The organism is Corynebacterium sp. HMSC04H06, from assembly GCF_001815935.1.
Classification (GTDB): domain Bacteria; phylum Actinomycetota; class Actinomycetes; order Mycobacteriales; family Mycobacteriaceae; genus Corynebacterium.
Window position 1 is genome coordinate 1 of the sequence record NZ_KV823452.1, and the last position, 41,747, is coordinate 41,747.

The following is a 41,747-nucleotide window of genomic DNA, read 5'->3' on the forward strand; positions in this document are numbered from 1 at the left end:
CGTAGGCGCCGGGGTCTCCGCGAGCGCGCGCTCCGCAGAGCTGGTCTGCGCGTCGGCGGCCACCGCGGCTTCCTCGGCCTCCCCGGTGGAGGTCTCATCCTGCGCGGGCTGGTCCGCGGCCTCCGGCTCCTGCGGGGTCGCCGGGGTTTCCGGCTCAGCCGGTTCGGCCGGCGCGGCCTTCTCCCCTGCTTCGGCCTTCTCGGCTGCCTCGGACGGCTTAGCCTTCTCAGGATCCTCAGACGGCGCCGCGGCTTCGGCACGGTCGGCCTCGGAGGCGAGCGGGGCGTCGGCGAGCTCATCGGACTTCGCGCGGGCGACGGCCGCGGCAGCGATATCGGTGACGCTCTCGGGCTTTTCGCCGCCGGGCTTGCCGGCGTTCGGCTCCTGACCGTCCGCCTGGGCGGAGTCAGCCTTGCGGACGTCCACCTTCTCGCTGTCAGCCTTGGCCGGCTCGTCGTGGGCAGAGGCGAAGACCGCGGCCATGCCCGCGGCGTTCGCGTTGCCGGTGGCGTTCGGTGTGCCGGCGGGCTGCTTGTCGGGCTCGCTGCCGGCGGCGAAGTTAAAGCCGGACTTGGCCTGGTAGTTTCCCGATTTTTCCTGCTGGGTCAGTTCCTTTGTCTCGGTGTCTTCCTGGTTGAAGGACACCTTCTTGCTCTCGCCGCGGCGCTTGCCTACTAAAACCACCGCCACTAGGGCGATGACGATAAGCACGACGACGGCAATGCCAATCCATAGCGCTAAGTTAGATTCCATGCCTTCCATAGTGCCAGCAAACGGCCGCGTTAGTGAGGTGGGCCCGGGGTTTAACCCCGGGCGGAGGCATCGACGCCGAGGCGGGCGGCATCGTCCGCAGCCTGCTCGGTGCCCGGAGCCGTGCCGGCGGGGTTCATGCGCTGGGAGATGACCCGGGTGACGCCGTCGCCGCGCATGGTCACGCCGTAGAGGACGTTGGCCACGTCCATCGTCGGCTTCTGGTGGGTGATCACGATGAGCTGCGAGTCGTTGCGCAGCTCCTCGAACAGGGCGATAAGCCGGCGCAGGTTGACGTCGTCGAGGGCGGCTTCGACCTCGTCCATGACGTAGAAGGGCGAGGGGCGGGCGCGGAAGATGGCGACCAACATCGCCAGCGCGGTCAGGGACTTCTCCCCGCCGGAAAGCAAGGACAGGCGCTTGACTTTCTTCCCCGGCGGGCGGGCCTCGACTTCGATGCCGGTGGTCAGCATGGAATCCGGCTCGGTGAGCACCAAGCAGCCCTCGCCGCCCGGGAAGAGAGTGGAAAAGACCTTCGGGAATTCGGCCTCCACGTCGCGCCAGGCGTCGGTGAACAGCTGCAGAATGCGCGCGTCGACGTCCTCGATGACCCCTTCCAGGTCGCGGCGGGCCTGGATGACGTCGTCGAGCTGCGTGGAAAGGTAGCGGTAGCGCTCCTCCAGCGCGCGGTATTCCTCCAGCGCCAGCGGGTTGACCTTGCCCAGCGAGTTCAAGTCCTTCTCCGCCTGCTTGAGGCGTTTGTTCTCCGCGGCCTGATCGAACTCCGGGCCCGGGGTGTAATCGCGCAGCAGGTCGGCGATGGAGATGCCGAGCTGCTCGGTGACCTTTGCCTCGGCCTCGTCGACGCGGACCTGGGCCTGGGTCTGGGCAACCTCGGCATCGTGGGCCTGCTGGGTGAGTCTTTCGGTCTGCTGCCGGGCCGAGGAGACGGCCTGCTTGGCCGAGGCCAGCCGCGCGTTGAGCACGTTGCGCTGGTTGACCAGCTCGTCGCGGCGCTCGGTAGCGCGGTCGAGGGCGTCCGCGGCCCGGGCGGCCAGGTCCTCGGCGTGGCGCTGCACGGCGGCCGCCAGGCGGGCCTGCGCGCGGCGGCGGGCCTGGGCGTTGTCGTGCCACTGCTTGGCTAGGCGCTCGTTTTCGGCTTGGCGGCGCAGGTTGTCAGCCTTGCCGGCTACCTGGGAGACCTTCTCCTGCGCCGAGCGCGCGGCGTACTGGGCCTCCACCTGGCGGTTTTTAGCCTGCTCCAGCGCCGCCGATGCCGCGTCCCGCGCCGCGGAATCCGGCTCCTCGGTGGCCTCGTCGTCATCGACGCGGCTGAGCCGATCGCGGATCTGCTCTAGTTCTTCGCGCGCCTTATCGAGCTCGACATCCAGCTCGGTGGCGCGGGCGGCGGCCTTCTCGTGTTCCTTGGTGTTGGCCTCGACCTGCTGGACTAGGCGCTGGTGATCTCGCTGCCAGGCCGCGATCTGGGCGTCGTGCTCCTGCAGGGCCGCGGTCGCCGAGGCCGCCGCGACGCGGGCCTCCTCGGCCGCCTGCTTGGCGCCCTCCAGGGTGCCGGACAGTCCCTCCGCGACGGTCTGCGCCGCTTCCAGGCGCTGGCGCGCCTGGGCGATCTGCGCGCTGACCTCCACGGTCGAGGACGCGCCGGTGCCGGCCTGCAGCCAGCCCTCGCCGCAAAGGACCCCGTCGGGGGTCACCGCCCGCAGGCGCGGGTCGGCGGCGACGACCTCCCGGGCGACATCCACCGTGGGCGCCAACACGACGTCGGCGAGCAGGCGGTTCAGGCCGGCGCTGACGGCGGGGGCTACCTCGACCTCGTCGAGCAGCCAGCTGGTCCCGGCGGGCAGCTCGGCCTGCAGGCGCCAGCCGGAGCTGGCCGGGGCATCGGTATCCACCACGGCGGTGCGGGCGGCGCCGATGAGCTTATCCAGCACCTCGCCGTCGACTTGCCCGGCCTGGGCCTCGGCAAAGGCCCCCAGCGCCGCGGCCAAGGCGGTGTCGTATTTCGTGGTGACGTGCTCGGCCAGCGGGGAAAAGGCCGCGCCGAGTTCGATGGCCGGCGGGGCGGTCTGCGCCAGGGTGTCGATCTGGGCGCGCAGCGTATAGACCTCACGGTCGCGGTCGCGCTGATCGTCGCGCAGCTGCTCGAGGCGTTTGTCGGCAGCTTCGGATTCGCTGGCGGCACGCACGTGGGCCTCGTCGAGCGGCTCGCGCTCGGCCTGCAGAGCGGTGAGCTTGTCGCCGATGTCGTCGGCCTCCCGGCGGGCGCTGTGCACGCGTTCCCGCGTGGACTCGCACGTGGCCTCCTGGCGGGCCAGTTCTGCCTCCGCTTGCTCCACGCGGGCGGCCTGGGATTCTTCCTGCGCGACCAGGCGCACCACTCCTTCGCGGCGGTCGGCCAGCGCGCGGACCTGGGCGCGGTGTTCCTTTTCCTCCGCGGCGTACTCCTCCTGGCGCGCGGCGACTTCTTCCTTGGCCTCCTCAAAGGCCTCGGCGGCGGCCTCGGCGCTGGCCAGCAGCATCTCGTAGTCCTCGTCCGCCTGGCGGGCGCGGGCCTCTAGCTCTTCGGGGTCTTGGCCCTGGTAGGCGGTGGCCTCGCCCGAGGTGCGGGCGCGTTCGGCGGCAATGCGCAGGGTCGCCGCGATCCGCTCGCTCAGGTTGGACAGGTCGAACCAGACCTGCTGGGCCGCCTCCGCTGCGGGGGCGATCTCTTCCAGCTCGGTCTCGATGTCAAGCTGGGCGCCGGTAGTCTCCTCCAGCGCGGCCTGGGACGTGGCCAGGGACGCGGAAACGCGCTGGGTGGCCGCGCGGGCATCGTCGAGCTGGCCGTGTAGGGAAACGATCCGGGCACCGGCCAGGCCCAGGCGGGCATCGCGCAGATCCGCCTGGACGGTGGCGGCGCGCTGGGCGGCCTCGGCCTGGCGGGCCAGGGGCTTGAGTTGCTTGCCCAGCTCCTCGGTCAGGTCGGTCAGCCGGTCGAGGTTGGCCTGCATGCCGTTGAGCTTGCGCTGGGCCTTCTCGCGGCGGCGCCGGTGTTTGAGGACGCCGGCCGCTTCCTCAATATAGGAACGCCGCTCCTCCGGCCGGGACTCGAGGATCTCCGCGAGCTTGCCCTGGCCGACAATGATATGCATCTCGCGGCCGATACCGGAGTCCGAAAGCAACTCCTGGATGTCCATGAGCCGCGCCTTGGAACCATTAATTTCATACTCGCTGGCGCCGTCGCGGAACATGCGACGGGTCACGGAGACCTCGCGGTAGTCGATGGGCAGCGCCCCGTCGGCGTTGTCGATGGTCAGGGTGACCTCGGCGCGGCCGAGCGGCTTTTTGTCGCCGGCACCGGCGAAGATGACGTCCTGCATCTTGCCGCCGCGCAGCGTCTTGGCGCTGCCCTCCCCCATCACCCACGCGAGGGCGTCGACCACGTTGGATTTACCCGAGCCGTTCGGGCCCACCACGGCGCAGATCCCCGGCTCGAATTTGAGCGTCGTCGCCGAGGCAAAGGACTTAAAGCCTTTGAGCGTGAGTGATTTCAGGTGCATTGGACAAAGTCTAACAACTTATCCTGCCCTGGCCGCGCACCAGACGCCGCTAACCACGGCGGATGACACCGTTTGGGTATAAGCGCAACCCATACCAAATGGCGTCAACATATCAGGTAAAATTTTGCTGAACTAAGTTAAAATTTCCCGTAAATCTGCTCTAGGATTAAATCTTGAACCTTAGTTCAACTTCCCCGGTTGAACCCTACCCAAGAAAGCTGAGTTGAGAACAAGGTGACCACTCCTCAGGCCCGGGCCTTGCGCGCTCACAACGAGCGCAGCAAGCAAGAGACCCGCCGGGCAGTTTTCCAGGCCGTCAAAGTCCTCGCTAAGGACAAGCTCTTTGCCGATATCACGGCCTCCGAGATCATCCGGACCGCGAAGATCTCGCGGTCCTCGTTCTACCGTCACTTCCCCACCAAAGACTCAGTAGTGGAACAGTTCATCCACCGCGTCTTCGACGAAATCGGCACCACCCCCTCGGCGCGCGATTCCCTGCGCAGCTACTGGGCCGCGGTGCTGGACAAGACCTGGCAGTACCGCGAGGAGCTGACCCTGGCCATTTCCGCCGGTGCGCACTACCGCATCCTGGAAGAGCTCAACAAGAACCTCGCGGAATTCGACGACACCATCGCCGGCGTGACATGGAACGGGCTTTTGTTCAACATCATCATGTGCTGGGCGGATAACGATTTCTCCATGCCCAAAGAGGAGCTTTTGGACCGCGCCGTCGAGGTCACCCACTCCCTGCCCGAGCCGCCGAACCTGGTCTCCACCACGATCCGCCCACCGCGCTAGCAGCCGCTGACAACCCCTGACAGCCGTTAAGAGCCGTTGACAGCGGCTAAGGCGCTGGGCTTTAGCGCTCGATGAATCCTTCCTCGCCCCGCGGGTCGGAATACTGTTCCACGACAGTATCCACCCGGCCCGGGCGAGACGTCGTTGTGGGCTCTTCCCGCAGCAGCTCGAGCAGCCGCGCGCAGCCTTCTTCCAGCCCTTCCGCCACGACCTGCACGCGCCCGTCCCGCAGGTTGGTCGCGTGCCCGGACAGCCCGAGCTCCAGCGCCCGCGAGCGGGTCCACCACCGAAACCCCACCCCTTGAACGTGGCCGTGGACGAAGGCGGTCATGCGCGTGGTCATTTGTGCTGTCACCTATTTTCTGTTGCGTGCGGCGGGCTAGGACTTGTCCGGGGTGGCATCGTCGCGCAAGATCTGGCGATCCTCGACGCTGCGCCGGGTGACCGGATCGCTGCCGTCCCAGCACTCGACGTTCTTGGCCTCAGGCAGCATGTCCCGGTGGAAGACCGGGTCCACGCCCTTGCGGCGCTGCTCGTTGTAGTTCTTGAGCAGCTTGATGGCCACGCCGCTCAGCGGCACGATGGCGACGATGTTGAGCACGACCATGGTCCCGGCGCCGGTATCTGCCAGCGAGAAGACCAGCGGCAGCGTGCCCACCGCGCCGAACCAGACGAAAAAGAGGACGACCAGGCGGAAGACAACCAACACGGCCTTGGAGCGCGACAGGTACTCCACGTTGGCCTCGGCCAAGTAGTAGTTGCCCAGGATGGAGGAAAACGCCAGGAAGAACAGGATGAAGGTCACGAAGTGGATGCCCCAGTCGCCCACCTCGGACGACAGCGCGGTCTGCGTCAGGGACACGCCCTCGGCCTCCTCGCCATAGTTGACCTCGGAGCCCAGCAAGATGATGAAGGCGGTGATGGTACACACGACCAGGGTGTCGAAGTACACGCCCAGGGTCTGCACAAGGCCCTGCTTGACCGGGTGGGAGACGGTGGCGGTCGCCGCGGCGTTCGGGGCCGAGCCCTCGCCCGCCTCGTTGGAGAACAGGCCGCGCTGGATGCCCTGCATCATGGCGGTGCCCAGGGCGGCGCCGGCGATCTCCTTGAAGCCGAGCGCGTGGCCGATGATGGTCTCGAACATAGCCGGGACGGCGTCCAGGTTGGTCACCACCACGAACAGGCCCACAATCAGGTAGGCGCCGGCCATAAACGGCACGATGAGCTGGGTCATGTTGGCAATGCGCTGGACGCCGCCGAAGATAATCAGGCCGGAAATCGCCGCGATGACCACGCCCACGATGGCCTTGAAGGCGAAGCTGTCGTTGCCCATCGAGGTCGACAGGGAATCCGCGATGGCGTTGGTCTGGAAGGCGTTGTAGACAAAGCCGAAGGTAAAGGCGATGGCGATGGAAAAGATTACGCCCAGCGGGCCCCAGCCCAGGCCGCGTTTCATGTAGTAGGCCGGGCCGCCGCGGTAGGCGTCACCGTCGCGGACCTTCCACAGCTGGGCCAGCGTGGACTCGATGAAGGCGGTCGCGCCGCCCAGAATGGCGATGATCCACATCCAGAACACCGAGCCCGGACCGCCCAGGGAGATGGCCACGGCCACGCCGGCGATGTTGCCGGTGCCCACGCGGGAGGCGGCCGAGATGGTAAACGCCTTGAAGGCGGAGATGCCGCCGTAGTCTTCGTCCTCATCGCGGCCGGTGCCGTTGGGCCGCTCGACGACGGCCTTGAACATGTCGGGCACCATGCGGATCTGGACCAGAACCGTGCGAATGCCGAAGAAGATGCCCGCGCCGATCAACAGCCACGGCACCACCCAGGTCCACAGAAAATCGTTGCCTGTGCCAACGATGTTTTCAAGAAAAGTCATGTAAATAACATAGCCTAGATCACCCTGTGGGAGATCACCCGAAGGTCTGGCACTGCGGGCAGTAGGACGTCGAGCGCCCGCCGAGGACCCGCCGCTGCAGGAGGCTGCCGCACCGCCGGCACGGCAATCCCGCCCGCCCGTAGGCGTTCAAGTCGCGGGAAAAATACCCGGACTCACCGTTGACATTGACGTAGAGGGAATCGAAGCTCGTCCCGCCGGCCGCCAGCGCGGTGCGCATGACCGCCGCGGCAGACTCGATGACCTCGCGGGCTCGGTACTGTCGCAGGGCGCTCGCCCGCTTTCGGGGGTCGAGGCCGGCCAGCCACAGGGCCTCGTCGGCGTAGATATTGCCGATCCCGGACACCACCGTCTGGTCCAGCAGGACCGTTTTGATGGGGACCTTCTTCGCCGTGATCCGGCGCGCGGCGGCCGCGATATCGAAGTTCGGGTCGAGCGGATCGCGGGCGATGTGCGAGATGGTTGCCAGCGGCCCGAAGTGCCAGCGGCCGAAGGTGCGCTGGTCGATGAAATCTAGCTCCACCCCGCCGGACAGCCGCGTGCGGATGCGCACGTGGGCGGAGTCGTTGTGACCCACCCGCAGCTGCCCCGACATGCCCAAGTGGATGAAGACCACGTTGCGGGCGGGGTCTGCGGCGGGCTCGTCGGCCAGCTCTAGCCACATGTACTTGCCGCGGCGGGCCACCGCGCGCACGCGGGCGCCCACGATGAGCTCACCCAGCGGCGCGTCCTGGCCGCGCGTGGCGCGCGGGTGGAGCACCTCGACGGATTCAAAGGTGCGCCCGACCACGTAGGGCTCTAGCCCACGGCGGACGACCTCAACTTCTGGTAATTCCGGCACAGTGTTTCAGGGTCTTCGGCTTCGCGGGATTAATCCGACCCCGCGCCCGGGTGCGCGGTGCCGGCGACCAGCCGCGGGGACTCGCGCAGCTTGCCGCAGGCCAGGTGAGCGGCCTGCTGCTCCGCCAGCTTCTTGTTGTGGCCCTCGCCGCGGCCGAATTCCTGGCCGTTGACCAGGGCGACGGCGGTGAAGGTCTGATCGTGCTCGGGGCCGGTGGAGCTGGCCTCGTAGACGGGCATCGGCGCGTGCAACTCCGCGCACAGCTCCTGCAGGGTGGTCTTCCAGTCCAGGTGGCGGCCGGCGACGGTGGCGGTATCAATCTTGTGCCTAAACAGGCACAGCACCACCCGGCGGGCGGTCGCGAAGCCGAACTGGCGGTAGATAGCACCCAGCAGCGCCTCCGTGGTATCCGCCAGGATCGACTCCTTGTTCGCCCCGCCGGAGGACTGCTCGCCCTTGCCCAGCAGGATAAAGGCGCCCAGGCCGATCTCCCGGGCGATGTCCGCCAGCCCGTAGCGCGAGACGATGGAGGCGCGCATCTTGGAAATGTCGGACTCGGGCCGAGACGGGTACTGCTCATAGAGCTCCGCGGCCACGGACAGGCCCAGCACGGCATCGCCCAGGAACTCCAGGCGCTCGTTGTTGGGCAGGTGGCCGTTCTCGTTGGCGAACGAGCGGTGCGTCAGCGCCAGGCGCAGGTGCTCATCGTCCAGGTTGACCTGGAGCTTCTCGCGCAGGGGCTCGTGATCCACCGCGTCGTAGGCGGCCGCCCAGGCGGCCAGCGGGTCTAGCTTTGCTTTCTTACTCACAGGAACTTCTCCAGTCCGGCCCACCGCGGGTCCACTGCCTCGTCGTCAGGGTCCTTTTCACCGGATACCCCGGCGGTCACGCCCTTGGGCGTTTGGATATCGCAGCCGTTCTCACAGACCGGGGCGAAAGGCAGGCTCAGACCGACCTCGTCGATGAGTGGCTGCAGCAGATCGACCTCGTCGCCTTCGACCTGGCCGATCTCGTCGCCGGAGCCCTGCTCTTCCTCGGACTCCGGGTCGCCGGTGATGAAATCCTCGTCGGCGGCATAAACCTGGCTGACGTGGATGTCCAGCGGCGGGTTCAGGGGGCTTAAGCACCGGGAGCACTCGCCGTGCAGGAGGCCGCGCACGTCGGCATCGACAAGCACGCCTCCACCCAGCGGGGTCAGGATCGCGTCCACGGTGAGCTCCTCGCCCTCCGGCACGGCGAGCATTTCGCCGCCGATGCGCGCTGGGGTGGGACCAGTCTGGCTGCGCTGGGTCGGCAGGCCCTCGGCGGACGCCCCCAGCAGCGAAGCAACGTTGAATTTCAGTGGTGAAGTCATATCACCGGATATCCTACCCCGCCGGTCAACACCGCGGCGCGCTGCCCAGACCCACAGCTGGCGCACGACTTTCCCGGCTAATCTGTCAGACCCCTGGGCACGCGGTCATAATGCGTTAGGTAGGCGGGTTTTCCCCTTAACAGCGCCGGCAAGCTACCTAGACTGGTAGACCATGAACATATCCATGTTGGCGGGCCTGCGCGAGGTGGCGTGGTCTTTCCCCCTCGCGGTCGTCGCCCCGACAGTCTGCCTGGGCGTGGTGGGCTGCCTTGTCCGCCGGCTACGCGGCCCGCACCCGGCCGGGCTAACCGGTTCCACCGGCTCCCGCCTGCGCCGCGTCTGCCTCAGCGCACTGCTGACCGGCATGCTCGTCGGCGCCCTGCTGTTTGTACCGGTCCCCTTCGAAATCACCGTCATGCTAGGCGCGGCCTGCATGGCGGTCTGCGCCGCCCAACTGACCTGGAGCGCGAAGGAACCGCTCAGTGCCGCGTTTTGTTCCGTGGGCGCGCTGACCACCGGGATCGGACTGGTCCATGCCTCCGTCTACGCGCTGGGGCTGCTCACCGGCCACGTCACCAGCGGTGGAGAAGGCGATCTGCTGACGCCCTTCCTCTTGCTGTGGCCACTGTGCGCGCTGCCCGGGCTCATCTTCGCCCTGATCGCAGCCTTCCTCAACATCAAGTCCGCGCCCGCCGAACCGGTACCTTCCCAGCGCACGCCGGCGTATTTCTAGCTACCGCGCCCGCCGCTCCCCAGCGCCCGCTGCTCGTCCAGCGGGCGCTTGCGCTTGCGCTAGAGGTTTGAGCTAGCCGCGGTTGTCGTAACCGGCGTCGTAGCCGTCGTAGGAGTCCTGGCCGTAGCCGTTATAACCGCGGGAATAATCGCTGCCGCCGGCCCGGCCGGCGGCGCCTGCGCCGCGGCGCAGGGCGGAGCGATCCGAGGAGATGGTGCGCAGCACGGAGTTGAGGGTTTCTTCGAATTCGCCGAGCTTGTTGTCCACAAACTCGTCGCACTCGGTGCGCAGGCGGTGGGACTCGGAGTGGGCGGTGTCCACGATCCGGTGGGCTTCCTCGTTCGCCCGGCGCGCCACCTCCGACTCGGAGACCAAGCGGTCCTGCTCTTCCTGGCCGGCAGCGACTGCGCGTTCGTAGGACTCCTGCCCCTGGGCGACGGCGCGCTCGGCGTCGGCGCGGGCCTTTTCCACGGTGGAGTCGGCCTCGTTCTGCGCGCGCTCGACCAAGCCGTTGGCGTGAGCCTGGGCGTCGGCGACCATGGACTCGGAGTCCGCCTGGGCGCGGGCGATGATGTCATCGGCCTGCGCGTTGGCGTCCAGCACGGTGTGCTCGGCGCGTTCCTCCGCGCCGCGGATAATCTCGTCCTGCTTGTCCAACACGTCCTGCGCGTCGTCGATCTCGACGGGCAGGGCGTTTCGCAGATCGTCCAGCAGGGCGAGCATCTCGTTGCGGGGGACCATGCAATTCGAGGTCATGGGAACGCCCCGGGCTTGCTCCAGGTTCTGTACTAGTTCATCAAGGCTTTCGAATACGCGGTACATGGTGACCAGCCTAGCCAGCGCGACCGGCCGCAGCGGCTTCCCACACTGGAAAAGGGCGGAAAATCTCAAGTTTAACCTGAGACTATTTCCGCCCCGTGCCGCAGACGCTTGAGCTCCCGCGGTATGCCCGCGCGTACCCCGCCGGTTTTAGATGACGCCTTGGGCCAGCATGGCGTCGGCAACCTTCTTGAAGCCGGCGATGTTCGCGCCGGCGACGTAGTCGCCCTCGCGGTCGTATTCCGCGGCGGTCTTGTCGATGTTGGTGAAGATATTCGACATGATCTGGCGCAGGCGGTCGTCGGTGTAATCGAAGGACCAGGAGTCCCGGGAGGCGTTCTGCTGCATCTCCAGCGCGGAGGTGGCCACGCCGCCGGCGTTGGCGGCCTTGCCCGGCACGAAGTTGACGTGGGAATCTTGGAAGGCGTGCACGGCCTCCGGGGTGCACGGCATGTTGGCGCCCTCGGCCACGTACTTCACGCCGTTGTCAATGAGCTGGCGGGCGGCGTCGCCGTCCAGCTCGTTCTGGGTCGCGCACGGCAGGGCTACGTCGGCGGCCACCGACCAAATGCCCGCGCCCGCGTGGTAGGCGACGTTGCCGCCGGCCTCCTCGGCGTAGGTCGAGATGCGCTGGCGGCGGTTTTCCTTAACGTCCTTGAGCAGCTCGATGTCCACGCCGTCCGGAGTGGTGACGTAGCCGGCGGAGTCCGACATGGCGACCACTGTCGCGCCGAGTTCCTGGGCCTTGGCAGCGGCGTAAATGGCCACGTTGCCACTACCGGAGACAATCACGCGGGCGCCGGAGAGGTCTTCGCCGTGGGCCTGGACCATCTGCTCGGTGATATAGACGGTGCCATAACCGGTGGCCTCGGTGCGCACCAGGGAGCCGCCCCAGCTGAGCCCTTTGCCGGTCAGGACGCCGGACTCGTGCTGGTTAGACAGGCGGCGGTACTGGCCGAAGAGGTAGCCGATTTCGCGGCCGCCGACCCCGATGTCGCCGGCCGGCACGTCGCGGTACTCACCGATGTGGCGGTGCAGCTCCGTCATGAAGGACTGGCAAAAGCGCATGATCTCCTGGTCTGACTTGCCTTTCGGGTCGAAGTCCGAGCCGCCCTTACCGCCGCCGATGGGCAGGCCGGTCAGGGAGTTTTTGAAGATCTGCTCGAAGCCCAGGAACTTGATGATACCCAGGTTGACCGACGGGTGGAAGCGCAGACCGCCCTTGTACGGACCCAGCGCCGAGTTGAACTGCACTCGGAAGCCGCGGTTGACACGGATATTGCCTTCGGCGTCGGTCCACGGCACGCGGAAGATGAGCTGACGCTCCGGCTCACAGAGCCGCTCGACCAGGCCGTAATCCGCGTAGTGGGGATCCTTTCCCAGCACGATCTTGAGCGAGTCCAGGACCTCGGAGAGCGCCTGGTGGAACTCCGGCTCGCCCGCGTTCCTCTTCAGCAGCTTGTTGTAGTAATCGGAAATCTGGAGGTCTACGGACATCTCTTCTCCTATGCTCGGAAGTAACTAATTGGCTTGGGCCAGCCCCTAAAAACGCGGGAACCTGCCTAGTGACAGTTTCCTTGGGCGGAACCGCTTTCGCAACCACCCCTTAGCCAGCACGGAAGAACCCAGCCTCCCTACCTGTACTTTTGCATGCATTCTTTTCTGTCACTTTACCGAAATTGAGGGGTAGAATCGCCTGCCGCACGGTGGTCCGCAGGTAGCGGGAGGCGCGTGCCATATAATTGCGCCCATGCATATCGTCGTCGCCCCAGACTCTTTCAAAGGTACTGCTAACTCGAGCCTGGCCGCCGCCGGCCTGGCCTCCGGCATCCGCAAGGAGCTACCCGAGGCCACGGTGGTGACCTGTCCCCTAGCCGACGGCGGCGAAGGCACCGCGCACACGCTCGCCACGGCAGCCAGCCTGGCGGGCCGCCAGCTGGACCGCGTGTGCATCCCCTCGGTGGACGCGCTGGGGCGGCTGACCGAGGCGGAGTACTACCTCGATCCGAAAACCGCCACCGCCTATATCGACGTCGCCGCGGCCACCGGCCTGCCCGCAGTCGCCGATAGCCCGGATCCGCTCCGCGCGGATTCCTTCGGCACCGGCGCCCTCATCGCCGACGCCGAGACCCGCGGCGCCAAGTCCATCGTGCTGGGTCTGGGTGGCAGTGCAACCATCGACGGCGGCATCGGCATCCTGTGCGCTCTGGGCGCAGCGCCCCACGATGCCCGCGGGCTCGCCCTAGCCCAAGGCCCAGCCGAGCTGGTGCGCCTGGGCGATATCGACACCGCGCAGCTGAACTACAAGGCCGGGATGCTGGACTACACCCTGCTGGCGGATACCCGCTGCACCCCAAGGGAGGCACCGTCCATGTACGGCCCGCAAAAGGGCGCTAACCGCGAGCAGGTCGCCCTGCTGACCGGCGCGCTGCTTAACCTGTGCGAATTCACCGAAGAAGACCCCACCACCGAGTACTTCGGCGCGGCCGGGGCGATCCCGGTGGGCCTTAGCTGGATGTCGCGCATCCTGTGGGGCAACGACGAACAAGTGCGCGTTCTAAGCGGCGCCGAGTACGTCGCCGACGCGCTCGACCTCGACCGGCACCTGGCCGAGGCGGACGCCGTGGTCACCGGCGAGGGGCGCTTCGACGCCCAGTCGCTGACTGGCAAGGCCGTGGGCACCGTCGCCGACCGCGCGGCCGCCTCCCCCAACGCACCGCGCGTGGCCATCGCGGCCGGCCAGTTCGCTGACGATGCCGAGCTGCCCGCCGGCAGCTTTCACGCCGCGCTGCCAGCGAGCGGCGAGATGCCCGAGCGCCTTCGCGCGGCCGGCCAGGCCCTGGCCCGCCAGATCCAGGAAGAGCTAGGGTCTTAGCGCTGGATATCCACGGTCCACGGGAAGATGGCCGGGCGCTCGTGGGCGGTCTCGTCCTCGAGCAGGACGTGGTCCTTGGGCAACGCCGCATGCGGGGTGAGAAGGCGCGCGAGCACCATCGTCAGCTGGTTGATGGAACCGGTAGCCCCCTCAACGGCCAGGGCGTAGCGCCGTACCTGGGCATTGTCGAGGTCGCGGCCTTCGTGCTCGTCGCGGTAGGTCTGGCGCAGCTGTTCTTCCACCCCCTCCGCCAGGCGCGGAGTATCATGACGCTTTACACTCGCCTGGGCCAGCTGCCCGTTGTCGACTAACCGATCCAGGGCTTCGCGGAAGACTTCTTCCACGCGGTCGGCTTGGTGGTCGGGAACGAGTACATCAAACTGAATAAGTGGCATGCAGGTAACCCTACCCAAACTATCGGAGTGAGATCTATGGCTTCCCCCACAAAGAATCCGGAGTTCGTCCGCGACCACGGCGTCGACCTGTCCTGGCAGGAGGATTTTTATCAGGATCTCCACCGCCACCCGGAGCTCTCCCACGAGGAGGAACGCACCGCGGCCCAGATCCGCGCCCGGCTAGCCGGCCTGGACTGCGAGGTAGTCGACGGCATCGGCGGCTTCGGGATGGTTGCCGTCTTCCGCAACGACGCTACCGAGGCCACCCCCACGGCCCTGATGCGCGCCGACTTCGACGCCCTGCCGGTGCGGGAGGCCACCGGCGCGGACTACGCGTCCACCAACGGCGCCATGCACGCCTGCGGCCACGACATGCACGCCACCGCCCTGCTGGGCGTGTGCGAGGTCCTCGACGCCCGGCGCGACGCCTGGTCCGGGACCTTCCTGGCGCTGTTCCAGCCGGCCGAGGAGTCCTCCATGGGGGCGAAATACATGCTGGCCGACGGGCTAACCGACCGCGTGCCCAAGCCGGACGTCTGCTTCGGCCAGCACATCATGCCTGGGCCGGCCGGCACGGTGCAAAGCACGCCCGGGCCCATCATGGCCGGCTGCGACAGCCTGCGCATCCGCGTCTTCGGCCGCTCCGCCCACGCCTCCATGCCGCACAACTCCATCGACCCGACCTTCCTGGCGGCGATGATCGTGGTGCGGCTGCAGGGCATCGTCGGCCGCGAGGTCGCCCCGCACGAGTTCTTTGTCATCTCCGTCGGCGAGCTGCACTCCGGGGATAAGAACAACATCATCCCGGCCTCCGCCGAGCTGGTCCTCAACACCCGCTACTACGACCCGCAGGTGGCCGAACGCGTCTACGCCAGCCTGGAGCGCGTCGTGCGCGCCGAGTGCTGGGCCTCCGGCAGCCCGCAGGACCCGACCTTCGAGTACTACGCCCACGGCGAGGTCACCGACAACGACGCAGGCGTCGATGCCGCCCTGCGCCCGGCCTTCGACGCCGTCTTCGGCGAGCAGTCCGTGACTTCCACGGGCAGCACCGCCTCCGAGGACTTCTGCTATCTCCCGCAGGCCTGGGGCGTGCCCTATTATTTCTGGCACGTCGGCTGCACCCCGGCCGCGCAGCTGGACAACCCGCCAGTCAACCACCAGACCGACTTCCTTCCCGACTACGCCCCGACCGTGGCCGCCGCCACCCAGGCGGGTCTTACCGCGGTGCTTGCCTATCTGGGCCGCTAAGGCGCCCCGCGCGAAGTCGGGCGGGCCGGGCTACCTTCCGTTACAGTAGGCAGTGTTTTTACACTCTCCCCTCGACGCGAAGGTGTCTTAGCCTATGGCCTCTCCCACGGATTTTTCCTCTGCCATCCCCGGTCACGTCCGCGCCGCCGCCGGCGTGACTCCGCCCGCCGCCTCTAACCGCAAGTACTGGTCCGGCCTCGCCAACGCGGTCATGGACCACATCGCCGCGGACTGGGAAACCACCCGCCGCGCCTACGCGCCGGCCCGCCGCCAGCACTACTTCTCCGCCGAGTTCCTCCAGGGCCGGGCCCTCCTCAACAACCTCACCAACCTGCGCCTGGTCGATGACGCCCGGGAGTATGTTCAGTCCACCGGCCGCGAGCTGGCCGACATCCTAGAGGCGGAGCACGACGCGGCCCTGGGCAACGGCGGCCTGGGGCGTTTGGCCGCCTGCTTCCTAGACTCCGCGGTCACCCAGAACCTGCCGATAACCGGCTACGGGCTGCTCTACCGCTACGGCCTGTTCAAGCAGACCTTCGACAACGGCTACCAGGTCGAGAAGCCGGACGCGTGGATGGAAAACGGCTACGACTTCCTGGTCCGCCGCGCCAGCACGCAGCGCCGCATCCACTTCGACGACATGGACGTGCGCGCCATCCCCTACGACCTGCCGATCACCGGCTACGGCACCCGCAACGTCGGCACTCTGCGCCTGTGGAAGTCGGAGCCCATCGATGATTTCGACTACGACGCCTTCAACTCCCAGCGCTTTACCGACGCCATCGTCGAGCGCGAACGCGTCATGGACATCTGCCGCGTGCTCTACCCCAACGACACCACCTACGAGGGCAAGCTCCTGCGCGTGCGCCAGCAGTACTTCTTCGTCTCCGCTTCCCTGCAGGAGATGGTGGACAACTACCTCGAGCACCACGGCGAGGACCTGCGCGGCTTCGCCCAGTACAACTGTATCCAGCTCAACGACACCCACCCGGTGCTGGCCATCCCGGAACTGCTGCGCATCCTGCTCGACGAGCACCAGATGAGCTGGGATGATGCCTGGAAGGTGGTCACCGAGACCTTCGCCTACACCAACCACACCGTCCTCGCCGAGGCCATGGAAAAGTGGGAGGTCTCCATCTTCCAGCGCCTGTTCTGGCGCATCTGGGAACTGGTCGAAGAGATCGACCGCCGCTTCCGCGAGGACATGGCCCAACGTGGCTTGGACCAGGACACCATCGACTACCTGGCCCCGGTGGCAGACGGCCAGGTCCGCATGGCCTGGATCGCCTGCTACGCCTCCTACTCCATCAACGGCGTGGCGGCCCTGCACACCGAGATCATCAAGGCCGACACTCTGCGCGACTGGCACGAGATGTACCCGGAGAAGTTCAACAACAAGACCAACGGGGTTACCCCGCGCCGCTGGCTCAAGATGTGTAACCCGCGGCTGGCGGACCTGCTCACCCAGGCCAGCGGTTCGGACAGCTGGGTGACCAACCTGGACGAACTCGCCGGCCTCGCCGGGCTCGCCGACGGCCCCGACGGCGCCGCGCTGCTGGACAAGCTGCGGGAGATCAAGGCCGCTAACAAGCGCGACTTCGCCGAGTGGATCCACCGCCACCAAGGCGCCGAGGTCGATCCGGCTTCCCTTTTCGACGTGCAGATCAAGCGCCTGCACGAGTACAAGCGGCAGCTGCTCAACGCGCTCTACATCCTGGACCTGTACTTCCGCATCACCCAGGACGGCGAAGAGCCGACGCCGCGCGCCTTCATCTTCGGCGCGAAGGCCGCGCCCGGTTACGTGCGCGCCAAGGAGGTAATCAAGCTCATCAACTCCGTGGCCGACCTGGTCAACAACGACCCGGCCACCCGGGATATCATCCGCGTGGTCTTCGTGGAAAACTACAACGTCTCCCCCGCCGAGCACATCATCCCGGCCGCCGACGTCTCCGAGCAGATCTCCGTTGCAGGCAAGGAGGCCTCCGGCACCTCCAATATGAAGTTCATGATGAACGGCGCACTGACACTTGGCACCCTCGACGGCGCGAACGTCGAAATCGTCGACGCCGTGGGCCGCGAGAACGCCTATATCTTCGGCGCCCGCAACGACGAGCTACCGGGCCTGCGCGAGAACTACAACCCGGGCGCGCTCTACCACGAGGTGCCCGGCCTGGCCCGCGCCCTGGATGCCCTGACCAACGGCACCCTGGACCGCAACTTCGACGACCTGCGCTCCAGCCTTCTCGATGGCTACGGCACCTCCGCCGCCGACACCTACTACGTCCTGGGCGACTTCGCCGACTACCGCGACAAGCGCGACCAGGCGGCCGCCGACTACGTCAACGACCCGCGCGGCTGGGCCCGCAAGTGCTGGCTGAACATCTGCTACTCGGGCCGCTTCTCCGCCGACCGCACCATCCACGACTACGCCACCGAGGTCTGGCACCTCGACGCCCTACCCATCGACTAGGACTTAGACACGGACAAGCGCCCGGCACTGATTCCAGGTGCCCGGGCGCTTGCGCCTTAATCACAGTGCCTTAGGAAGCCTTAGGGAGCCGTAGGAGGCCTTAGAAGCGGGTCTCCCCCAGCAGGTGGCACTGGATCATGTTGGTGTTGCCAGAGATTCCCGGAGGGGTACCGGCGACGACGACCATCAGGTCGTTCTCATCGTAGGCGTCCATGGACAGCAGGGCCTCGTCCAGGGCCTGCATCATCTCATCGGTCGAGCCGACCTGCGTGCTCAGGAAGGTCTGCGCGCCCCAGGTCAGCGCCAGCTGGGAGCGCACCGCCTGGTTCGGGGTGAAGACCAGCAGCGGCAGCTGCGAGTGCAGGCGGGCCACACGGCGGGCGGTGTCGCCCGAGGTGGTAAACGCCACGATGGCCTTCGCGTTGAGGCGCTCGGCGATGTCGCGGGCGGAATAGGAAATCACGCCGCGCTTGGTGCGCGGGACGTGCGCCAGCGGCGGCACGCGGCCGTCGGTCTCCGCGCGGGAGACGATCCGGGCCATGGTGCGCACCACGTTGTGCGGGTCCACGCCCACGGAGGTCTCGCCGGAGAGCATCACCGCGTCCGCGCCGTCCAGCACGGCGTTGGCCACGTCGGAGGCCTCCGCGCGGGTCGGGCGGGAGTTTTCGATCATGGAATCCAGCATCTGGGTGGCCACGATGACCGGCTTCGCGTTCTCCCGGGCGATCTGTACCGCGCGCTTTTGGACCAGCGGGACCTGCTCCAGCGGCACCTCGACGCCCAGGTCGCCGCGGGCGACCATGATGGCGTCGAAGGCCAGGACGATAGACTCGAGCGCGTCCACGGCTTCCGGCTTCTCCAGCTTGGCGATGACCGGCAGGCGGCGGCCCTCCTCATCCATCACCTCGTGGACCAGGTCCACGTCCGCGGGCGAGCGCACGAACGACAGGGCGATAAAGTCCACGCCCAGGCGCAGGGCGAAGCGCAGATCCTCGATATCCTTCTCGGACAGGGCGGGCACGGAGATGTCCATGCCCGGCAGGGACACGCCCTTGTTGTTGGAGACCGGGCCACCCTCGGTGACCTCGCAGATAACGTCGTTGCCGTCGACTTCCTTGCAGACCAGAGCCACCTTGCCGTCGTCGACAAGCAGGCGGTCGCCGGGCTTGGCATCGTTAGCCAGGCCCTTGTAGGTGGTGGAGACGCGGTCGTGGGTGCCCTCGACGTCGTCGATGGTAATGCGGACTACCTCACCGGTTGCCCAGTAGGTCTCGGTCTCCTTGAAGCGGCCGAGGCGGATCTTCGGGCCCTGGAGATCGGCCAGGATGCCGACCGCGCGGCCGGTCTTATCCGTGGCTTCGCGCACCCAGCGGTAGTTCTGCTCATGATCAGCGTGGTCGCCGTGGGACATGTTGAGACGGGCAACGTCCATTCCGTCTTCAACCAAGCGGTGAATAGCGTCTTCGCTCGCGACCGCGGGGCCGAGTGTGCATACGATTTTGGTTCTTCTATCCAACATCTATCTGTGCCTGCTCCTGTAATGGTGACTGCCTAACCATTCCCAACGTACCCCGCCCCCGCGGCGGGTGCCACTGCAAAAACGGAAACAATCCCACAGATTCCCACATTAGGGCTCGGAGCACTACTGCCCCGCCGCAGCGAACTTCGGTTCCACCTCGTCCGCGGATTCCTGGCCGCGCGGCAGGCGGAAAAAGACAATGCAGGCCGCCACGAAGACCACCACGGAAACCAGCACGTTGACGCGCACGTCGAAAATCAGCGTGGCCTCATCGGTGCGCATCTGCTCGATGAAGAAGCGGCCGAAGGTATACCCCATGACGTAGAGCGCGAAGACCCGCCCGTGCCCCAGCTTCCACGCACGGTGCGCCCACAACAAGAACAGGCATACGGCCACGTTCCACAGCAGCTCGTAGAGGAAGGTCGGGTGGACCGAGGCGATGACCTCACCCGTGGAGGTGCCGCTGACCGGCGCGACCCGGCCGGCCTCGTCGACACGGTAGTAGATGTCCAGCGCCCACGGGACATCGGTTTCTGCCCCGTAGAGCTCCTGATTGAACCAGTTGCCCAGGCGGCCGATGCCCTGGGCCAGCACCAGCCCCGGCGCCACCGCGTCCGCAAACGGCCCCAGCGGAATGCCCTTGACCTTGAACATCACCCACAGCGCCACCGCCGCCAGCGCCACCGCGCCCCAGATGCCGAGGCCGCCGTTGGTGATCTTCAGCGCGTCGACCGGGTTGCACTCGGCACAAAAGTACTTGTCGTAGTCCGTGATGACGTGGTAGAGGCGCCCGCCGATGATGCCGGCGGGGATGACCACGATGGCGGCGTCCCAGACGGTGTCCGGGTTCCCGCCCATCGCCCGGTAGCGGCGCAAGGTCATCCACATTGCCACTAGGATGCCGGCGACGATGCACAGCGCGTAGGCGCGGATAGGAATCGGGCCTAAGTTCCACACGCCCTGCGGCGGGGACGGGATATTGGCCAAGTTCATAATCTGCACGTACACAGTGTGCCCCAAAGGCCACCCGAATGCGAGATCAGGGGGTCTTGCGCGATGGGCACGCCGGGTGCTTGCCGGCGGCCACCAGGCTGCGGGCCAGGGCGGTGGGATCCTGGGCGGTCATCACCGACTCGCCCACCAGCACGGCGTCGGCGCCCTGCGAGGCGTAGCCAAGTAAGTTGCGGGGGTTTTCCACCCCGCCGACGGCGATCCGCAGCAGGGATTCGGGCAAGCCAGGCACGATCTCGGCGAAGGCCCCGCGGTCGATGGCATCCGAGGACAGCGACCACGCGTTGATGCCCACCACGGTACCGCCCGCCTGCATGGCTCGGTCCGCGTCTCGGCTGCTGCGAATTTCCAGCAGGGCCACCATGCCGAGCGACTCGATCCGGTCCAGCAGGGCCTCCAGGCGCGCCTGCTCCAGCAGCGCGACCTGCAGCGGCACGACGTCCGCGCCGAAGCAGCGGGCCTCGTGGATCTGGTACGGGTCGACGATGATGTCCCGGCAAATCATCGGCACCTCGGTGGCCGCCCGGATGAGCCGCATATCGTCCAGCGAGCCGTGGAAGCGGCGCCGGTCGGTCTGGCAGGCCATCATCACCACGCCGGCTTCTTCGAAGCTACGGGCAAGCCGCGTCATCCGCTCCGGGTTGTCTAGGCGCGCGATCTCGCCTAGGTATGGCACCGCCCGTTTGAATTCGGTGATGACCGAGCAGCCGCTGGTTAAAAGCGCCGCCTTGGCGTCCCGGGGCGGTTCCATGGACCGGGATTTCGCCTTGATGTCTTGGAAAGAGACCTTCGTTTCGCGCGCGGCTACGTCTTCGAGGACGCCGGTGACTAGACGGTCAACGGCAATAGGGGTGGGCACCGGGGCACCTCCTCGAGGTAAGCGACAAGGATCACATGCGCAGTCTCACCTAAGGCTATCCCTTCAAGCGTGCCCAGCGGAAATCCAGAGGTACCCCCGATTGGCAAACTTTAGGTTAAACGCCCACGTTGGTTGTCTAAATCGGTGGGGTCAATGTCAGCATCCAGCGCGTCCCACAGCACCCGGCCGCTGTCCGGGGACTCCTGCAGATCCTGGGCCAGCTTTTCTTGCCGCATGGCGGGAGTTTCGTATTTGTTGGAACGGGCGGTGTCCTCGCCCGGACGGGTGGCCAGCAGCACGGCGCCAAAGAGCGCGACGGACGCGGCGACGAGGGCGAGCACGGGCCCGGCGGTGTGCGCCGTGGCCTCCGTGATGACGGCCCAGTCCGAAATGGAGGTCACGTCCACCGCTAGGTCGTTGTCCTGGCCGGCCTGCAAAATGTCCTGGGCGCGCTGCACGTCTGGGCCGGCGGTCAGCAGCTGGAGCGGCCGCCAGGCCACCGCGGCCGCCGCCACCGCGCAGACGATGGCCACCACCCGGCGGGCCAGCCGCCGCAGCACCAGCCCGGCCAGCGTGCCGGCCAGCAGCAACAGCATGATGGCCATGAGCTCGACCGACCAGTGCGAGCCCAGGATGTCCACGACCTGCCCGCCGGACTTATCGTCCTCGGCGGAGGCCTGGACCCAGCTCATGCGCGACGAGCCCCACAGCCCAATCGCGCCGAGGGCCATGAGCAGCGGGCCAATTCGCTTTCTCACGTCGACTCCCTTCCTGCGGTTACTCAGGGATCCTAGAGTAGTACATCGGCGTCGAAGCAACTGCGATCGCCGGTGTGGCAGGCCCCGCCCTTTTGTCGGACGGTCACCAGGAGGGTGTCGCCGTCACAGTCGAGCTGGACGCCCAAGACCTCCTGGGTGTTGCCGGAGGTCTTCCCCTTGACCCAGTACTCCTGCCGGGAGCGGGAGAAATACGTGCCCTGGCGGGTGGTCAGGGTATGGGCCAGCGCGTGGTCATCCATCCAGGCCAGCATCAGCACCTCGCCGTCTACCGACTGGACGACGGCCGGCACTAGCCCGTCCGCGTTGCGCTTCAGGCGGCTAGCAATCGCTGGGTCCAGTTCGCATACTGCCGGGTTGGCCGAGGAAGGCTGCGCCTCCGGCTCCAGCACCGGCCGGACCGAGTGCCCGGCGCGAGCCAGGGCGTCTTTGACCTCGCCGATGGAGGTCTTACCGAAGTGGAAGATGGAGGCGGCCAGGACCGCGTCCGCGCCGGCGGCCACGGCCGGCGGGAAGTCTTCCGGCGCGCCCGCCCCGCCCGAGGCGATGACCGGCACGTTGACGGCGCCACGCACGGCGGTAATGAGCTCGGTGTCGAAGCCACCTTCGGTGCCGTCGCTGTCCATGGAGTTGAGCAGGATCTCACCTACGCCCAGGTCGGCGGCGGTCCGGGCCCACTCCAGGGCGTCGAGGCCGGCGGAGCGGGTGCCGCCGTGCGTGGTGACCTCGAAGCCCGACGGGGCCCAGTCCTGGCGCTGCGCGGTCCGGCGCGCATCCAGCGAGAGCACGATGCACTGAGAACCGAAGATTTCCGCCAGCTCCCGCAGCAGCTCGGGGTGGGCGATGGCGGCGGTGTTGACGGAGACCTTGTCCGCGCCGGCGCGCAGGAGGGCGCGCACGTCGTCGGCGCTACGCACTCCGCCGCCCACGGTCAGCGGGATAAAAACCTGCTCGGCCGTGCGACGCACGACGTCGATGAGCGTGCCGCGGCCCTCCTTCGAGGCGCTAACGTCCAGGAAGGTAAGCTCGTCGGCGCCGAGCTGGTCGTAACGGGCGGCCAGCTCCACCGGATCACCGGCGTCGCGGAGGTTGGCAAAGTTGACGCCCTTGACCACGCGGCCGTTATCGACGTCGAGGCAGGGAATAACCCGCACAGACAAGGTCACGGGGAGCACACTCCTTTTTTAAAAAAAGTCTGGGCCAGCGTGGGAGCCGGCTGGATAGCTGCTGTTTTAGTTGTCGGCCCGGTTGGATCGGATAGAATCCAGGATGGTCGCGTGCACCTGCGCGGTGCCGACCACCATGCCGGCCGAGTGCACAGTCCACTCCTCGCCGTAGGGATCAGTGACCAGCCCCCCGGCCGAGCGCACGAAGAGCGCACCCGCGGCGTTGTCCCAGGCGTGCGGGGAGAAATTCACCGCTCCGTCAAAGACCCCCTGACCCACGAAGGCGCTGTCCAGCCCCACGGACCCGGTGATCCGCGGGCGCAGGCCCTTGCGCTTGAGATCGTTGAAGATGGGCGTTTGCAGGTGCGAAGAGCAGCCGACGTGGCCACGGGCCTCGTCAAAGCCCAAAGCGTCTTCCCCGCCGCCGAAGCCGTTCGGCGGTCCCCCAACCGAGCGCAACGGCGCGCCGTCAGCTGCGGCGAGCCGGCGCCCCAGAAGCGGGAAATCCGCCACGGCCACGAGGGGTTGGTGGTCCTGGACGAGTGCCACCAGGGTGCCGCACAGCGGGTTGCCGGCCGAGTAATTGGCGGTGCCGTCGATGGGATCGACCACCCACACGGTCTCGGCCAGCTTGCCGCCCGATTCTTCCCCGTAGACCGGGATGCCGGTGAGCTGGGTCAGGCGCCGGCGCAAGTTGGTCTCGATGGCGATGTCGACCTCGGTGGCGAAGTCGCCCTGGCCCTTGAACTGGGCCGGCTTCGCGCCCAGCCCGGTGCGGAAACGGTCGGTGGTCTCATCCACGATGGCCTCAGCGAAGGCCAGCAATTCCAGCGGCGATGTCATGGCGTGCTCACTCATCCTCGGTCGGTTTTTATCCTGCGGTGGGGTGGTCTGTGGGTCGGTCTATCCTCTGTCTTCCGGGGAATCAAGGAGGTCGATGGGGGTCTCGGCCGGCAGCGGGTCAACCTGGGCCACCGCTGCAAGCGCGTCGTCCAGGCGGAAGCGTCCCTCGTAGAGGGCCTTGCCGATGATCGCGGAGTCAATGCCACGGTTAAGGAAGGTGGCCAGCTCCGTGACGTCGTCCAGCGTGGAGATGCCGCCGGAGGCCGTCACTGCGGCATCGGTAGCCATGGTCACGTCCTGGAGCAGCTCCAGGTTGGGCCCAGAAAGGGTCCCGTCCTTGGTGACGTCGGTGACCACGAAGCGCTGGCAGCCGGCGGCGTCGAGGCGCTCGAGGACCTCCCAGAGATCGCCGCCGTCGGACTCCCAGCCGTTGCCGCGGGTGCGCCACTCCCCGTCTTCTTCCTGGATCGCCAGGTCGACGGCGATTTTGTCGCCGTATGTGTCGATGACGCGGGCGATCCACTCCGGGTCCTGCAGCGCGGCGGTGCCGATGTTCAGGCGGCGCGCACCGGTGGCCAGGGCGCGCTCCACCCCGGCGTCGTCGCGGATTCCGCCGGTCAGCTCCACCGGGATGTCGAGCCGGCCGACGACTTCAGCCATCATCTCGTGGTTGGAGCCGCGGTTGAAGGCGGCATCCAGGTCGACGAAGTGGAGCCACTGCGCGCCCTGCTCCTGCCACTGCAAAGCGGCCGCCAGCGGATCACCGTAAGACTTCTCGGTGCCGGCCCTGCCCTGCTCGAGGCGCACGGCCTGGCCACCCACGACGTCGACGGCGGGCAGGAGTACGAAGGAATCTGTGTGCTGAGTCATTGTCTATATCCTACCTACAGGGTGCCCATCCAGTTGGATAAAAGCTTCAGCCCGGTGGCCCCCGATTTCTCCGGGTGGAACTGCGTGGCCCACAGGGCGCCGTTTTCTACCGCGGCCACGAAGCGATCGCCGCCGTGGCTGGCCCACGCCACCGACGGCGGAGTGGTGATTTCGGTCTCCAGCTCCCAGGCCCGCGCGCCGTAGGAGTGCACGAAATAAAAGCGCTCCTGCGGGTCGATGCCGGCGAACATCGCGCCGTCGCTAGCGCGCTCGACCGTATTCCACCCCATGTGCGGCAACACGTCCGTTTGCAAGCGCGTGACCATGCCGGGCCACTCACCGCAGCCGGCGGTTTCGATGCCGTGCTCGTTGCCGCCGTCGAAGAGCACCTGCATGCCGACGCAGATGCCCAGCACCGGCCGGGCCCCGGCCAGGCGCTGGCCGATGATCCGCGGGCCCTGGATGGCGCGCAGCCCCTCCATGCAGGCGGCGAAGGCGCCCACGCCGGGCACGACGAGGCCGTCGGCCTCCGTGGCCACCTTCGGATCCGCGGTGACCTCGACCCGCGCCCCTGCTACTTCCAATGCCCGCTGGGCCGACCGGAGGTTTCCGGCCCCGTAGTCCAGCAGGGCTACCCATTTCTCCTCCACTAGTCCAGCTCCTTGTTGACGTTGTTGACGTTATCGAGTGTGTTCTTCTTCAGTTCTTCGGTCCGGGTACCGGTCCGGCGCTGGTTTCTCGCCGGCGCCTTCCGCAGGCGGCGCAGGCGTGTGCGGATGTTGTCGATTTCGGCCACGCGGTGGCGGCCCAGGATGGTATCCAGGCCGGTCATCAGGATGCCGGCCAGGATGATGACGCCGCCGGCCCCGTACGCGCCCGCGTAGCCGTAGCCGGTGACCAGGGCGGCGAGCACGACCGAGCCCAGGCCCGTGCCGGCGTCGTAGAAGATGTTCCACACCGCCGAGGCCTGCGAGATTTTCGAGCGGGGCAGGCGGTTGAACATCGACAGCAGCGCCTCGTTTTGCGCGATACCGAAGGCGATGCCGAAAAAGACCGAGGCCAGCACCATCCACCACACGGACCACCCGTTTACCATGGCGGCCGCCATCAGCAGCATGCCCACGCCGCCGATGACCTGGGCGGGAATGTACAGGTGGCCGGGCTCGCCCAGGCGGTCGGCGACCACGCCCGCGAACAGGCGCGAGACCATCACCGATCCGCCCACGATGGACAGCATCAGCCCGCCCAGCACCGCGCCGGTTTCCGGATCAATCTCGCGGACCGAGGCCGGCAGGAAGGAAGAGACCACGCCGTAGCTCATCGACAGGGTGGTCAGCGCCAGGGCCGGCACGATAACCAGCTTCCAGGTGGAGGCCCTAGGTGCCTCGGCGGTCTCCGACTCGCCGCCGCTGCGCGGGTGCACGCTCGGCAGGCGCAGGCACATGACCACCGCCAGGCAGGCAATGGCCGCGGCCGTGTAATAGGTCGAGGCGAAGCTGATGTTTTCGGCCATCGCCAAGCCCACCGGCAAAAAGATCATCTGCGACAGGCCGATGAACAGGCCCATCGTGCCGGTGGCCTTGCCCAGAAGGCGCAGCGGGACCAGCTCCGCAATGAGGGCGGATTCCGCCACCGTCAGCGCGCCGAAGCCGACACCGCGCAGCGCGGAAAACAGCAGCACCTGCCAGACCTCCATGCCCAGCAGGTGCCCCAGGGCGGGGATGCCCAGCATGCCGGCGGCCACGGCCATGACCGGGCGGTAGCCGAAGCGGCTGAGCAACCAGGGCGTGAACATCTGGGTGATGACGGTCGCGGCCATGAACGCACCCGTGGACCCGCCGGCGAGCGTGTTCGAGCCGCCCGCGTCGAGCACCGCCATGGGCAGAACGGGAAGCAGCAGCGACCACGCGCCGAAGGCGGCGGCCACGGCGACCATGGTCTCCGGGAACCCCGGGACCTTCCACAGACTAACCGTGCCCTGCGATGCGCCTGCTTCTGCCATCTATTGCATCTCCCCAATCATCCAAATCAACGCGGTAATGGTCGTAATGCCGCCGAGTGCGGCGGCGACGATGGTCCAGAAACGCGAGCCGGACTGGTAGGCCGTCCAGGCCCCTCCCAAAAGGAGCCCACCCAGCAGGAAAAGGATCCAGACCATCATGTACATGCGGCTACAGCGCTCCCTTCGTCGATGGTATGCCGTCCACGCGCGGATCGGATTCTACCGCTTGGCGCAGTGCCCGGGCGACTGCCTTGTACTCGGCCTCCGTGATGTGGTGGGGGTCGCGGCCGTAGCGGACGTTGACGTGCAGGGTGGTCTTGCTGTGGGCGGCAAAGGTTTCAAAAAAGTGCCTATTGATAACCGTAGCGTAGTGGCCCCCAATGATTTGCCATTGGAGGTGCTCCGGCTCCCCGTGCATGACAAAGTAGGCACGGCCGGACAGATCGACGACGGCTTCGACCAAGGTCTCGTCCATCGGCAGCAGCTGGGATCCGAAGCGGCGGATGCCGCGCTTGTCCCCTACTGCCTCGGCGAAGGCCTGGCCGAAGACGATGGCGGTGTCCTCGACGGTGTGGTGCGCGTCTACCTCGACGTCCCCGCGGGCGCTGACCTCCAGGTCGAAGCCGCCGTGCGTGGCCACGGCGGTGAGCATGTGGTCGAAAAACGGCAGGCCGGTGTCAATACTCGGCTGGCCCGTGCCGTCGAGGTTCACACTCACCGTGATATCGGATTCTTTGGTGCGGCGGGTGACCTTCCCGCGGCGCGGTTCCGGTTGGTTCATCAGGCGCTCCCTTTCTCAGCGTCGGTCTGGTAGTCGGTCAGCTGCGCGGCGGCGGCGAGGAAGGCGTCGTTCTCGCCCGGCAGGCCCACGGTCGCGCGCAGAAAGCCGGCCTGGCCGACGTCGCGGATGAGCACCTCGCGGTCCAGGAAGGCCTGCCAGGCGGCGGCCTGGTCGCTGAATTCGCCGAAGAAGATGAAGTTCGACTGGCTGTCGACGACGCGGTAGCCCAGCTCCCGCAGGCCGGCGACGACGCGGTCGCGCTCGGCCGCGAGCTTCGCGACGGTCTCCAGGGTCGCCGCGCGGTGGCGCAGCGCCACCAGGGCCGCGGCCTGCGACAGGGCGGACAGGTGGTACGGCAAGCGCACCAGCATGACGGCCTCAACGAAGGCGGGGTCGGCCACGAAGTAGCCCAGGCGGCCGCCGGCGAAGTCGAAGGCCTTGGACATCGTGCGCGAGACGATCAGCTTGTCCGGGTAGCCGGCCAGCAGTCGCACGGCCGAAGGCCCGTCGGAAAACTCCGCGTAGGCCTCGTCCACAATGACGATGCCCGGCGCGGCCTTGACCAGCTCCTCGATGTCGCCGAGTTCCGTCACGTCGCCGGTCGGGTTGTTCGGGGTGGTCACGAACACGACGTCGGGCTGGTGCTCGGCGATGGCATGGCGCGCCGCCGCCATGTCAATGCGAAAATCCGCACCCCGCGGGCACTCCAGGAATTCGGTCTGGGTGCCGGCGGAGAGCACCGGGTGCATGGAATAGGACGGCGTGAAGCCCAGCGCGCTGCGTCCGGGGCCGGCGAAGGCCTGCAGCAGCTGCTGAAGGACCTCGTTGGAGCCGTTGGCCGCCCAGACCTGCGCGGCCGTGACCTCCACGCCGGTGCGCTCGGTGACGTAGTCGGCTAGGGCCTCGCGCAGCTCGACGGCGTCGCGGTCCGGGTAGCGGTTGAGCTGCGGTGCGATCCGGCGGACCTCGCTGACCAGCTCCTCGACCAGCTCGGCAGACGGCGGGTACGGGTTTTCGTTGGTGTTGAGTTGGTTGGCCACCTTAAGCTGCGGGGCGCCGTAGGCGCTGCGCCCGCGCAGCTCGGGGCGCAGGGGAAGGTTTTCCAGGGACAAGGACACGACAAGCCTTTCTGACAGGGTCGGTTCGGGTGGCAGGTGGCGTTTTAGCGTTCGGTGCGGGCGCGGATGGCCTCCCCGTGGGCGGGCAGGCGCTCAGCGTCGGCGAAGGCGATGACGTGGCTGGCCACCTCGCGCAGCCCCGTCTCGTCGTAGTCGATGAGGTTGACCGGGCGCAGGAAGGTGTGCGTGGACAGCCCGGCGCCATACCGCGCGGTGCCGGAGGTCGGCAGCACGTGGTTGGAACCGGCCGCGTAGTCGCCCAGCGGGACCGGCGAGAACTCGCCGACGAAGATCGCGCCGGCGTGCCGGATGCGCTCCGCGACGGTGCGGGTGTTGCGGGTGTGGACCTCCAGGTGCTCGGCCGCATACGCGTCGGCCACGCGGATGCCGGCGTTGATGTCATCGACCAGGATGATCCCGGACTGCTTACCGCGCAGGGCCTCGGCGGCGCGCTCGGCGTTGGCGGTGGCGGTGTAGCGAGCCTCCACCTCGGCGTCGACGCGCTGGGCCAAAAACTCCGAGTCGGTGATCAGCACGCTGGCGGCCATCGGATCGTGCTCCGCTTGGGAGATGAGGTCGTAGGCCACCAGGACCGGATCGGCGCTGTCGTCGGCCAGCACGGCGATCTCCGTCGGGCCGGCCTCCGCGTCCACCCCGACAAACGAGGAGACCTGCCGCTTCGCCGCAGTCACGAAGATATTGCCCGGACCTGTGATCATGTCGACCGGCTCCAGGCCCGCGGCGTCGTCGCCGTAGGCCATCAGCGCGACCGCCTGGGCGCCGCCGACGGCCCAGACCTCGCTAACGCCCAGCAGGGCGCAGGTAGCCAGCACCGTCGGGTGCGGCAGGCCGTCGTGATCGGCCTGCGGCGGGGAGGCCACGACCAAGGATTCCACCCCGGCGGCCTGCGCCGGGACCACGTTCATCACCACGGACGACGGGTAGACCGCCTGCCCGCCCGGCACGTAGAGGCCCACGCGCTCGATGGGCGCGAATACCTCGGTGACGGTCGCGCCCTCGCCCAGCTGCGTGGTGTGCGGCTGCGGGACTTGCTCAACATGGACCTTGCGCACGCGCGCGATGGCCTCCTCGATCGCGGCGCGAACGTGTGGCTCAAGGACCTCGACGGCGGCATCGATGGCCGCGGTCGGGACCTGGACCGCCGCCGGGCGGACGTGGTCGAAGCGCTCGCCGTAATCCAGCGCGGCGGACTCGCCGCCGGTCTTGACCGCTTCGACGACGGGGGCGACGGTGCCGGCCACCGATTCGACGTTGACGCCGCCGCGGGGCAGAACCTTCCGCAGCGCCGACGTCGTCAGCTCGGTATTCCGCAAATCAATGGTATTGAGCAATCTTATGCCTCCTCAAAGGGCCAAACGTGTAGTAGAGACCATCTTAGGAGCAATTTCTACGTGCCGGGCCCGTATGAGCAGATAGACTTGGGGCACGGCCCAAAATCTCGGCCCACCCGGCCGGCGCCGGTGCCCCTGGCGCCCCACAGACCGTCCCCAGGCCGTAAAGAAAGCAGGTGTTAGACGTTGACCGCCTCCCCTCGCCCCGGTTTCCCGGATGCCTTGGCACCGGTGGATCTGCCGCGCGTTTACTCCTGCGCCCAGGAGATTGGCCTGCCGCTGCACTGGGCCGATGGTCCCCAGCCCCAGCTGGTCTACCAGCACACCTCACACTGCCGGCTGACCCTGTCCCTCAACCCGGACAACCCCGCGGTCATCAACTGCCGGCTGGAATTCGACGGGCCCATCGCCTTTTTCGCCATCGATGATTTAGCCCAGGCGCTCAACGAATGGAATCACGACTGCTTCACCCCCACCATGGTCTTCGAGCACAGCGGCCTGGAAAACCTCACCCTCTCCGGGCACGGGGCGATTGTCAGCCACCAGGGCCTGACCACCGCGCAGCTGGAGTCCTGCCTCATCCGGGCCCTGTCCAACGCCGGCGCCGCCTTTGACTTCTTCATCGAGCATTTCCCCGAGCTCGACCACGCCCCCGGCAGCGCCGCGCACACCAGCTGGGCCGGGTGGGCCCCGGAGCTAACCGAAGGCGACAGCGAGCGCCCCGCGCCCGTGAGCTACCCGCGGCTGCGCGAGCGCCTGCGCCAGATGGGGGTGGTCAACCAGCACGGCTTGGAGGACGGCCCGGTCCTGGCCTGGATCAACGAGGTCTTGGTCAGCTTCGCCATCGACTCCGGCCCCTCCGTGGTCATCAACGGCCGCTGGGAACCGCAGCTGCCGGCCGCGGAATTCTCCAAGCTGTTTTTGACCTGCAACGATTGGAATCGCACCACGGAGGCCTCCTCCGCGTTCTGCCACCTGAACTCCCCGGAGCCGGGAAGCGCTGACGCTGCCGCGGCCGAGCCCGAGAGCACCGTCGACGTCCACATCGATTATTCGGTCGTCACCGCCGAGGGGCTCACGGACGCGCAGCTGACCCAGCACATCGGCATCGGGCTGCACAACATCCTCTACGGGCTCGACTCGATTGCCCGCGACGTCGTGGGCGTCTCCCCCGTCAAGTGGCCTCACTAGGCCGGGTGGTTGTCGCCGGCCGTAACCGGGGCCGCGGTCGGGGCTTCTTGGGTCGGCTGGGTCTGCTGTATTTGCTGGGTCTCCCAGGCCTCGTCGCCGCTGACGAAGGCCGCCGACCAGTAGCCGAACATCGCCATGAAGGGCGCGGCTAAGAGGGCGACCCCGAGCGGGAACGGCGGGACGAACTCCGCGCCGTCGACCATCTCGGCCGGCTCGGTGGGTACGAAGAGCCCGGAGAAGACCACAAAAGCGGCGGCGCCGGCCAGCGCGCACACGCCCACCCACAGCAGGGTGCCTAACCCGCGGAAGCGCGCGCCCCGCGTAAAGGCCAGCACGCCGGTGACCGTGCCGGCTCCCCCGGTAATGACGGTGAAGCTTAGCAACGCCACCGCTGGCGCCGAGCCCATATCCACGCCGAAGCCGCCCTCGGGCAGCTCCGCGAGGGCGACACGCGGGCGACACAGGCCCCAGAGGATGCCCGCGACTCCGAAGACCACGAGTACGCAAGCGAATAACCCCGCAGCGAAACCGACGCTGCGGGGTGGAGTAAACGAGCGGCTCAACATAGCCTTCCAGGCTACCCTGCCGGGCGCTCCTAGTTACAGAAGGTCCAGTTGCCGCCCTCGTTGGCAAAGCGCATGGTGGTGGTGTCCGGGCCCTGCGGGGTAGCTACCTCCACGGTGGCGGAGGCGGTGTTGTCCTTGACCTTGATGTCGCGGATGTCCTGGACGAAGGTGTCCTTCCACTGCCCGTTGCTGGCCTCGTCCATGGAGACCTGCGGGATCTGGTTGTAATCGGCGTTGCGCAGCTCCGGCTGGGCGTCCAGCACGCGCTGGCAGGTGTGGTCCGGCATGTAGCGCATGAAGGAGCGCATGTCCTGCTGATCGTACAGGCCGCGAACCAGGCCGTTGATCTCGCCGGAGACGGCGCCGTCGGCAGCCTGGCCACCCTCAACCGGGGCGATGTCGGCCTGCCCCTGCATCGGGTCGCCGCCCTCGAACGGGTCAACCATGGACTCGGCCGCCGCGGCCTGGTCGCCGCCGCCGGCGTTGTTGCCGTCCTGGTTGGAGGCGGAGCGCTCCTTGCCCTGAGCGGACTTCTCGGAATCCTTATCCTTGTCCTTGGCCTCGGAGGACTTCTCGGCGTCCTTGTCCTTATCCTCGTCCTTGGCCTTGGAGCTCGGGGCCTCCTTGGTGGCGGTCTCGGTCGACGGAGCAGCCTCGGTGGAATCTTCCTCGTCAGAACCGCAAGCCGTAAGGGTCAGTGGGACGACCAACGCAAGCGCGACAACGGACATCTTAGACGGGGTGAAAAGGGACAACATTTCTCCTGACGATTTGAGGGACTACAGGCTTTCGGGGGGCGCTACCCTAACGCAGCGGCAGTACACCCTTGACGTCGAATATCATAACAACCTTTGCGTGGCAGGACAGTTACAGTTTGGTTATAGAAACCTGTGAACGTGGGCGTTCTGGCCCGCGCTGGGCCGGCCCGCTAGACTAGGTCATCGTGCAGTTATCCCGCGAGACCATCATCAAAGCCGCCCTTGACCTGCTAGATACCTACGGGCTGGCAGACACCACCATGCGGCGCGTCGCGGGCTCGCTGGGGGTTGCCCCCGGCGCGCTCTACTGGCACATCACCAACAAGCAGGGCCTCATTTCCGCGCTTGCCGATGCCATCCTGGCACCCCTGTCCGGCACCTCCCCCGTCGAACTCAGCCTGAGCCTGCGCTCTGCCCTGCTAGCCCACCGCGACGGCGCCGAGGTGGTCTCCGCCGCCCTGTCCCAGCCGCACTCGCTGGCCTGGGAGCAACTCGTAGCGCGCTTCAAGTCCGCGCTGGCCGCCGCCGGCCACGGCGCTGACGATGCCACCCGCCAGCTCGACGCCGAGTCCGTCCTCCACCTAGTCCTAGGGGCCACCACGCTGGAGCAGTCCCTGCTGCAATACCAGGCGGCCACCGGTAACACGGCAGCCGAGGAGCGCGTGGGTGATCACTCCGGGGCGGACAAGCTCGCCCGCGCGGTTCACATCGTGCTCGCGGGTACCGACTCGCTCGACAGGTGAAAGCGCCCGGTTGCCATTAAGCTAAGCAGCCATGAGCGCAACTTCCCGCCCCCAGATCACCCAGGTTTGGCCCGGCTCGCCCGCGCCCCTGGGTTCCACTTTCGACGGTTCCGGTACAAATTTCGCGCTCTTCTCCGAGGTGGCCGACAAGGTAGATCTCTGCCTTATCGATGCCGCCGGGAAGGAAGAGCGCATCGAACTCACTGAGGTCAGCGCCCACGTCTGGCACTGCTACCTGCCCTACGTGTCGCCCGGCCAGCGCTACGGCTACCGCGTCCACGGGCCTTACGATCCCGAGGCCGGCCTGCGCTGCGATCCCTCCAAGCTGCTGGTGGATCCGTACGCCCGCGCCTTCACCGGGGAATTCGACCGGGACGCCGCGCTGTATTCCTACGACATCCACGCTGAAGAACCCGGCACCGGGCGCAACACCTCCGACTCGCTCGGCCACACCATGTACTCGGTGGTCATCAACCCCTTCTTCGACTGGCGCGGGGACCGCCGCCCGCACACGCCCGAAAACGAAACGGTCATCTACGAGACTCACGTCAAGGGCATGACCATGCAGCACCCCGGCGTCCCGGAGCACCTGCGCGGCACGTACGCCGGTATGGCGCACCCGGCGGTCACCGACTACCTGCGCAACCTCGGCGTGACCGCCGTGGAGCTCATGCCCGTCCACCAGTTCCTCCAGGACGACCGCCTGCGCGAGCTGGGGCTGCGCAACTACTGGGGGTACAACACCTTCGGCTTCTTCGCGCCCCACCAGGACTACGCCTTTGCCCGCAAGCCCGGCGAGGCCGTGGCCGAGTTCAAGACGATGGTGCGCGCCTTCCACGCCGCCGGAATCGAGGTCATCCTTGACGTGGTCTACAACCACACCGCCGAAGGCAACCATATGGGCCCCACCATTGCGTTTAGGGGCATCGATAACCAGGCCTACTACCGCCTGGACGATGACAACCCCGAGTACTACATGGACTACACCGGCACCGGGAACTCGCTGAACGTGCGCCACCCGTCCTCGCTGCAGATGATCATGGACTCGCTGCGCTACTGGGTCACCGAGATGCGCGTCGACGGCTTCCGCTTCGACCTGGCGGCCACACTCGCGCGGGAGCTCAACGACGTCGACAAGCTGGCCACCTTCTTCGACCTGGTGCAGCAGGACCCGGTGGTCAGCCAGGTCAAGCTCATCGCCGAGCCCTGGGACGTCGGCCACGACGGCTACCAGGTGGGCAACTTCCCGCCGATCTGGAGCGAATGGAACGGCAAGTACCGCGACACCGTCCGCGACTTCTGGCGCGGCGAGCCGGCCACCCTCGGCGAGTTCGCCTCCCGGCTGACCGGTTCCTCCGATCTCTACGGCAACAACGACCGCCGCCCAACTGCCTCCATCAACTTCATCACCGCCCACGACGGCTTCACCCTCGCCGACCTGGTGGCCTACAACGACAAGCACAACGGGGACAACGGCGAGGACAACCAGGACGGCGAGTCCTTCAATCGCTCCTGGAACCACGGCGTCGAAGGATCTACCGACGACCCCGACATCCAGCGCCTGCGCCGCCGCCAGCAGCGCAATTTCCTGACCACGCTGCTGCTGAGCCAAGGCACCCCGATGCTCAGCCACGGCGACGAGTTCGGCCGCACCCAGTCCGGCAACAACAACGCCTACTGCCAGGACAACGAGATCTCCTGGATGGACTGGTCCCTGCTGGAGCAGGAGAAAAACTCCGAGCTCTACGACTTCACCAAGCGGCTCATCGGCATCCGCCACCGCCACCCGGTCTTCCGCCGGCGCCGCTTCCTGGCCGGCGGCCCGCTGGGCACCGACGCGCGCGACCGCGACATCGCCTGGCTGGTGCCTTCCGGCAAGCTGATGACCCAGGACGACTGGGACCACGACTTCGGCAAGTCCCTGATGGTCTACTTGAACGGCAACGCGATTAGTGAGCCCGACACCCGCGGCCAGAAAATCGTCGACGACTCCTTCGTGATGATTTTCAACGCCCACCACGAGCAGATCGAGTTCACGCTGCCCACCCAGGATCTCGGGGCGAAGTGGAAGCTGGTGGTCGACACTGCGCACCCCGGCGGGTACCCCACCGAGGAAATCCTCATCCCGGCAGCGGGTACCATCGATGTGCAGCCGCGCTCCACGCTGTTGCTCAAGCAGGTGGAGCCGCCCGTTCTCGATTAGTTCCTGCTTGGAAAGGCCCTGATTTTAGTGTCGGTTAAAGCCCACGGCGCCCACGTCGATGTCACCGCTACCAGCGTGGAGATCCACCACTCCGTGCTCTCGCTGAGCCTGGGGAAGCCGGCAACCACCTCGGTCCCACTCGCCGACATCAGGGATTTAAGCGTGCGCGAGCCCACCGCCACCGCGCAGGGCTGGGTGGCGCTGGAGGGCACGGCAGTGACCATCCCCGTCGACCCGCACCAGGACGCCGAGGCCATCCGCGCACTGATTGCCGCCGCCCAAAGCGGTGAGCACGACCCGGGCGTGCCGGGGCTGGATTTCACCGCCGTCGACGTCGAAACCGCCAACTGGCACTGGGGCTCCATCTGCCAAGTGGGTGCGGTCCGCTTCCGCGACGGCCGCGAGACCGAGTCGCGCACCTGGCTGTGCCAGCCGCCGGCTAGCTGGCCCGACTTCGACGAGGTCAACATCTCCATCCACGGCATCACCGCCGCAGACGTCGCCGATGCCGCCCCCTTTGCCACCGTCGCCGCCGAACTCGTCGACTTCGTGGGCGACGACGTCTTCGTCGCGCACAACGCCCAGTTCGACTCCAGCGCCCTGCACTCCGCCCTGCAGGCCACCTCCAGCGACGTCCCCGAATGGCAGCTGGCCTGCTCCCTGGCGCTAGCGCGCTACTGCTCCGACCGCGGGGTACTGGACGTGGCCAACCACAAGCTGCCCACCGTCGCCGCGGCGTGCGGACTAGATTCCTTCAGCCACCACGACGCCTGCGCCGACGCCCGCGCGGCCGGCATCATCGTCGCCGGCCTGGCGCAGAAGCTGGGGCTGACCGGGGGTATCGCCGGGCTCTTCGACGAGTGCGGTTTCCGCCTGGGGTCCCTGTCCCCCGAGCAGGTCATGCCGGTCCTGCAGGACAACGTGGCGCCAACCTCGGCTGCCGACCTCGGCGCGGGCACGGATTTCCGGTCGCAGACCCGCGAGTCCGGAGCACGCCGCCCCGCCCCGTGGAAGACCGTCGCCACGCCGGAGACCATCCCCGAACCCAACCCCGACGCCGACCCGCAGGGCCCGCTTTTCGGCCAGCACGTCACGCTGACCGGCGACTTCGAGCCCTTCGATAAAGGCCAGCTGTGGTCCGCCATCGCCGAGCGCGGCGGCGTTATCGGCAAAAATGTCACGAAGAAGACCACCCTGCTGGTCGTCGGCACGTGGGCGAAGAAGACCTCCAAGGAAAAGCGCGCCGAAGAGCTGCGCGACAAGGGCCAGGACATCACCTTCTGGAGCGCGAACGAGCTCCTCGACGCGGTAGGCTTAAGCGACCAGCCGCCGTTCTAAGGGAACCGTTGCGGCCGCGGCGCAGTCTAACTATTCGTCAGGGATTCCCGCCGACTTCCCAGGAGAATAGTTGTGACCACCGCCCTCCACCCAGCCACGCACCCGGAGCTGAGTTTAAGCGGCCTGCTGCCCCGCCTGGTCCGCCAGCGCTGGACGACTAACACCGGCTTATCCGATGACGGCTTCTGCGACTCCGTAGCGACCCTGCCGCTGTCGCAGAACTGGTCGATGACCCTGCGGTGTACAACCTCCGACGGCGGCATCAACGTCAGCCAGCGCGGCCTGGATGAGCTGGGCGTGTCCATCCAGCACGCGTGGGATTTCGCCGCCATCAACTTGGCCGAGGCCTCCCGCTCCGAGTACGGGACCCAGTTCTGGATGCGGCCGGCCAGCGCGGTCCTCGGGCCGGGCTGCCCCGACGGCGTGCAGGTGGCCACCTCGCGGTATCCGATTAGCTCCTGGCTGGCCCACCCGCGCGCCTTCCTCCTGCTCGACGATCACCTGCACACCATCCTGGCCGCCGAGCGCCTGGTCTACCTCGTGCCCGACCCGGCCACGGTGATTGCGCTGGCCGGTGTCGGCCACCAGGAGGCCACGGCGTGGGCGCAACGGGCGCAAGAAACGCGGCCGCGGCATCGGGTGCAACTGTCCTCGGTGCCGTTACTATTGGTGCAGGGGTTTCCGCAGGACTACTGCCTCAATACTTAAAGCTCGACCAGAAAGGAGCCGCCCCGTGGCCCGCCTGGGCACCCGCTACCACGACTGGAACCGGCAGCACCCGCACGCCGCTGCGGACTTCCACTCGGCCATCGAAGAATTGCTTAACGATGCCGGCGTCATCTTCGATCACGTCTCCGCCCGCGTGAAGAGCTGGTCCTCGTTCAAGGCGAAGGCGAAAAAGCGCAACTCCGACGGCGATCCGGTCTACCCGCACCCGTGGGAGGATATCCACGATCTGGTCGGCGTGCGCGTCACGGTCTTCCACTCCACCGCCATCCCGCAGGCCATCGACGTGTTAAGCGAGTCCTTCGAGGTCCTGCGCTCGGTCGACAAGGCGGCGCAGACGCGGATCTCCGGAGGCTTCGGCTACGGCTCGCACCACCTGGTGCTACAGGTGACCGACGCCATCGAGGAGCTGGGCGCCTACCGCGGCTTCACTTTCGAGGTGCAGGTGCGCACCGTCCTGCAGCACGCCTGGGCCGAGTTCGAGCACGACATCCGCTACAAGCAGGGCCCCAACCCGCCCTCGCCGCAGGTGGACCGCCTGTTCACGCTGGCGGCCGGGCTGATCGAGCTCGCCGATCAGCAATTCGACGAGATCGCCGCACTCAAGAGCCCGCGGACCGAGACCACCGAGGACGTGGTGGTCACGGCGGAGACGCTGCCCGGGATTCTCACCATGCTGCTGGGATCGCGCTTCCCGCGTTCGCGCTCGGATCACTACCGCTGGCTGGCGGAGCTACTCGAGCTCAACGGGGTGACCACGGTGCGCCAGCTCCAGGAGCTGCTCAACGACGAGGACATCGCCTCCCTGCAGGAGGCCTTCCAGTACCGCTTCCGCCCCGGCCACATCCGGTTGGTCGACGATCTCCTGCTCAACCGCTTCGGGCAGGCGCACATCGATGCCACCGCGCACACCGGCAACCGCACCGACCGCGCCAAGCGCTTGCGCGGGCGCTTAAAGCAACTGCGCGGCTAGGCTAGCGGAAGCCGCCGCGGAACTTCTCCATCTGGCGGCGCTCCCGCTTGGTGGGCCGGCCCGCGCCCTTCGCGCGGACGGGCACCGACGGCTGGAACTGCCGCGGCGGGGGCGGCGGCGCGTGGTCGGTGTAGCAGGTGCGCGCGACCGGCGCCCCGACGCGCTTGCGGACGGTGGCTAGCACCTCGAGATCGTATTCGTGGTGGTCCTTCCACACACGGACACGGTCGCCGGGGACGACCTGCTGCGAGGGCTTGACGGCCTCGCCGTTGATTTTGACGTGGCCGGCTTTGACGGCATCGGCGGCCGCGGAGCGGGTTTTGAACATGCGCACCGCCCAGACCCACGCGTCGATACGAACCGGCCTACCAGCAGGCTGGTTATCCATGAACTAGTAGTTGTTGTAGTTCTGGTTGATGATCTTGCGCACCTTGAGGAAGTTGGCGGCGCCGCCCACGACGGCCACCACCAGGCCGAGCACCAGCCAGAAGCCGGGGTTGCCGAACAGGATAGTCATCAGAACGCCACCGCCGACCCCAGCGCCCACGGAGATGAGGCCGTTGCGGGAGTGCTTGCGGACTGCTTGCTTGCGCGCTTCAATCGGATTGTTGGGACGTCGCTGCATGGTCATGGCACGCTATTCTACCTCACGCACCAGGTAACTCCACCCAGGCTCGCCCGCCGGCCCGCGGGGTCACCCGCCCCTGCGTCAGCGCCGCCAGCTCGGCCTCTAGGCCGTCGCGGCCGCCGGGCGCGCACGCCAACGTATAGGTCACCGCCGCGCCGTACTGGGTGTCCTGGATGTCGTAGCCGCGGGCCCGGAGGTCCGCCTCTAGGCGGCCGGCCTCCGCGTGCTCGACCTCAATCGTGTAGAGCTCCCGCTGCGCGCGAGTAACGCGGTCGACCTGCGCGACCGCCTCGCTGAGCGTGCCGCCGTAGGCGTGCACCAGCCCGCCGGCGCCCAGCTTGATGCCGCCGAAGTAGCGCACCACCACCGCGCACACGTCCAGCATGCCGCTGCCCTTGAGCACGTCCAGCATAGGTTTGCCGGCGGTGCCGGAGGGCTCGCCGTCGTCGGAGGACCGCTCCACCGGCTGCGCTCCGTCCTGGTAGTAGACGTAGGCGCTGCAGTGATGGCGGGCGTCCGGGAAGCGCTCGCGCACGCTCTCGATGAACCCGCGCGCCTCCTCTTCGTTCTGGGCCCGCGCGACGAGCGCGATGAAGCGGGAGCGCTTAATTTCTACTTCATGCTCGGTGACCTTCCCGGCCGCGGGTAGCGGGTAGCGCTCCATTAAGACACCAGGAATTCGTACTCGGGGGTGCCCGGCTCCAGGCGCTGGCACTTAATGCGTGACTCCTCCATCCGGGCGAGCAGCCCCGGCAGACCGACGGCCTCCCCGAGCTGCAGACCGACCAGCGCCGCCCCGGTCTCACGGTTGTTGCGCTTTAGGTACTCGAACAGGGTGATGTCGTCGTGCGGGCCCAGGATCTCCTCCAAAAACGCACGCAGCTGCCCGGGTTCTTGCGGGAAGTTGACCAGGAAGTAGTGTTTGAGCCCGCGGTGGACCAGGGAGCGCTCCATGATCTCGGCGTAGCGCAGCACGTCGTTGTTGCCGCCTGAGATGACGCAGACGACGTTGGACCCGGCGGGGGCATCGACAAGCTCGAGCCCGGCCACGGACAGGGCGCCGGCGGGCTCGGCGATGATCCCCTCGTTCTGGTAGAGCTCCAGCAGCTCGGTGCACACCGCACCCTCGGAGACCGTCTCGCAGCTGAGTCGCTCGCGGTTATGGCTGACGATGTCGAACGGCAGCGAACCAATGCGTCCCACGGCCGCGCCGTCGACGAAGGGATCGATCTCGTCCAGCGCCACCGGCTCGCCCGCCCGCAGGGCCGCGGTCAGCGATGCTGCCCCTTGCGGCTCAATCCCGTAGACCTGCGTGCGCGGGGACATGTCGGCCAAGTAGCTGACGATGCCTCCCAGCAAACCGCCGCCGCCCACCGGGGCGACGACCGCGTCGAGGCTGCGCCCCTGGGCGGACAGCTGCGAGACGATCTCCGCGGCGACGGTGCCTTGGCCGGTGATGGTGTCGCGGGCATCGAAGGGCTCGATCATGGTGGCGCCGCGGGCTTCGGCATCGGCGCGGGCTGCGGCCGCCGCCTCGTCGAAGTTGGCGCCGACGACGACCAACTCGACCGCGTCGCCGCCGTGGACCAGGATGCGATCGCGCTTTTGCTTCGGGGTGGGGCCGGGCACGAAGATTTTGCCCTTGATGCCCATGGTGCGGCAGGCATACGCCACGCCCTGGGCGTGATTGCCCGCCGATGCCGCCACTACCCCGCCGGCACGCTGCTCCTCGGACAGGTTGGAAATCGCAAAATAGGACCCGCGGATCTTGTAGGAGCGCACGTCTTGCTGGTCTTCCCGCTTGAGGAAGACTTCGTAGCCTGTAATCTGCGACAGACGCGGGCAGTAGTGCAGCGGGGTGGGAGCAATCTCGGACGAAATGCGGGACTGGGCCAGCTGGACGTCGGAGGCTCGGATGGGGTCGTAGTTTTGCGTCATGTCGGTTCATTCTAGCGGGCAGGGTGGCGGCCGGGGCGCAATACCTATAGTTTGACAGACATTCCCCAGCACCGGGGTGTCCTGGACCACTAATGCGCCCGCAAGGGTAGACATCTCCAAACAACCTGATAAATTCATACGAGGATTTTTAGCACCGTTTCTCTCGTCTTGTTTTAAGGAGTTTCCACCATGCGCCGTACACGCCTTTCCACCACCCTTGTCGCAACCGCCGCCGTCACGTTCAGCCTCGCCTCCCCGGTAGCCATGGCCGACGACGCCGCGGAGATCCCGCTCTCTTCCGAAGCCTCCACTGACAAATCCACCGAGAGCGGTAACGCCGGCGAAAACGGTGATTCCGAAGCTCCCGACGGCAACGGCGGCGCCGAGGGCGGCGACCAGACGGACGGCAAGCCGGAGGACGAGGAGCCCGATACCATGTTCGGCTCCAGCGCCGAGCAGACCGAAAAGTTGAAGGAGGTCATGTCGTGGGTCTCCGTGGTTGGTGCGCTGCTGGCTGGCATCGTGCAGGCCACCGTGATGCTCGCGCGGATCAACCCGGCCATCCTCAACCCGCTCAAGGATCTCCTGAAGCAGGCCGGCGTCAAGTTCTAGGCCTTTAGGCACGCCGAGTAGGCGCTACGGAGTG

40 protein-coding genes and 2 pseudogenes are annotated in these 41,747 nt (G+C 67.2%); 12 read left to right on the plus strand and 30 right to left on the minus strand.

The genetic code is table 11. The features are described from left to right. Both HMPREF3067_RS09640 and smc read right to left on the minus strand, forming a co-directional pair. A pseudogene (locus tag HMPREF3067_RS09640) lies at positions 1-753 on the minus strand (hypothetical protein); the annotation flags it as partial. A gap of 50 nt (positions 754-803) precedes the next feature. Next, positions 804-4,310: a chromosome segregation protein SMC gene (gene smc / locus HMPREF3067_RS09645; RefSeq protein WP_070769511.1), complete on the minus strand. Its 3,507-nt coding sequence runs from the start codon at positions 4,308-4,310 to the stop codon at positions 804-806. 234 nt (positions 4,311-4,544) lie between these two features. On the opposite strand from smc, the gene HMPREF3067_RS09650 reads away from it, so the two are divergent. After that, positions 4,545-5,108 (plus strand): TetR/AcrR family transcriptional regulator, encoded by a 564-nt coding sequence (locus HMPREF3067_RS09650; protein ID WP_083319261.1) that lies wholly within the window; start codon positions 4,545-4,547, stop codon positions 5,106-5,108. A 61-nt stretch (positions 5,109-5,169) separates the two neighbouring features. Here the strand turns inward: HMPREF3067_RS09650 and HMPREF3067_RS09655 are convergent, their stop codons facing one another. From HMPREF3067_RS09655 to HMPREF3067_RS09675, 5 genes are read right to left on the minus strand one after another with little or no spacing between them, the layout of a single operon-like run. Then, positions 5,170-5,451, minus strand: a complete 282-nt coding sequence (locus HMPREF3067_RS09655) for an acylphosphatase (protein WP_070769513.1) — start codon at positions 5,449-5,451, stop codon at positions 5,170-5,172. 36 nt (positions 5,452-5,487) lie between these two features. Beyond that, on the minus strand, positions 5,488-6,987 hold the full coding sequence (locus HMPREF3067_RS09660; RefSeq protein WP_070769514.1) for an alanine/glycine:cation symporter family protein: 1,500 nt from the start codon (positions 6,985-6,987) through the stop codon (positions 5,488-5,490). 34 nt (positions 6,988-7,021) lie between these two features. Next, positions 7,022-7,846, minus strand: a complete 825-nt coding sequence (gene mutM / locus HMPREF3067_RS09665) for a bifunctional DNA-formamidopyrimidine glycosylase/DNA-(apurinic or apyrimidinic site) lyase (RefSeq protein WP_070769515.1) — start codon at positions 7,844-7,846, stop codon at positions 7,022-7,024. A gap of 29 nt (positions 7,847-7,875) precedes the next feature. After that, on the minus strand, positions 7,876-8,655 hold the full coding sequence (gene rnc, locus HMPREF3067_RS09670; protein WP_070769516.1) for a ribonuclease III: 780 nt from the start codon (positions 8,653-8,655) through the stop codon (positions 7,876-7,878). After that, the gene (locus HMPREF3067_RS09675) at positions 8,652-9,200 is read right to left on the minus strand and encodes a YceD family protein (RefSeq protein WP_070769517.1); all 549 of its coding nucleotides are present in this window, start codon (positions 9,198-9,200) and stop codon (positions 8,652-8,654) included. Before HMPREF3067_RS09675 ends, rnc begins: the two co-directional genes overlap by 4 nt. A gap of 172 nt (positions 9,201-9,372) precedes the next feature. Here HMPREF3067_RS09675 and HMPREF3067_RS09680 point away from each other — a divergent pair, with 172 nt between their 5' ends. Further along, a complete protein-coding gene (locus HMPREF3067_RS09680; protein ID WP_141759383.1) occupies positions 9,373-9,933 on the plus strand; it encodes a hypothetical protein in 561 nt (186 codons plus the stop codon). A 72-nt stretch (positions 9,934-10,005) separates the two neighbouring features. Here the strand turns inward: HMPREF3067_RS09680 and HMPREF3067_RS09685 are convergent, their stop codons facing one another. Both HMPREF3067_RS09685 and gdhA read right to left on the minus strand, forming a co-directional pair. Then, positions 10,006-10,755: a DivIVA domain-containing protein gene (locus tag HMPREF3067_RS09685; protein WP_083319262.1), complete on the minus strand. Its 750-nt coding sequence runs from the start codon at positions 10,753-10,755 to the stop codon at positions 10,006-10,008. Positions 10,756-10,902: 147 nt separating this feature from the next. Then, positions 10,903-12,249, minus strand: coding sequence for an NADP-specific glutamate dehydrogenase (gdhA, locus tag HMPREF3067_RS09690; RefSeq protein ID WP_070769519.1), 1,347 nt, complete (start codon positions 12,247-12,249; stop codon positions 10,903-10,905). 253 nt (positions 12,250-12,502) lie between these two features. Between gdhA and HMPREF3067_RS09695 the strand changes: the two genes are divergently transcribed. Beyond that, the gene (locus HMPREF3067_RS09695; RefSeq protein ID WP_070769520.1) at positions 12,503-13,627 is read left to right on the plus strand and encodes a glycerate kinase; all 1,125 of its coding nucleotides are present in this window, start codon (positions 12,503-12,505) and stop codon (positions 13,625-13,627) included. Here the strand turns inward: HMPREF3067_RS09695 and HMPREF3067_RS09700 are convergent. Further along, the gene (locus HMPREF3067_RS09700; protein WP_070769521.1) at positions 13,624-14,022 is read right to left on the minus strand and encodes a hypothetical protein; all 399 of its coding nucleotides are present in this window, start codon (positions 14,020-14,022) and stop codon (positions 13,624-13,626) included. The genes HMPREF3067_RS09695 and HMPREF3067_RS09700 overlap by 4 nt on opposite strands. Before the next feature lie 36 nt (positions 14,023-14,058). Here HMPREF3067_RS09700 and HMPREF3067_RS09705 point away from each other — a divergent pair, with 36 nt between their 5' ends. Then, positions 14,059-15,270, plus strand: a complete 1,212-nt coding sequence (locus tag HMPREF3067_RS09705; protein WP_070769522.1) for an amidohydrolase — start codon at positions 14,059-14,061, stop codon at positions 15,268-15,270. A 94-nt stretch (positions 15,271-15,364) separates the two neighbouring features. After that, entirely contained in the window at positions 15,365-17,740 is a 2,376-nt protein-coding gene (locus tag HMPREF3067_RS09710) for a glycogen/starch/alpha-glucan phosphorylase (protein WP_070769523.1), read from the plus strand. Positions 17,741-17,840: 100 nt separating this feature from the next. On the opposite strand, the gene pyk is transcribed toward HMPREF3067_RS09710, so the two are convergent. From pyk to hisD, 14 genes and pseudogenes are all read right to left on the minus strand, one after another. Continuing rightward, positions 17,841-19,256: a pyruvate kinase gene (gene pyk / locus HMPREF3067_RS09715; RefSeq protein WP_070769544.1), complete on the minus strand. Its 1,416-nt coding sequence runs from the start codon at positions 19,254-19,256 to the stop codon at positions 17,841-17,843. Between the two features lie 126 nt (positions 19,257-19,382). Further along, positions 19,383-20,261, minus strand: coding sequence for a prolipoprotein diacylglyceryl transferase (lgt, locus tag HMPREF3067_RS09720; RefSeq protein ID WP_070769545.1), 879 nt, complete (start codon positions 20,259-20,261; stop codon positions 19,383-19,385). Between the two features lie 37 nt (positions 20,262-20,298). After that, the gene (locus HMPREF3067_RS09725) at positions 20,299-21,129 is read right to left on the minus strand and encodes an indole-3-glycerol phosphate synthase TrpC (RefSeq protein ID WP_070769524.1); all 831 of its coding nucleotides are present in this window, start codon (positions 21,127-21,129) and stop codon (positions 20,299-20,301) included. Positions 21,130-21,239: 110 nt separating this feature from the next. Beyond that, positions 21,240-21,887: a TIGR02234 family membrane protein gene (locus tag HMPREF3067_RS09730; protein WP_083319263.1), complete on the minus strand. Its 648-nt coding sequence runs from the start codon at positions 21,885-21,887 to the stop codon at positions 21,240-21,242. A gap of 32 nt (positions 21,888-21,919) precedes the next feature. After that, positions 21,920-22,297: a phosphoribosyl-AMP cyclohydrolase gene (gene hisI, locus HMPREF3067_RS11580; RefSeq protein ID WP_246819296.1), complete on the minus strand. Its 378-nt coding sequence runs from the start codon at positions 22,295-22,297 to the stop codon at positions 21,920-21,922. A gap of 3 nt (positions 22,298-22,300) precedes the next feature. Further along, a pseudogene (hisF, locus tag HMPREF3067_RS09735) lies at positions 22,301-23,071 on the minus strand (imidazole glycerol phosphate synthase subunit HisF); the annotation flags it as partial. Between the two features lie 66 nt (positions 23,072-23,137). Beyond that, positions 23,138-23,914 (minus strand): inositol monophosphatase family protein, encoded by a 777-nt coding sequence (locus HMPREF3067_RS09740; RefSeq protein ID WP_070769546.1) that lies wholly within the window; start codon positions 23,912-23,914, stop codon positions 23,138-23,140. A gap of 60 nt (positions 23,915-23,974) precedes the next feature. Then, the gene (gene priA, locus HMPREF3067_RS09745; RefSeq protein ID WP_070769526.1) at positions 23,975-24,784 is read right to left on the minus strand and encodes a bifunctional 1-(5-phosphoribosyl)-5-((5-phosphoribosylamino)methylideneamino)imidazole-4-carboxamide isomerase/phosphoribosylanthranilate isomerase PriA; all 810 of its coding nucleotides are present in this window, start codon (positions 24,782-24,784) and stop codon (positions 23,975-23,977) included. A 14-nt stretch (positions 24,785-24,798) separates the two neighbouring features. After that, entirely contained in the window at positions 24,799-25,434 is a 636-nt protein-coding gene (gene hisH / locus HMPREF3067_RS09750; protein WP_070769527.1) for an imidazole glycerol phosphate synthase subunit HisH, read from the minus strand. Further along, a complete protein-coding gene (locus tag HMPREF3067_RS09755; RefSeq protein ID WP_070769528.1) occupies positions 25,434-26,786 on the minus strand; it encodes an MFS transporter in 1,353 nt (450 codons plus the stop codon). Before HMPREF3067_RS09755 ends, hisH begins: the two co-directional genes overlap by 1 nt. Beyond that, positions 26,787-26,945 (minus strand): hypothetical protein, encoded by a 159-nt coding sequence (locus HMPREF3067_RS11400; RefSeq protein WP_168166971.1) that lies wholly within the window; start codon positions 26,943-26,945, stop codon positions 26,787-26,789. Between the two features lie 10 nt (positions 26,946-26,955). Then, the gene (gene hisB, locus HMPREF3067_RS09760; RefSeq protein ID WP_070769529.1) at positions 26,956-27,567 is read right to left on the minus strand and encodes an imidazoleglycerol-phosphate dehydratase HisB; all 612 of its coding nucleotides are present in this window, start codon (positions 27,565-27,567) and stop codon (positions 26,956-26,958) included. Beyond that, positions 27,567-28,685 carry a histidinol-phosphate transaminase gene (locus HMPREF3067_RS09765; RefSeq protein ID WP_371259795.1) on the minus strand — a complete coding sequence of 373 codons (1,119 nt, stop codon included), beginning with the start codon at positions 28,683-28,685 and terminating at the stop codon, positions 27,567-27,569. Before HMPREF3067_RS09765 ends, hisB begins: the two co-directional genes overlap by 1 nt. 44 nt (positions 28,686-28,729) lie before the next feature. After that, positions 28,730-30,037 (minus strand): histidinol dehydrogenase, encoded by a 1,308-nt coding sequence (gene hisD / locus HMPREF3067_RS09770; RefSeq protein ID WP_070769531.1) that lies wholly within the window; start codon positions 30,035-30,037, stop codon positions 28,730-28,732. Between the two features lie 186 nt (positions 30,038-30,223). Here hisD and HMPREF3067_RS09775 point away from each other — a divergent pair, with 186 nt between their 5' ends. Then, positions 30,224-31,228, plus strand: a complete 1,005-nt coding sequence (locus HMPREF3067_RS09775) for a type III secretion system chaperone family protein (RefSeq protein WP_070769532.1) — start codon at positions 30,224-30,226, stop codon at positions 31,226-31,228. Here the strand turns inward: HMPREF3067_RS09775 and HMPREF3067_RS09780 are convergent. Together HMPREF3067_RS09780 and HMPREF3067_RS09785 are read right to left on the minus strand one after the other, a co-directional pair. Continuing rightward, positions 31,225-31,725 (minus strand): hypothetical protein, encoded by a 501-nt coding sequence (locus HMPREF3067_RS09780; RefSeq protein ID WP_070769533.1) that lies wholly within the window; start codon positions 31,723-31,725, stop codon positions 31,225-31,227. The genes HMPREF3067_RS09775 and HMPREF3067_RS09780 overlap by 4 nt on opposite strands. A 98-nt stretch (positions 31,726-31,823) precedes the next feature. Then, a complete protein-coding gene (locus HMPREF3067_RS09785; RefSeq protein ID WP_246819294.1) occupies positions 31,824-32,525 on the minus strand; it encodes a hypothetical protein in 702 nt (233 codons plus the stop codon). 212 nt (positions 32,526-32,737) lie between these two features. Between HMPREF3067_RS09785 and HMPREF3067_RS09790 the strand changes: the two genes are divergently transcribed. From HMPREF3067_RS09790 to HMPREF3067_RS09810, 5 genes are all read left to right on the plus strand, one after another. After that, a complete protein-coding gene (locus HMPREF3067_RS09790; protein ID WP_070769535.1) occupies positions 32,738-33,295 on the plus strand; it encodes a TetR family transcriptional regulator in 558 nt (185 codons plus the stop codon). 31 nt (positions 33,296-33,326) lie between these two features. Beyond that, positions 33,327-35,498, plus strand: coding sequence for a glycogen debranching protein GlgX (glgX, locus tag HMPREF3067_RS09795; RefSeq protein ID WP_070769536.1), 2,172 nt, complete (start codon positions 33,327-33,329; stop codon positions 35,496-35,498). Between the two features lie 27 nt (positions 35,499-35,525). Next, the gene (locus tag HMPREF3067_RS09800; RefSeq protein ID WP_070769537.1) at positions 35,526-36,836 is read left to right on the plus strand and encodes a 3'-5' exonuclease; all 1,311 of its coding nucleotides are present in this window, start codon (positions 35,526-35,528) and stop codon (positions 36,834-36,836) included. A gap of 72 nt (positions 36,837-36,908) precedes the next feature. Next, on the plus strand, positions 36,909-37,544 hold the full coding sequence (locus tag HMPREF3067_RS09805; RefSeq protein ID WP_070769538.1) for a hypothetical protein: 636 nt from the start codon (positions 36,909-36,911) through the stop codon (positions 37,542-37,544). A 25-nt stretch (positions 37,545-37,569) separates the two neighbouring features. After that, positions 37,570-38,535 (plus strand): GTP pyrophosphokinase, encoded by a 966-nt coding sequence (locus HMPREF3067_RS09810; protein WP_246819295.1) that lies wholly within the window; start codon positions 37,570-37,572, stop codon positions 38,533-38,535. Between the two features lies 1 nt (position 38,536). Here HMPREF3067_RS09810 and HMPREF3067_RS09815 read toward each other — a convergent pair whose 3' ends face one another. The 4 genes from HMPREF3067_RS09815 to ilvA are packed head-to-tail and all read right to left on the minus strand — an operon-like array spanning position 38,537 to position 41,101. Next, positions 38,537-38,923: an RNA-binding S4 domain-containing protein gene (locus HMPREF3067_RS09815; RefSeq protein ID WP_070769539.1), complete on the minus strand. Its 387-nt coding sequence runs from the start codon at positions 38,921-38,923 to the stop codon at positions 38,537-38,539. A 3-nt stretch (positions 38,924-38,926) separates the two neighbouring features. Then, positions 38,927-39,166, minus strand: coding sequence for a hypothetical protein (locus HMPREF3067_RS09820; RefSeq protein WP_070769540.1), 240 nt, complete (start codon positions 39,164-39,166; stop codon positions 38,927-38,929). Between the two features lie 16 nt (positions 39,167-39,182). After that, the gene (locus tag HMPREF3067_RS09825) at positions 39,183-39,827 is read right to left on the minus strand and encodes a YigZ family protein (protein ID WP_070769541.1); all 645 of its coding nucleotides are present in this window, start codon (positions 39,825-39,827) and stop codon (positions 39,183-39,185) included. Further along, positions 39,827-41,101: a threonine ammonia-lyase IlvA gene (gene ilvA / locus HMPREF3067_RS09830; protein WP_070769542.1), complete on the minus strand. Its 1,275-nt coding sequence runs from the start codon at positions 41,099-41,101 to the stop codon at positions 39,827-39,829. Before ilvA ends, HMPREF3067_RS09825 begins: the two co-directional genes overlap by 1 nt. A gap of 189 nt (positions 41,102-41,290) precedes the next feature. Between ilvA and HMPREF3067_RS09835 the strand changes: the two genes are divergently transcribed. Beyond that, the gene (locus HMPREF3067_RS09835; RefSeq protein ID WP_070769543.1) at positions 41,291-41,713 is read left to right on the plus strand and encodes a hypothetical protein; all 423 of its coding nucleotides are present in this window, start codon (positions 41,291-41,293) and stop codon (positions 41,711-41,713) included. The last annotated feature ends 34 nt before the right edge of the window (positions 41,714-41,747 follow it).

Bases quoted from the DNA above. Each gene is read 5' to 3' on its own strand.
- smc (WP_070769511.1), bottom strand. From the start codon at position 4,310: ATGCACCTGAAATCACTCACGCTCAAAGGCTTTAAGTCCTTTGCCTCG.
- HMPREF3067_RS09655 (WP_070769513.1), bottom strand. From the start codon at position 5,451: ATGACCACGCGCATGACCGCCTTCGTCCACGGCCACGTTCAAGGGGTG.
- HMPREF3067_RS09660 (WP_070769514.1), bottom strand. From the start codon at position 6,987: ATGACTTTTCTTGAAAACATCGTTGGCACAGGCAACGATTTTCTGTGG.
- HMPREF3067_RS09675 (WP_070769517.1), bottom strand. From the start codon at position 9,200: ATGACTTCACCACTGAAATTCAACGTTGCTTCGCTGCTGGGGGCGTCC.
- HMPREF3067_RS09680 (WP_141759383.1), top strand. From the start codon at position 9,373: ATGAACATATCCATGTTGGCGGGCCTGCGCGAGGTGGCGTGGTCTTTC.
- HMPREF3067_RS09685 (WP_083319262.1), bottom strand. From the start codon at position 10,755: ATGTACCGCGTATTCGAAAGCCTTGATGAACTAGTACAGAACCTGGAG.
- gdhA (WP_070769519.1), bottom strand. From the start codon at position 12,249: ATGTCCGTAGACCTCCAGATTTCCGATTACTACAACAAGCTGCTGAAG.
- HMPREF3067_RS09695 (WP_070769520.1), top strand. From the start codon at position 12,503: ATGCATATCGTCGTCGCCCCAGACTCTTTCAAAGGTACTGCTAACTCG.
- HMPREF3067_RS09700 (WP_070769521.1), bottom strand. From the start codon at position 14,022: ATGCCACTTATTCAGTTTGATGTACTCGTTCCCGACCACCAAGCCGAC.
- HMPREF3067_RS09705 (WP_070769522.1), top strand. From the start codon at position 14,059: ATGGCTTCCCCCACAAAGAATCCGGAGTTCGTCCGCGACCACGGCGTC.
- HMPREF3067_RS09710 (WP_070769523.1), top strand. From the start codon at position 15,365: ATGGCCTCTCCCACGGATTTTTCCTCTGCCATCCCCGGTCACGTCCGC.
- HMPREF3067_RS09740 (WP_070769546.1), bottom strand. From the start codon at position 23,914: ATGACATCGCCGCTGGAATTGCTGGCCTTCGCTGAGGCCATCGTGGAT.
- priA (WP_070769526.1), bottom strand. From the start codon at position 24,784: ATGACTCAGCACACAGATTCCTTCGTACTCCTGCCCGCCGTCGACGTC.
- HMPREF3067_RS09755 (WP_070769528.1), bottom strand. From the start codon at position 26,786: ATGGCAGAAGCAGGCGCATCGCAGGGCACGGTTAGTCTGTGGAAGGTC.
- HMPREF3067_RS11400 (WP_168166971.1), bottom strand. From the start codon at position 26,945: ATGATGGTCTGGATCCTTTTCCTGCTGGGTGGGCTCCTTTTGGGAGGG.
- hisB (WP_070769529.1), bottom strand. From the start codon at position 27,567: ATGAACCAACCGGAACCGCGCCGCGGGAAGGTCACCCGCCGCACCAAA.
- HMPREF3067_RS09785 (WP_246819294.1), bottom strand. From the start codon at position 32,525: ATGTCCGTTGTCGCGCTTGCGTTGGTCGTCCCACTGACCCTTACGGCT.
- glgX (WP_070769536.1), top strand. From the start codon at position 33,327: ATGAGCGCAACTTCCCGCCCCCAGATCACCCAGGTTTGGCCCGGCTCG.
- HMPREF3067_RS09815 (WP_070769539.1), bottom strand. From the start codon at position 38,923: ATGGATAACCAGCCTGCTGGTAGGCCGGTTCGTATCGACGCGTGGGTC.
- HMPREF3067_RS09820 (WP_070769540.1), bottom strand. From the start codon at position 39,166: ATGACCATGCAGCGACGTCCCAACAATCCGATTGAAGCGCGCAAGCAA.
- HMPREF3067_RS09825 (WP_070769541.1), bottom strand. From the start codon at position 39,827: ATGGAGCGCTACCCGCTACCCGCGGCCGGGAAGGTCACCGAGCATGAA.
- ilvA (WP_070769542.1), bottom strand. From the start codon at position 41,101: ATGACGCAAAACTACGACCCCATCCGAGCCTCCGACGTCCAGCTGGCC.
- HMPREF3067_RS09835 (WP_070769543.1), top strand. From the start codon at position 41,291: ATGCGCCGTACACGCCTTTCCACCACCCTTGTCGCAACCGCCGCCGTC.